At 50.1% G+C, this 55,914-nt stretch carries 62 protein-coding genes (2 of these 62 only partly in view); 27 read left to right on the plus strand and 35 right to left on the minus strand.

The features are described 5' to 3' along the window. The 5 genes from ACO0LL_RS12545 to hutU form a co-directional block, all read right to left on the minus strand. A protein-coding gene (locus tag ACO0LL_RS12545; RefSeq protein ID WP_422951195.1) for a DUF748 domain-containing protein crosses the window boundary here: on the minus strand, positions 1–289 show its 5' portion. 3,446 nt of this gene lie to the left of the window's left edge; only the first 289 of its 3,735 coding nucleotides appear in the window; the start codon lies at positions 287–289; its stop codon lies beyond the left edge, outside the window. A gap of 123 nt (positions 290–412) precedes the next feature. Beyond that, positions 413–1,636, minus strand: coding sequence for an imidazolonepropionase (gene hutI, locus ACO0LL_RS12550; RefSeq protein WP_422951196.1), 1,224 nt, complete (start codon positions 1,634–1,636; stop codon positions 413–415). Beyond that, positions 1,636–2,244, minus strand: a complete 609-nt coding sequence (locus ACO0LL_RS12555; RefSeq protein WP_422951197.1) for a HutD family protein — start codon at positions 2,242–2,244, stop codon at positions 1,636–1,638. The genes hutI and ACO0LL_RS12555 overlap by 1 nt, the downstream gene beginning before the upstream one ends. Positions 2,245–2,335: 91 nt before the next feature. Continuing rightward, on the minus strand, positions 2,336–3,877 hold the full coding sequence (gene hutH, locus ACO0LL_RS12560; RefSeq protein WP_422951198.1) for a histidine ammonia-lyase: 1,542 nt from the start codon (positions 3,875–3,877) through the stop codon (positions 2,336–2,338). Positions 3,878–4,055: 178 nt separating this feature from the next. Next, the gene (gene hutU / locus ACO0LL_RS12565; RefSeq protein WP_422951199.1) at positions 4,056–5,756 is read right to left on the minus strand and encodes a urocanate hydratase; all 1,701 of its coding nucleotides are present in this window, start codon (positions 5,754–5,756) and stop codon (positions 4,056–4,058) included. A gap of 303 nt (positions 5,757–6,059) precedes the next feature. On the opposite strand from hutU, the gene ACO0LL_RS12570 reads away from it, so the two are divergent. Together ACO0LL_RS12570 and ACO0LL_RS12575 are read left to right on the plus strand one after the other, a co-directional pair. Then, positions 6,060–6,467 carry a rhodanese-like domain-containing protein gene (locus ACO0LL_RS12570; RefSeq protein WP_422951200.1) on the plus strand — a complete coding sequence of 136 codons (408 nt, stop codon included), beginning with the start codon at positions 6,060–6,062 and terminating at the stop codon, positions 6,465–6,467. Beyond that, positions 6,464–6,943: a GNAT family N-acetyltransferase gene (locus ACO0LL_RS12575; RefSeq protein WP_422951201.1), complete on the plus strand. Its 480-nt coding sequence runs from the start codon at positions 6,464–6,466 to the stop codon at positions 6,941–6,943. Before ACO0LL_RS12570 ends, ACO0LL_RS12575 begins: the two co-directional genes overlap by 4 nt. Before the next feature lie 81 nt (positions 6,944–7,024). Here the strand turns inward: ACO0LL_RS12575 and ACO0LL_RS12580 are convergent, their stop codons facing one another. Continuing rightward, entirely contained in the window at positions 7,025–7,831 is an 807-nt protein-coding gene (locus ACO0LL_RS12580) for an isocitrate lyase/PEP mutase family protein (protein ID WP_422951202.1), read from the minus strand. 178 nt (positions 7,832–8,009) lie between these two features. After that, positions 8,010–8,801, minus strand: coding sequence for a 3-oxoacyl-ACP reductase family protein (locus ACO0LL_RS12585; protein ID WP_422951203.1), 792 nt, complete (start codon positions 8,799–8,801; stop codon positions 8,010–8,012). Positions 8,802–8,993: 192 nt separating this feature from the next. On the opposite strand from ACO0LL_RS12585, the gene ACO0LL_RS12590 reads away from it, so the two are divergent. Then, positions 8,994–9,929 (plus strand): LysR family transcriptional regulator, encoded by a 936-nt coding sequence (locus ACO0LL_RS12590; protein WP_422951204.1) that lies wholly within the window; start codon positions 8,994–8,996, stop codon positions 9,927–9,929. Between the two features lie 129 nt (positions 9,930–10,058). After that, positions 10,059–10,769, plus strand: a complete 711-nt coding sequence (gene hutC, locus ACO0LL_RS12595) for a histidine utilization repressor (RefSeq protein ID WP_422951205.1) — start codon at positions 10,059–10,061, stop codon at positions 10,767–10,769. A 156-nt stretch (positions 10,770–10,925) separates the two neighbouring features. Here hutC and ACO0LL_RS12600 read toward each other — a convergent pair whose 3' ends face one another. After that, positions 10,926–12,341 (minus strand): PLP-dependent aminotransferase family protein, encoded by a 1,416-nt coding sequence (locus ACO0LL_RS12600; RefSeq protein ID WP_422951206.1) that lies wholly within the window; start codon positions 12,339–12,341, stop codon positions 10,926–10,928. 87 nt (positions 12,342–12,428) lie between these two features. Between ACO0LL_RS12600 and ACO0LL_RS12605 the strand changes: the two genes are divergently transcribed. The 5 genes from ACO0LL_RS12605 (at position 12,429) to ACO0LL_RS12625 (ending at position 15,754) form a co-directional block, all read left to right on the plus strand. Beyond that, entirely contained in the window at positions 12,429–12,869 is a 441-nt protein-coding gene (locus tag ACO0LL_RS12605; RefSeq protein ID WP_422951207.1) for a GNAT family N-acetyltransferase, read from the plus strand. 144 nt (positions 12,870–13,013) lie between these two features. Continuing rightward, positions 13,014–14,000, plus strand: a complete 987-nt coding sequence (locus tag ACO0LL_RS12610) for a LacI family DNA-binding transcriptional regulator (protein WP_422951208.1) — start codon at positions 13,014–13,016, stop codon at positions 13,998–14,000. 632 nt (positions 14,001–14,632) lie between these two features. Next, entirely contained in the window at positions 14,633–14,830 is a 198-nt protein-coding gene (locus tag ACO0LL_RS12615; protein WP_422951209.1) for a hypothetical protein, read from the plus strand. 51 nt (positions 14,831–14,881) lie between these two features. Further along, entirely contained in the window at positions 14,882–15,535 is a 654-nt protein-coding gene (locus ACO0LL_RS12620; protein WP_422951210.1) for a DUF2242 domain-containing protein, read from the plus strand. Positions 15,536–15,538: 3 nt separating this feature from the next. Next, positions 15,539–15,754: a DUF3820 family protein gene (locus tag ACO0LL_RS12625; protein WP_422951211.1), complete on the plus strand. Its 216-nt coding sequence runs from the start codon at positions 15,539–15,541 to the stop codon at positions 15,752–15,754. Positions 15,755–15,864: 110 nt separating this feature from the next. On the opposite strand, the gene ACO0LL_RS12630 is transcribed toward ACO0LL_RS12625, so the two are convergent. The 6 genes from ACO0LL_RS12630 to ACO0LL_RS12655 all read right to left on the minus strand — a co-directional run bounded on the left by ACO0LL_RS12630 (position 15,865) and on the right by ACO0LL_RS12655 (position 21,669). Then, the gene (locus tag ACO0LL_RS12630; protein ID WP_422951212.1) at positions 15,865–16,263 is read right to left on the minus strand and encodes a hypothetical protein; all 399 of its coding nucleotides are present in this window, start codon (positions 16,261–16,263) and stop codon (positions 15,865–15,867) included. A gap of 242 nt (positions 16,264–16,505) precedes the next feature. Next, positions 16,506–17,333 (minus strand): SAM-dependent methyltransferase, encoded by an 828-nt coding sequence (locus ACO0LL_RS12635; RefSeq protein WP_422951213.1) that lies wholly within the window; start codon positions 17,331–17,333, stop codon positions 16,506–16,508. 147 nt (positions 17,334–17,480) lie between these two features. After that, positions 17,481–17,753, minus strand: a complete 273-nt coding sequence (locus ACO0LL_RS12640; protein ID WP_422951214.1) for a hypothetical protein — start codon at positions 17,751–17,753, stop codon at positions 17,481–17,483. A 108-nt stretch (positions 17,754–17,861) separates the two neighbouring features. Then, the gene (locus ACO0LL_RS12645; protein WP_422951215.1) at positions 17,862–19,619 is read right to left on the minus strand and encodes a tetratricopeptide repeat-containing diguanylate cyclase; all 1,758 of its coding nucleotides are present in this window, start codon (positions 19,617–19,619) and stop codon (positions 17,862–17,864) included. A 22-nt stretch (positions 19,620–19,641) separates the two neighbouring features. Continuing rightward, the gene (locus ACO0LL_RS12650) at positions 19,642–19,857 is read right to left on the minus strand and encodes a hypothetical protein (RefSeq protein WP_162040704.1); all 216 of its coding nucleotides are present in this window, start codon (positions 19,855–19,857) and stop codon (positions 19,642–19,644) included. 102 nt (positions 19,858–19,959) lie between these two features. Then, a complete protein-coding gene (locus ACO0LL_RS12655; protein WP_422951216.1) occupies positions 19,960–21,669 on the minus strand; it encodes a M14 family zinc carboxypeptidase in 1,710 nt (569 codons plus the stop codon). A 105-nt stretch (positions 21,670–21,774) separates the two neighbouring features. Between ACO0LL_RS12655 and ACO0LL_RS12660 the strand changes: the two genes are divergently transcribed. Together ACO0LL_RS12660 and ACO0LL_RS12665 are read left to right on the plus strand one after the other, a co-directional pair. Further along, positions 21,775–22,878 carry a threonine aldolase family protein gene (locus ACO0LL_RS12660; RefSeq protein WP_422951217.1) on the plus strand — a complete coding sequence of 368 codons (1,104 nt, stop codon included), beginning with the start codon at positions 21,775–21,777 and terminating at the stop codon, positions 22,876–22,878. 116 nt (positions 22,879–22,994) lie between these two features. Then, positions 22,995–23,336: a hypothetical protein gene (locus ACO0LL_RS12665; protein WP_422951218.1), complete on the plus strand. Its 342-nt coding sequence runs from the start codon at positions 22,995–22,997 to the stop codon at positions 23,334–23,336. A gap of 32 nt (positions 23,337–23,368) precedes the next feature. Here the strand turns inward: ACO0LL_RS12665 and ACO0LL_RS12670 are convergent, their stop codons facing one another. Together ACO0LL_RS12670 and ACO0LL_RS12675 are read right to left on the minus strand one after the other, a co-directional pair. Beyond that, a complete protein-coding gene (locus ACO0LL_RS12670) occupies positions 23,369–24,802 on the minus strand; it encodes an ATP-binding protein (protein WP_422951219.1) in 1,434 nt (477 codons plus the stop codon). Beyond that, positions 24,799–25,509 carry a response regulator transcription factor gene (locus ACO0LL_RS12675; protein WP_422951220.1) on the minus strand — a complete coding sequence of 237 codons (711 nt, stop codon included), beginning with the start codon at positions 25,507–25,509 and terminating at the stop codon, positions 24,799–24,801. The genes ACO0LL_RS12670 and ACO0LL_RS12675 overlap by 4 nt, the downstream gene beginning before the upstream one ends. Before the next feature lie 150 nt (positions 25,510–25,659). Here ACO0LL_RS12675 and ACO0LL_RS12680 point away from each other — a divergent pair, with 150 nt between their 5' ends. Then, positions 25,660–26,733: a hypothetical protein gene (locus tag ACO0LL_RS12680; protein WP_422951221.1), complete on the plus strand. Its 1,074-nt coding sequence runs from the start codon at positions 25,660–25,662 to the stop codon at positions 26,731–26,733. Here the strand turns inward: ACO0LL_RS12680 and ACO0LL_RS12685 are convergent. After that, positions 26,728–27,204 carry a type II toxin-antitoxin system RatA family toxin gene (locus tag ACO0LL_RS12685; RefSeq protein ID WP_422951222.1) on the minus strand — a complete coding sequence of 159 codons (477 nt, stop codon included), beginning with the start codon at positions 27,202–27,204 and terminating at the stop codon, positions 26,728–26,730. The genes ACO0LL_RS12680 and ACO0LL_RS12685 overlap by 6 nt on opposite strands. 31 nt (positions 27,205–27,235) lie before the next feature. Beyond that, on the minus strand, positions 27,236–28,027 hold the full coding sequence (locus tag ACO0LL_RS12690) for a helix-turn-helix domain-containing protein (protein ID WP_422951223.1): 792 nt from the start codon (positions 28,025–28,027) through the stop codon (positions 27,236–27,238). 75 nt (positions 28,028–28,102) lie between these two features. Between ACO0LL_RS12690 and ACO0LL_RS12695 the strand changes: the two genes are divergently transcribed. Beyond that, positions 28,103–28,360, plus strand: a complete 258-nt coding sequence (locus ACO0LL_RS12695) for a hypothetical protein (protein ID WP_422951224.1) — start codon at positions 28,103–28,105, stop codon at positions 28,358–28,360. A gap of 56 nt (positions 28,361–28,416) precedes the next feature. On the opposite strand, the gene ACO0LL_RS12700 is transcribed toward ACO0LL_RS12695, so the two are convergent. The 8 genes from ACO0LL_RS12700 to ACO0LL_RS12735 all read right to left on the minus strand — a co-directional run bounded on the left by ACO0LL_RS12700 (position 28,417) and on the right by ACO0LL_RS12735 (position 36,363). Continuing rightward, positions 28,417–29,712: an acetamidase/formamidase family protein gene (locus ACO0LL_RS12700; RefSeq protein WP_422951225.1), complete on the minus strand. Its 1,296-nt coding sequence runs from the start codon at positions 29,710–29,712 to the stop codon at positions 28,417–28,419. Between the two features lie 360 nt (positions 29,713–30,072). Continuing rightward, on the minus strand, positions 30,073–30,558 hold the full coding sequence (locus ACO0LL_RS12705; RefSeq protein ID WP_422951226.1) for a hypothetical protein: 486 nt from the start codon (positions 30,556–30,558) through the stop codon (positions 30,073–30,075). 39 nt (positions 30,559–30,597) lie between these two features. Beyond that, entirely contained in the window at positions 30,598–31,944 is a 1,347-nt protein-coding gene (locus ACO0LL_RS12710; RefSeq protein WP_422951227.1) for a TAXI family TRAP transporter solute-binding subunit, read from the minus strand. 2 nt (positions 31,945–31,946) lie between these two features. Continuing rightward, complete coding sequence (locus ACO0LL_RS12715) at positions 31,947–32,747, minus strand: competence/damage-inducible protein A (protein WP_422951228.1); 801 nt, start codon at positions 32,745–32,747, stop codon at positions 31,947–31,949. A gap of 20 nt (positions 32,748–32,767) precedes the next feature. After that, the gene (locus tag ACO0LL_RS12720) at positions 32,768–33,613 is read right to left on the minus strand and encodes an EI24 domain-containing protein (RefSeq protein WP_422951229.1); all 846 of its coding nucleotides are present in this window, start codon (positions 33,611–33,613) and stop codon (positions 32,768–32,770) included. After that, complete coding sequence (locus tag ACO0LL_RS12725; RefSeq protein ID WP_422951230.1) at positions 33,610–34,590, minus strand: sterol desaturase family protein; 981 nt, start codon at positions 34,588–34,590, stop codon at positions 33,610–33,612. Before ACO0LL_RS12725 ends, ACO0LL_RS12720 begins: the two co-directional genes overlap by 4 nt. Next, complete coding sequence (locus ACO0LL_RS12730) at positions 34,590–35,354, minus strand: polysaccharide deacetylase family protein (RefSeq protein WP_422951279.1); 765 nt, start codon at positions 35,352–35,354, stop codon at positions 34,590–34,592. The genes ACO0LL_RS12725 and ACO0LL_RS12730 overlap by 1 nt, the downstream gene beginning before the upstream one ends. Positions 35,355–35,388: 34 nt before the next feature. Further along, positions 35,389–36,363, minus strand: coding sequence for a cytochrome D1 domain-containing protein (locus tag ACO0LL_RS12735; RefSeq protein ID WP_422951231.1), 975 nt, complete (start codon positions 36,361–36,363; stop codon positions 35,389–35,391). Between the two features lie 459 nt (positions 36,364–36,822). On the opposite strand from ACO0LL_RS12735, the gene ACO0LL_RS12740 reads away from it, so the two are divergent. Continuing rightward, complete coding sequence (locus ACO0LL_RS12740; protein ID WP_422951232.1) at positions 36,823–37,179, plus strand: FKBP-type peptidyl-prolyl cis-trans isomerase; 357 nt, start codon at positions 36,823–36,825, stop codon at positions 37,177–37,179. A 150-nt stretch (positions 37,180–37,329) separates the two neighbouring features. On the opposite strand, the gene orn is transcribed toward ACO0LL_RS12740, so the two are convergent. Further along, on the minus strand, positions 37,330–37,926 hold the full coding sequence (gene orn, locus ACO0LL_RS12745; protein WP_162040688.1) for an oligoribonuclease: 597 nt from the start codon (positions 37,924–37,926) through the stop codon (positions 37,330–37,332). A 42-nt stretch (positions 37,927–37,968) separates the two neighbouring features. On the opposite strand from orn, the gene ACO0LL_RS12750 reads away from it, so the two are divergent. Genes ACO0LL_RS12750 through ACO0LL_RS12770 form a run of 5 tightly spaced genes read left to right on the plus strand, consistent with a single transcriptional unit; the run spans position 37,969 to position 41,745 of the window. After that, a complete protein-coding gene (locus tag ACO0LL_RS12750) occupies positions 37,969–39,228 on the plus strand; it encodes a M48 family metallopeptidase (RefSeq protein WP_422951233.1) in 1,260 nt (419 codons plus the stop codon). A 10-nt stretch (positions 39,229–39,238) separates the two neighbouring features. After that, positions 39,239–39,589 (plus strand): 4a-hydroxytetrahydrobiopterin dehydratase, encoded by a 351-nt coding sequence (locus ACO0LL_RS12755; protein WP_422951234.1) that lies wholly within the window; start codon positions 39,239–39,241, stop codon positions 39,587–39,589. After that, positions 39,589–40,494 carry a ribosome small subunit-dependent GTPase A gene (rsgA, locus tag ACO0LL_RS12760; RefSeq protein WP_422951235.1) on the plus strand — a complete coding sequence of 302 codons (906 nt, stop codon included), beginning with the start codon at positions 39,589–39,591 and terminating at the stop codon, positions 40,492–40,494. The genes ACO0LL_RS12755 and rsgA overlap by 1 nt, the downstream gene beginning before the upstream one ends. 5 nt (positions 40,495–40,499) lie before the next feature. Then, the gene (locus ACO0LL_RS12765) at positions 40,500–41,066 is read left to right on the plus strand and encodes a hypothetical protein (protein WP_422951236.1); all 567 of its coding nucleotides are present in this window, start codon (positions 40,500–40,502) and stop codon (positions 41,064–41,066) included. Positions 41,067–41,118: 52 nt separating this feature from the next. Continuing rightward, a complete protein-coding gene (locus tag ACO0LL_RS12770; RefSeq protein WP_422951237.1) occupies positions 41,119–41,745 on the plus strand; it encodes an SMI1/KNR4 family protein in 627 nt (208 codons plus the stop codon). 16 nt (positions 41,746–41,761) lie between these two features. Here the strand turns inward: ACO0LL_RS12770 and ACO0LL_RS12775 are convergent, their stop codons facing one another. The 6 genes from ACO0LL_RS12775 to ACO0LL_RS12800 all read right to left on the minus strand — a co-directional run bounded on the left by ACO0LL_RS12775 (position 41,762) and on the right by ACO0LL_RS12800 (position 47,057). Then, the gene (locus ACO0LL_RS12775) at positions 41,762–42,505 is read right to left on the minus strand and encodes an SIR2 family NAD-dependent protein deacylase (RefSeq protein WP_422951238.1); all 744 of its coding nucleotides are present in this window, start codon (positions 42,503–42,505) and stop codon (positions 41,762–41,764) included. Positions 42,506–42,611: 106 nt separating this feature from the next. Further along, positions 42,612–43,112, minus strand: a complete 501-nt coding sequence (locus tag ACO0LL_RS12780; protein ID WP_422951239.1) for a 2'-5' RNA ligase family protein — start codon at positions 43,110–43,112, stop codon at positions 42,612–42,614. 25 nt (positions 43,113–43,137) lie between these two features. After that, the gene (locus tag ACO0LL_RS12785; protein ID WP_422951240.1) at positions 43,138–44,274 is read right to left on the minus strand and encodes an alginate O-acetyltransferase AlgX-related protein; all 1,137 of its coding nucleotides are present in this window, start codon (positions 44,272–44,274) and stop codon (positions 43,138–43,140) included. Between the two features lie 9 nt (positions 44,275–44,283). Then, positions 44,284–45,681 (minus strand): MBOAT family O-acyltransferase, encoded by a 1,398-nt coding sequence (locus ACO0LL_RS12790; protein ID WP_422951241.1) that lies wholly within the window; start codon positions 45,679–45,681, stop codon positions 44,284–44,286. Between the two features lie 20 nt (positions 45,682–45,701). Next, positions 45,702–46,358, minus strand: a complete 657-nt coding sequence (locus ACO0LL_RS12795) for an alginate O-acetyltransferase AlgF (RefSeq protein WP_422951242.1) — start codon at positions 46,356–46,358, stop codon at positions 45,702–45,704. Positions 46,359–46,397: 39 nt separating this feature from the next. Next, complete coding sequence (locus ACO0LL_RS12800; protein ID WP_162040678.1) at positions 46,398–47,057, minus strand: SGNH/GDSL hydrolase family protein; 660 nt, start codon at positions 47,055–47,057, stop codon at positions 46,398–46,400. Between the two features lie 515 nt (positions 47,058–47,572). Between ACO0LL_RS12800 and argF the strand changes: the two genes are divergently transcribed. The 3 genes from argF to ACO0LL_RS12815 all read left to right on the plus strand — a co-directional run bounded on the left by argF (position 47,573) and on the right by ACO0LL_RS12815 (position 50,519). Then, entirely contained in the window at positions 47,573–48,487 is a 915-nt protein-coding gene (gene argF, locus ACO0LL_RS12805; RefSeq protein ID WP_422951243.1) for an ornithine carbamoyltransferase, read from the plus strand. Positions 48,488–48,889: 402 nt separating this feature from the next. Further along, positions 48,890–50,122: an argininosuccinate synthase gene (locus ACO0LL_RS12810; RefSeq protein ID WP_110257440.1), complete on the plus strand. Its 1,233-nt coding sequence runs from the start codon at positions 48,890–48,892 to the stop codon at positions 50,120–50,122. 82 nt (positions 50,123–50,204) lie between these two features. Further along, positions 50,205–50,519, plus strand: coding sequence for a pyrimidine/purine nucleoside phosphorylase (locus tag ACO0LL_RS12815; protein ID WP_422951244.1), 315 nt, complete (start codon positions 50,205–50,207; stop codon positions 50,517–50,519). A gap of 85 nt (positions 50,520–50,604) precedes the next feature. Here the strand turns inward: ACO0LL_RS12815 and ACO0LL_RS12820 are convergent, their stop codons facing one another. Next, positions 50,605–50,988, minus strand: a complete 384-nt coding sequence (locus ACO0LL_RS12820; RefSeq protein WP_422951245.1) for a glutaredoxin family protein — start codon at positions 50,986–50,988, stop codon at positions 50,605–50,607. A 274-nt stretch (positions 50,989–51,262) separates the two neighbouring features. Between ACO0LL_RS12820 and ACO0LL_RS12825 the strand changes: the two genes are divergently transcribed. Then, entirely contained in the window at positions 51,263–51,457 is a 195-nt protein-coding gene (locus ACO0LL_RS12825; protein WP_422951246.1) for a hypothetical protein, read from the plus strand. A gap of 178 nt (positions 51,458–51,635) precedes the next feature. On the opposite strand, the gene ACO0LL_RS12830 is transcribed toward ACO0LL_RS12825, so the two are convergent. Then, positions 51,636–52,550 carry a LysR substrate-binding domain-containing protein gene (locus tag ACO0LL_RS12830; RefSeq protein ID WP_422951247.1) on the minus strand — a complete coding sequence of 305 codons (915 nt, stop codon included), beginning with the start codon at positions 52,548–52,550 and terminating at the stop codon, positions 51,636–51,638. A 393-nt stretch (positions 52,551–52,943) separates the two neighbouring features. On the opposite strand from ACO0LL_RS12830, the gene ACO0LL_RS12835 reads away from it, so the two are divergent. The 4 genes from ACO0LL_RS12835 to ACO0LL_RS12850 all read left to right on the plus strand — a co-directional run. Next, positions 52,944–53,249, plus strand: coding sequence for a hypothetical protein (locus ACO0LL_RS12835; protein WP_422951248.1), 306 nt, complete (start codon positions 52,944–52,946; stop codon positions 53,247–53,249). Between the two features lie 48 nt (positions 53,250–53,297). Next, complete coding sequence (locus tag ACO0LL_RS12840; protein WP_422951249.1) at positions 53,298–53,663, plus strand: hypothetical protein; 366 nt, start codon at positions 53,298–53,300, stop codon at positions 53,661–53,663. A gap of 108 nt (positions 53,664–53,771) precedes the next feature. Next, entirely contained in the window at positions 53,772–54,077 is a 306-nt protein-coding gene (locus tag ACO0LL_RS12845) for a hypothetical protein (RefSeq protein ID WP_422951250.1), read from the plus strand. A gap of 77 nt (positions 54,078–54,154) precedes the next feature. Further along, positions 54,155–55,914, plus strand: partial view of a TonB-dependent receptor plug domain-containing protein gene (locus ACO0LL_RS12850; protein WP_422951251.1) — the 5' portion only. 445 nt of this gene lie beyond the right edge of the window; 1,760 of the gene's 2,205 nt are visible here — the first part of the coding sequence; it begins with the start codon at positions 54,155–54,157; its stop codon lies beyond the right edge, outside the window.

Here is a 55,914-nt window from a genome sequence, read left to right on the forward strand (position 1 = left end):
GCACCAGTTCCTTAACCTTGACTGCCGCTGTGCGCTGGTCAGCCTCATACAGGGTCAAGCCTTCTATCGTCAGCGCCAGTTTGAAGGGGGAAAAGCGGATATCCGTCATGTCCAGCTTGCGGCCTATCTGCTGCTGCACTTGCTCGGCAGCGATACGTTTGACGACACCCGGCAAAAAAGCCCAACTCAGGGCAGCCAGCAATAAGACCAGCCCAACCAGTCCTGCAGCCCAGCGCCCCAGGTGCCAGCGTTGGCTTGCATTAGTGATTTTTTGTTTTATTGTCGTCATAGTAGAGTCTGGTGCGTTTGTGTATGGCTGTATAAGATTATAGTCTTCAACGACAGCGATCAAAAGAAAACCCCGTCTACGCGGGGTTAAAAAATGTCAATCAGCAAAGAAAATCAGACATCATCAGGCCAGCAACTTACCTGCAAACACTTTGGCTTGCGAGGGGTTGCCCGCGATGTGATACGCCAGGTCTGCCGGTCTGGCGATGTCCCACAGCGCGAAATCAGCCGCCTTGCCTATTGCCAAACTGCCAGTTTCTTCACTCAAACCCAGGGCTTGCGCTGCATGGCAGGTAATACCCTGCAGTGCTTCCAGTGGTGTCATGCGGAACAGGGTGCAAGCCATATTCATGGTCAGCAACAGCGAAGTCATGGGCGAAGTACCAGGATTGCAGTCAGTTGCCAGCGCAATCGGCACGCCAGTCGCACGCATGGCAGCTAACGGTGGGTATCTGGTTTCGCGCAAAAAGTAAAACGCACCTGGCAACAATACGGCCACAGTGCCACTGGCTGCCATCGCTGCTATACCCTCATCCGATAAATATTCCAGATGATCGGCAGACAGGCCTTTATATTGCGCCGTCAATGCTGCACCACCCTGATCAGATAATTGTTCAGCATGCAGTTTGACTGGCAAGCCATGCGCTTGCGCAGCCTGGAACACCAGTTCGGTTTGTGCTGGCGTGAACCCAATTTTTTCACAGAATACATCGACGGCATCGACCAGACCTTCAGCCACTAGAGCTGGCAACATCTGCTCGCAAACCAGTTTGATGTAATCGTCGGCCCTGCCTGCATATTCTGGCGGCAAGGCATGTGCCCCCAAAAACGTAGTTTTGACACGTATAGGGAATTCACGCCCTATGCGCCTGGCCACGCGCAATATGCGGGTCTCGGTTTCCAGATCCAGGCCATAGCCAGACTTGATCTCCAGCGTCGTCACGCCCTCAGCCAGCATGGCATACAGGCGCGGCAGCGTTGCTGCCAGCAATTCATCCTCAGACGCTGCACGGGTAGCACGCACAGTGGCATTGATACCGCCACCCTGTCTGGCGATTTCTTCATAGGCGACGCCGTTCAGGCGCGCTTCAAATTCATTGCTGCGGTTACCGGCATACACCAGATGGGTGTGGCAATCGATGAGGCCGGGTGTCAGCCAGCAGCCCTTGCCATCATGGGTTTTGGCGACGACATACCCGGCAGGGAATTCACTTTGCTTGCCCAGCCAGGCGATCTTGCCATCCTTGACGGCGATAGCGGCATCCCTGATTTCGCCATAGCCATCTGTCATACATGCGAGGTGTACATTGGTCCACAGGCTGTCCCAGTGTAAAGCTGTAGCTGTCATTAGCTGTCACCCATGCTCAAAAATTGTATGCGTATCAGGTAAAGCACCGCCTCTTCATCAGCGTGCAGGTTCAGGCGTATGCCCTGATGTTCATGCTCTTCTTCAAACAGGCAGCAATCATAGTCTTGCAAAGTCTCACCAGTAGTCAGGCTGGCACTACCTTTGGCACAGAACAGCAAAAGCTGTTGGGCATCATTGGCTTCGATGAAATGCTTGCCAGCTTCCAGCCTTTGCATGTGATGGGTACAGACGTCACGTCGCGTCATCACGTTCAGGTCCAGCACGGTGCCATGCAAGAGTTCAGCATTGATGGGTGTTTCACCTTTGAACTGATGCGGCAGGCTGTCCTGTTTGAGGAAAACACTTTGACCATGAACCTGTTCGCTATCGCCATGCAGTATCAGGCCTTCACCAGACAAAATCGCCAGCGTCCTGTCTATCTGGGAAAAATGCGAAAACGGGCCATTGCTGCTTACTTCAGCCGTACTCAGACGCCAGACAAAATGATCGAGGCTTGCACCGCTTGGAAATATTGCCAGCTCAATCGTACTGCCGCCGCCATTTTTCCATGGCATGGTTTGATAATCGAGTCTTGTCCACTTACGCATGGTAATCAAAAGCTTTCAACAAAATACAAAAATGGCCCTCCCAGATGAGAGAGCCACTATCTTAATACAAACTGCTCAGGTTCAAGCAGAATCAGGCCAAATACAGATTTTGGTACAACTGCTGGCATTGCGCGCTCAGATGGCCTTCGACGACCAATGCTTTTGCTGCTTCTATATCAGGTGCAAAGAACCTGTCCTTATCATAGAAAGCCACTTTTTCGCGCAAAAGCGTGTGGACTTGCTTCAGCATCGCCGATGTTTGCAAAGGGGCATGGAAGTCCACACCCTGTGCTGCGGCCAGCAATTCTATGCCAACGATAGTCGCCGTATTGTGGGCCATTTCATGCAAACGGCGTGCGCCGTAGGTCGCCATACTTACATGGTCCTCCTGATTCGCAGAAGTCGGAATACTGTCAACACTGGATGGATGAGCATGTGACTTGTTTTCAGAAGCAAGCGCTGCTGCTGTCACGTGAGCGATCATGAAACCAGAATTCAAACCAGAAGAAGGCACCAGGAAAGGTGGCAGGCCAGAAATCGATGAATCGATCAGCAAGGCGATGCGGCGTTCAGAGATGGAACCAATTTCTGCTATCGCCAGCGCCAGGGTATCTGCTGCAAATGCGACAGGCTCTGCATGGAAGTTGCCACCAGAAATGACTTCGCCAGTTTCCACGAACACCAATGGATTGTCGGTAACAGCATTCGCTTCTATCAGCAAAGTGCGTGCTGCATTATTGATGATGTCGAGGCAGGCACCCATGACTTGCGGCTGGCAACGCAGGCAATATGGATCTTGCACGCGTTCATCATTGACGAGATGGGACTGACGGATTTCACTGCCTTCCAGCAGGCTGCGATAAATTTGTGCAGTCGCAATCTGGCCAGGCTGGCCGCGGCTGCTATGGATGCGCGCATCAAATGGTGCATCACTGCCCTTGGCAGCATCAACTGATAAGGAACCGGTAATAGTGCCAGCTTCCAGCAAACGCTCTGCCAGGAACAGGCCATTCAATGCCAGCGCAGTGGACACTTGCGTACCGTTAATAAGTGCCAGGCCTTCCTTCGCTGCCAGAACGACAGGCTTGATACCGGCGGCGGCCAGTGCTTCTTTGGCTGGCACCAGTTTGCCATTCACCCGCGCATCGCCCTCACCCAGCAAAGCCAGGGTCATATGCGACAAAGGTGCCAGATCACCGGATGCACCCACCGAACCCTTGACCGGGATAGTCGGCATGATGCCTGCGTTATACATGGCGATCATGCTGTCGATCACAGAAGCACGTATGCCAGATACACCACGCGCCAGGCTGGCGATCTTCATCGCCAAAATCAGACGCACGATTTCATCAGAAATGAATTCGCCAGAGCCAACGGAATGCGACAGAATGAGATTGCGCTGCAAGAGTTCCAGTTGGTCATCAGGGATACGGGTCTTGGCCAGTTTGCCGAAACCGGTATTGATGCCATAAGCAGCATCGCCCTTGGCAACGATTTTATCGATAGTGGCTGAAGATGCATTGATGGCTGCATAGGCAGATTCGGCCAGCTTCAAAGGCTGCGCCTTGATCCAGATAGAGCGCAAGTCGCTCAGTGTGAATTGGCCGGGTTGAATTTCAAAATGATTACTCATGTGTTTTTCCTGAATACTTTTAATGTCGTCATTCCAGCCCAGGCTGGAGCTTCGTAGGTTGGGCTACGCCTCATCAGCCCAACACTGGGCCGTCGATAAAAAAATACGTTCTTTAAACGCTGAGTGTTGGGCTGGCAAACCGTAGCCCAACCTACGGCATTATCCCAATCACTTATGCTTACTTACCGCCCTTAATCATGGGCAAATTCAAACCCTCACGCTCAGCACAAGCAACCGCCTGTTCATAGCCCGCATCCGCATGACGCATAACGCCAGAACCGCAGTCATTAACCAGTACGCGCGCCAAGCGTTTAGCCGCGGCATCTGTACCATCAGCAACGATGACCATGCCAGAATGCTGAGAGTAACCCATGCCCACACCACCACCATGATGCAGCGATACCCAGCTGGCGCCGCCAGCGGTATTGAGCAAAGCATTCAGCAAAGGCCAGTCGGAGACTGCGTCTGTACCATCGCGCATGCCTTCGGTTTCGCGGTTGGGGCTGGCGACAGAGCCTGTGTCCAGATGGTCACGACCAATGACGATCGGTGCTTTCAATTCGCCATTTTTGACCATTTCATTGAAGGCCAAACCAGCAATATGACGCTCACCCAGGCCCAGCCAGCAAATACGTGCAGGCAAACCCTGGAAGGCAATGCGCTCACCGGCCATTTCCAGCCATTTGTGTACGCCTTTATTTTCAGGGAACAGTTCCTTGATCTTGGCATCAGTCTTGCGGATATCTTCCGGGTCGCCCGACAGAGCTACCCAACGGAATGGGCCTTTGCCGTCACAGAACAGCGGGCGGATATATGCAGGTACAAAGCCAGGGAAGTCAAAGGCATTCTTGACGCCAGTGTCAAAAGCCACCTGACGGATATTATTGCCGTAATCAACTGTCGGTATGCCCATGGCGTGAAAATCCAGCATGGCTTGTACATGCACAGCGCAGGCTTGTGATGCATCGGCGGTCAGTTTGGCATGCTGGGCAACGTCTTGTTGCGCAGCCTTCCACTCAGCGACTGTCCAGCCTATAGGCAGGTAACCATTGATGAGGTCATGGGCAGAGGTTTGATCCGTTACCAGATCAGGTTTCATGCCACCCGCTTTTGCGCGCTTGACCAGCTCAGGCAATATTTCTGCAGCATTGCCGAGCAAGGCGATGGATACCGCTTCTTTACGGTCGCAATGATGTTTGATAAGTGCCAGTGCATCATCGAGATCTTTGGCTTGCTTGTCGACATAGCGGGTACGTAGCCGGAAGTCTATGCTTGATTGCTGACATTCAATATTCAGCGATACTGCACCGGCAAAGCTGGCGGCCAGTGGTTGTGCGCCACCCATGCCACCGAGGCCTGCGGTCAATATCCAGCGGCCACCCCAGTCACCATTGAAATGCTGACGGCCTGCCTCGGCAAAGGTTTCATAAGTCCCCTGGACGATGCCTTGCGTACCTATATAAATCCAGCTACCGGCAGTCATCTGGCCATACATGAACAGGCCTTTGCGGTCGAGTTCATTGAAATGTTCCCAGTTGGCCCATTTTGGTACCAGGTTGGAATTGGCGATCAGTACACGGGGTGCGTCTTCATGGGTCTTGAACACGCCTACCGGTTTGCCTGACTGTATCAGCAGGGTTTCATCTTCACCCAGTTCTTTCAGCGATGCCAGAATCTGGTCATAACATTCCCAGTTACGGGCTGCACGGCCTATGCCGCCATAGACGACCAGATGCTTGGGGTTTTCTGCTACTGCAGGGTCAAGATTATTCTGAATCATGCGATAAGCCGCTTCGGCTACCCAGGTCTTGCAGGTTTTTTCTGCGCCGCGTGGTGCGTGGATTTCGCGGCTGGCATCCCAGCGTGGATCGTTGTTCATAGTCTCTCTCCATCAGTCAGTGAATACAGGATAGCGGCAAAATCGCAGATGTACCGCCCAAATTTAAGAATCCGGTCAAGCCAGCAAACATGCGCAAAACCGGACAAAGCTGAATCATTGAGAGAAAGTTTAAGTTGTATATACAACTTTTGCAAGCGAATAATAAAGGGGAACTGCAAAAATTTTAGTCATTCGCCATTTTGGCGAGATATTACCGGATCATGCCGTTAACGCCACTACTTACCCATGTAAAAAAGGTCGAGAATAGCTACATAGTCAACCCACTCATGAAAGGCAAACACCATGTCCGTCGTCACTGAAGTCGCCGCAGCCAGCAACCAGGAAGCCATCGCCCATTTTGCAGACAGCCTGCGTTTTGAGACAGATTGCTGGGATACCCACCACGCCATGTCTGAAGGCAAGGCCGATTTTGTCTTGCTCGACGTGCGCAGCCCCGAGTCTTATGCCAAAGGCCACGTACCTGGCGCAATCAATCTGCTAAGGGGAAAAATCATTGCCTCAAAACTGGCCAGCTATCCGGCAGATACCCTGTTTGTGACTTATTGCGCCGGCCCGCATTGCAACGGCGCAACCAAGGCGGCGATCAGGCTGGCGCAGCTTGGCCGCCCGGTCAAAATCATGATAGGCGGCATCACTGGCTGGCTCGATGAAGGATTCAGTCTGACAACAGAAGTCACTGAACTGGCATGAGCGCGGGAGCAACCGAATTCAACGTACGCCCTGCTCTGGCCTGCGACGCAACAGATTTGTTGAAACTGATGCGCGAACTGGCCGCCTTTGAAGGCTACCTAGCTGGATTTAGCGTTACCGTTGAAGACTTGCTGGAACGTGGTCTGGATACAGAACAGCCGCAATTCAGGGCCTATGTGGCGGCAGCACCAACAGGTGCCTTGCTGGGCTATGCAGTCATGGTCGAGGTCGCTTTCACCTATGACCTGCGCCCGGACTGGCGACTCAAAGAATTGTATGTCAGCGCAACTGCACGCCAGCTTGGCATAGGCAAGGCATTGATGGAAACCGTCATAGCCGATGCCAGGCAGCATGGTTGCGGCAGATTGAAATGGGATGTGCTACCAGACAATAGCAATGCAAAACAGTTCTACAGACAGCTTGGTGGTGAACCGGTAAGGGACTGGGAAGCGTGGGCATTGCAACTCACGCCATGAATTAAACCCAGTCAAATTCATGAATATTTTTCAGATCATCCCGCATGGATGATCTGTTTTTCCATCTATTAGCAATACATGTCAGCCATCAATATTCAAAGCCGCATTCATAGATGGATAGCTTAGCTCATGTTTGAATAATGCAGCTGTCTGCCCTTGATGCAAAAACTGGTGCACGCCCTCTCTGCCGTGGTGATAAGCAAGCTGGAAAGGCACAGGCCCTAGCGAAAAACGACGGCAGCCGGCGTCGAACAATTGACTGATGTCTGGCATGCCTGGCACAGCCATGATATTGACTGGAATATCGAGTGCCTGAGCAATTGTAGAAATGCTTGCAGCGTCGCATAGCCCTGGCAAAAAGGCAGCACTGGCTCCGGCAGCCTGATAGGCTTGCGCACGGTTAATCGCCATTTGTATGGCAGCATCGCCACTCGCCAGTCCACGCAAATAAACATCTGTCCTGGCGTTGATGAAAAATCCGGCACCTGCCAGCTTGCTACGTATGGCCTTAATTTTCGCGACCAGCAATTCAGGTGTACCACCGCCATCTTCAAGATTGATACCAGCCACGCCATACTGCTGCAAGTCGGCTACCAGGCTGGCAACGGCGTCGGCATCGTCGCTATAGCCATCTTCAATATCCACGGACAAAGGCACTTTGATGACACGCATGATGCGTCGTACGGCTGCCAGCAATTCTTCACGGGGCAAGGTGCCACCATCTGCATAACCCAGTGCCCAGGCCAGCGAGGCACTGGAGGTGGCAATTGCGCTGGCACCATCACGTTCAAACAAGATAGCACTGGCCGCATCCCAGGCGTTGGGCAACAACAAGGGTGCCGCGCCAGCGTGCAGTTCGCTGAATTTACTAAAGCTTGTGGCTGTCATGAAAACTCCAAATGTTAATCAGATAGAAAACATCGAAATCTTACGCAATACGGCAGGATATATCCCGCCGGATTCGGCCATTATTGTCACACAAAAAAAGCCGGGCTGCGCTGCACCAACCTGCAGGCAATCCGGCTCTTTGATTCATGCATTTTTTTATCTGCCCACATCAAGCATATCAGGCATCAAAGCCACCATCAGCCTTGAGATTGGCACCGGTAATGAATGCTGCATCTTCACTCGCCAGGTAGGCAACCAGGCTGGCAATCTGTGTGCCTGTACCGTATTTGCCTGTCGCCATGTAGCTGCGCATGGTGTCAGCAAAAGCACCGTTGGCCGGATTCATTTCTGTATCAACCGGGCCTGGCTGTACATTATTAACGGTGATGCCGCGTGCGCCCAGATCGCGTGCCAGGCCGCGGGTGAAAGAGGCTACCGCTCCTTTGGTCAGCGCATACAGCGACAAGCCAGGTACAGGCACATAATCACTGTTGACGCTACCTATGTTGATGATACGGCCACCCTCTTTCATATGACGCTGTGCTTCTTGCGAGGCGACAAACACGCCTGTCACGTTGACAGCGATCAGGCGTTGATAATCGTCCATGCTGATATCTGCAATGCTGCCAGCGACCAGTGCACCCGCATTGTTGACCAGGATATCGAGACCGCCAAATTCTGCGACCGTTTTTGCCACTGCCTGTTTAACTGCATCGGCATCTTGCGCATCAGCACGGATAGCCAGAGCCTTGCCGCCCGTTGAGCGTATATCTGCCACCAGTTGTTCTGCCTGCTGCGCGCTGCTGGAATAAGTGATGGCAACTGCTGCGCCATCTGTTGCCAGTTTGCGTGCAATGGCTGCACCTATACCGCGTGAACCGCCGGTCACCAGGGCTGTTTTACCAGCCAGGTTTGCTTTGGATGTGTTTGCTTGTGTGCTAAGTGCTTGTGTACTGAATGCTTGTGTCATGTCGTTCTCCTGTGTAGTTGACTTGCTTAAGTTTGATTCGGTTTAATTTCTGTAATCCGTGATTGGATGTAGCTATTTTGTGCTTTTTAAATGATTACAAGTAGTCCATAATCGATAACATCACTTTCAACCAAAGGTTGAAAGTAGAGTGAAGCTAATAATCAAGATCAAAGACTGAACGCAGAGAGAATCATGGAAACACTGGCAAGCATAGAATCTTTCGTCCGCAGTGCCGAGGCAGGCAGTTTTTCCCAGGCAGCACGTAACCTGGGTCTGACGCCAGCGGCTGTCAGTAAAAATGTCGCCAAGCTGGAGTCGCGTCTGGGCATACGCTTGTTCCAGCGCAGCACGCGCAGCCTGATGTTGACGGAGGCGGGAGAAGTATTCCTGGCGCAGATCAAGGGTGGGCTGGACAGCATACAGGCTGCACTGGCGAATGTAGAAAACGTCGCCGGCAAACCCGCTGGCGTATTAAAGATCAGCCTGGCGCTGGCCTTTGGGCGAGATTATGTTTTGCCTGCGGTAAATGATTTTATTAACACTTACCCTGATGTCATACCCGATCTGCATTTTGATAACCGCAGCGTAGATATCATCGCTGAAGGTTTTGATGTTGCCATCGGCGGTGGCATAGAACTGGTGCCGGGTGTTATTGCGCGTGAAATCGGGCGTGCTCATGTCATACCGGTTGCTTCGCCAGCCTATATCGCGGCTCACAATATGCCAACAAAACCCGCAGACCTGGCTCACCTGGATGGCATCATGCGCCGCTCGCCACAAAGTGGCAGGCTGCGCTCGTGGACGTTACGCAATGCTGCGGGTGAAGAAGCGCATATGGAATTGAAGACACGTATTATCATGGATGACCCGGAAGCCATGTGCCGTGCTGCCTTGCTAGATCTGGGTGTCGCCATGGTGCCGAGGCTGCATGCATTGCCTTATCTGGAAAGCGGCACATTGCTACGCCTGCTACCCAGCTGGTATGCGGATATTGGCCCTATTTCGCTCTACTACTCCAGCAGCAAGCTGATGCCAGCCAAGACCAGGCTGTTTGTCGATTTCATCCTCATGCGTTTTCGTGAACTAGATATTGCCGGCAAATTTTCTGCATCACCGCGCAAGAAGTGAGCTTAAGCGGCACTAAGGGACACTAAGTGATAGCAAGTGACACTTAGTGACAGACCTGCCAATATATTCGCTATCACCGCTGTGCTATGAGAAAATGCAAACACCTATCACTCCCATGTCAGCCATACTGTGAAACCCAGCAAGCCAGATACCCCAGCGTTTCAAGTCATCAAAGATACCCTGCTCCAGGAAATCCAGTCAGGCAAGTGGAAAGAAGGTGATGCCATCCCCGCCGAAACTGCGCTGGCCAGCCAGTTTGGTGTCTCACGCATGACAGTCAACCGCGCCGTGCGCGAACTCACCAGCGAACAAATCCTGACACGCATACAGGGCTCAGGCACTTATGTAGCACAACAAAAATACCAGGCAACACTGGTGGCAATCAAAAGCATCGCAGAAGAAATCCGCTCACGCGGCCATACTCACCGCAGCGAACTGCATGAGTTAAAAGCAGAAACCGCGAGCGAGCAACTGGCAGCAAAATTCCAGGTCAAGGCGGGCCATAGCTTATTCCATTCCGTCATCGTCCATTTTGAGAACGAAGTGGCGATACAGGTTGAAGACCGCTGGGTCAACTCCAGCGTAACGCCAGAATACCTGCAACAAGACTTCAGCATCATGACCCCAAACGAATACCTGGTCGCAGTCGCGCCTTTGCAAGGGGTTGATTACAGCATAGAAGCAGTGCTGCCACCCAAACAGATCGCCGAGATGTTGCATATCTCAGCCAAAGAAGCCTGCCTGGTCTTGCACAGAACCACCCGCTCGCGCGACATGATCGCTACCTGCGTGACGATGTGGCATCCGGGTAAGCGTTATCAGTTTGCGGGTAGCTTTTAAATTCAAGGCGGCTCAAAAAATCTGCCGACACAGAGGCACAGAAGGCACAGAGGGCTCAGAGAAATTGATTTGAGTCTGTTGTACTTGCAAATTTCGCAAGCAAGCCAATCCATCTATCAATAAAGCGCTGCGTAACTGCGTAATACGGGCGGCGTTTCACTGACTGACAAATGCTTGAGCAAGGCGCTCAGCCAATTCCGCTGCCTGCTCTCTGTCGATCACGTTCGTAAAGCTCAACAGCAAGCCACGCTCTGCGGTTGCTGAAATATACGATCTGGACAGCGGCTGAACACTCAGTCCAGCACGTTGTGCATTTTCTGAAATGACACAATCGTCCAAGCCCTTGCCCAAGCGCGCAAGCAGATGCATACCTCCTACCTGATGATCAATAGACAGCCGGTCAGCAAGTTTTGCGAGCAATGCGTCGCTCAGTAGTTGCCGCCGCTTCGAGTAGAGATCCCTCATTTTTTTAAGATGACGCCCAAAATGTCCCCCTTCAATAAATCTGGCAGTCGTTACCTGCCATAAATGAGGGCAATGGCTGTGCATTTTGTCAGTCATCTCGGTGAAACGAGGAACAAGTTTTTCTGGCACCACTAAATACGCAAGTCTCAAACCAGGCAACAGCACCTTGCTGAACGTTCCACAATACAAAACCCGGTTCTGCACATCCAAGCTTTTTAGTGCGGGTAATGGCCGACCGTTATATCTATACTCACTGTCGTAGTCATCTTCTACAATCCAGCTTTCCTGATCACTCGCCCAATCCAACAAAGCCCGGCGACGAGGCATCGACAATGCAACGCATAGTGGACTCTGATGTGTCGGCGTGACAACTGCAAAGCGTGCATCCGGCATTAGCTCAATACCTGCTTCAACTACCATTCCATCACCATCCACAGGTACTGGTATCAATTTTGCTCCGGCCTCTCTAAAAAAGTTATTGCTTGCAAAATATCCGGGATCTTCCACCCAGCAACTATCGCCAGTTTGCAACAAGCTACGGCAAATTAAGTCAAGGCATGCCCGGTAACCCGCGACAATGAAAACCTGGCCTGGAGTGCAAGATATACCTCGGGAAACGCCGAGGTACCCCGCAACCGCCGTTCGTAACGACAAATGGCCCCTTGCATCTGGACAAATTGAACTGTCTAAAAAGGAATGCCGCAATTCGTTTGAGGCAATTCGGTTCCATAGCTTGCGAGGAAATGCATCTAGCGCTGGCAGTCCCATTTGAAATGGCAATGGCGCTTCGCCTGAGTGAACAAGAGAATTTTGAGCCAATGAACTAAGTGGTGTTGTCGAGATTGGCGGGACGGGCTTAATAAACGGCGACACAATTGTTCCGGCAGCTCCGCGCCCTATCAGATATCCGTCATTGATCAACAACTGGTAGGCAGTTTCGATTGTGCCTCGCGCCAGATTTAGCTCCGAAGCCAACGCGCGGACAGAAGGTACGCGATCACCCGGTTTCAAGCGACCATCAGAGATGGAATTACTGAAACGTAAGTAAATCTGTCGATACAAAGGGGGCGTTTCTTCCTTATTAATAAAAATATTTTCCAATAACATGTCCTAGTCGTTTTTCCAGTTTTTGGCTCTATAGCGTCACGCTTGAGGATAGTACACTAACATCCTTTCGTCGATTAGAAGCCGCTTATGAAGCGTAGAGAGTTCAAACAGTTGCAGAGCCAAGCTGATATTGAGGCAGGGTTTGAACTGATGCGACAGCTCCGGCCACAGTTAGGAGATCTGGACTCATTCGCGCAACAAATAGATCGTCAATCACAACAAGGATATCGATTATCAGGCCTTTGGCAGGACGAAAAATTGGCCGGACTGATCGGATTTCGTGAATCAGAGAACATGCTTTACGGGCGACACCTATATGTGGACGACTTAGTTGTCGCCGTATCGCTGCGAAATTCAGGACTTGGTGCAGATCTGCTCGACAAGGTTCGCGACGAAGCTAAACGGCTCGATTGTAGCTTTATCGTACTAGATACCAGTCTGCAAAAACCTATGGCCCAACGATTCTATTATCGTGAAGGTTTGCTGGCGACGGGCATGCGTTTTGTTCAAAAACTTGGACCAACTTAGAAAGATGAGTTTCTGTAGTTTGCGGTCAAAGCCGCTTCGACGGCAACAACCTCACTATTTCGACGTTCGCGAAAGACAATTTTTATTACAGCGACTTAAATTTGTTTAGCAAATTATGATGACTCTATTTTTCTCTCTAATAGCATGTGCATAACCATACGTGACCTGGCTGAAGCTACTGGTTTTTCAGTGGGGACGATTTCTCGTGCACTCAAAAATCAGACTGGCTTGACAGAAGCCACGCGCGTATTGGTCTTTAATGCAGCGCAAGAAATGGGTTACGACCTGTCAAGATTAAGGCCTGGGCGCATACGTCGCATCGCCTTCCTTTTACACAGGCAGCACAATAATTTGTCGAGCAGCCCATTTTATTCTATCGTTTTGCATGGAGCAGAAGCAGCCTGCAGGCGAGCTGGAATTACTTTGTCATTTATCGCAGTTGGTCCAGCGGAGCCAGTGATGGATCAAATCAGGGTGCATAAGCCAGACGCCATTCTGTGTGCAGGATATTTTGAAACAGAATTACTGCAATCGATACGCACTTCAGGAAAACCCATGGTGCTGATCGATATGCACCTGCCCGGTTACACCTCGATTAACCCAAATCATCGCCTGGGTGCCTATCTGGCCACACAGCACTTGATAAAAACGGGCCGCAAACGGATAGCTATGCTGACAGGTCCTCATGCACACTACAGTATTCAAGAACGTATTCACGGTTTTCGTAAGGCCTTGTTTGACGCAAAAATACTGACCAATCCAGAATATGAAATTGCGATTCCACATCAGGCAGAAGAAGATAAATTGGTAAGGCAAGCAGTCACAGATTTACTTTCCATGTCTGAGCCACCAGATGCTCTATTTTGCTACAACGACCATACTGCCTTGACCGCTATGGCTGCATTTCTTGATAAGGGGGTAAAGGTTCCTGACGATATTGCTATTGTTGGTTTTGACGATATCCTTGCTGCAGTGAACGCTCATCCAGCGTTAAGTAGCATCGCCGTGGATAAAGAAGAACTAGGCGCAGAAGGAGTAGCGATGCTTCTACGCAATGCACAACAAGAAAACCTGGAGACAACACTTGCAGTGAAATTGATAGTACGGGGCAGTAGTATGCAAGCTGTTTAATATCTGCGCGCGGTCGGACTAAGGCAACAACGCTATAGAATTTTTGGAAAAACCGTGCGTCGCCGCCAGCAATTTTTTGCTTCAATTGCGCTACATTGTTTGCGACAACCTCACGCAAAGGCGGGGACTGATCTTGCATAAGAAATCAAGCCGCCGAAAGGCAAATCAAACCGGGCAATACTTTTGCAGGGGCAGTCATACCTTTTGGCATGTTCTGTTTTCGCCCTGCGACTTCGAGTCTGGCCTTCAAGAAGACCGTGGCTCAACGGGCACATAGGCCAACTGCTTCCTCACAGGTCAGTCTTGCCGTCCGAATCTATCCTATCGAGCGCTTCAAATATTTGCTTTTCGAGCTGGAAAAGTCAGATTTAAAACGATCAAACTACAATCTATTATTGATCTTGCATTAAAACGGCTCGATGCGTTCAAAAAAAGAGTTCGTGGTCCTTCATAGATGGCGAATTCTTTGGGCTTAAAATTTTCCACGATATCTGTCACCCAAATCCCTCCTCAGCGCGTTATATCTTGATAATCTGGCACTTGTAATTTTGTATTTAATGTAGCGGTAACACCTTGCATGTGCTGACAAGTTAAAATACGGCTTACGTTGATATAAGCAAGAAAGAAACATCATGACAAAAAAGAATGAACTCGACCCGGAAACCGAGGCGCTGATTGCCTGGTGCACGGAAGTAGAAGGCTTCCTGGTCGCTGGTGGTGCCACCGTGAGCCAGGCCCAGGATCATATAGAGGAACAGATAGAATGGTTCACCGATCTGTTTTTTGATGGATTAACACCGGAAGAGGCGGCCAAGGAAGCGCTGGCTTAAGCGTCTGTATCCTCAGATACCCGCCTCAACTAGCAATTAATTGAAATAAAGATGATTCATCGCAAATTATTAGTACCCCTCGCTCTTGCCTTGTTAAGCGCCTGCACCACCAGCTCCAAACATGCGGGGCTGCAGCACGAAGAGTTTGGTGCTACTGGCGTATTTACCCGCGCCTTTCCCGGCACCGAAAAAAGCGCCTGTGAGGCAGCGCGCCGTGCCTTGCTCAGCCAGGGTTACGTCATCAGTGAATGGAAACCATCCGTACTCAAAGGCCGCAGGAAATACCAGCCAGAAGCAGACATTCACGCAGAAATTGAATTTAACGTCGTCTGCGTTGCCAACAGCAAAGGCAGCAATAGCACGACCGTTTTTGCAAATGCCGTTCGCGACCGTTACTCCCTGAAAAAGAGTAACACTTCGGCGAGCATAGGCGTCAGCGCCCTGGGTTCAGTGTCACTGCCATTTGGCTCAACTGACGATGCCCTGGTCAAGGTCGCCAGCGAAACCATTCCTACTGGCCAGTTTTATGAGCAGTTCTTTGAACTCGTCGATCGTTATCTGGATGCGGTTCCGTATATCCAGGATATGGAAGAAGAAAAAAAGACTGTTGGTGTAACGCCTGCGGCCCCAGCGGCGACAAGCGCAAGCCAGCCAGCTACCAGCACGCCGCCGCCCGTTGAGTCTGGCAAGAAATCCGAGGACTAGTTCATGCAATCGGACGATCTGCAAAGACTGCTGAGTTTCAAGATGCCCTATGGTAAATACAAGGATACTGTCATCGCTGACCTGCCCGGCAATTACCTGGGCTGGTTTGCGCGTCAAGGTTTCCCCAAAGGGGAGATAGGCCGGCTACTGGAATTGATGTATGAGATCGATCACAACAACCTCAAAGAATTGCTGGAGCCATTGAGGAACAAGACCTGAGAGCACTCTCCTCGCTTATCACGGTCAGGGCAGCAAATAGCAGGGGTCTCAAAATAAAAAAAGCAGACATATTCAACATGTCTGCTTTTTTGTCACCCTGAACTAATTGATTAATTCGTTTTGACTTCTTTGCTTTGACGTTTGCCAGCAGCAGTTGCAGGCAGATATTTCATAGGATCATTCACGCCTGCAGCATAGGCAGTTACCAGGCTACGCTGTCTCATGCAGGAAGCACTGAGTACTGTTGCATCAGGTGCAGCAGAGTTCACGCATACCTGCAAATCCTTGACGGTATCCAGAGGAATACCGGCTGCGGCAGCAACAGAAACGATGGATTGTGGATTAGCACCGCTGGCGACCAGGTTATCGACCGTAGCCTGCAAATTACTTGTCGTTGTCAGCGCATTGAAAATGCCATCAACAGAAGTATCTACGCCTTCCGCACAAGCTACCGACAAACCACTGGCCAAAGCCAGACCCAGCAATGTATTTTTGATCATTTTTTTCATCAGTATCCTCCAACTTGTTGACAAACCATTTTGTCGCACGCAAATGATTCTAATTAAGTGTAAATCAAATTGAAAGCAGATATTTGTAACCTGCGGGCTCAGATCAATATATTGATCAAATTAGCATTTAGCTACTTTTAAAGGATTTTGTCACTGGTATGCCAACAATAGCATTTATACGCGCCTTCTGTTTAAAGGGCGTTCGCGCCAGAGCACAGGCAAAACCTGAGCTATCCTGGCTCTCAAGCTGCTTGCTGGACCTGCCCTCTCTGTGCAGCGATTGCATTGAGCTCATCGATAATTGACTGGTCTCTTTCCAGCGTCTTGGCTGGGGGGATCACCAGAGTAGTGATTTGCCTGTAAGACATCTTAGGCAAATCCTCCAGGCGCAGTTTGTCTATGCGTGTTTTTTCCAGTGGGTCTGTGGCGGCTTCGTACAAAATCACTTCGTGATCGAGCGGGTAATACTGTGCCAATTTATTCACCAGTATCTGCAAATGAGCTGGCTCTGTATCAAAACGCTTCAAGGTCAAGTCACCCGCTATGCCTACCTGCCATAACACCAGCAAAGCTGTAGGATCAAGGGGCCGCTTATAAATCATGAACTGTGTTGATTCCATTGACTGCATGCCAAAGCTACCGGGATCAATGCCCAAATCAGCAACCAGGCAATCTAATGCAGAAATTCCTGGCTCCATATGAGCTTCATAACCTTCCAAACGAGCTTCGGAGATTGTCATATGTGAAATGCAAGCGAATATGCCGGGATGACCATAAAAGGCAGCGCATACCTTCTTGCCAGCCCGCACTTCTTTCAAAATAGTATCAGCCATGCGTCTGTAGGTATCACGTCTGGTCTTTCCATCAATCTTGGTGTCCTCATAGTGATCATTGAGGCAGACATATTCCTTTGCCACACCCTGCAACCATTTACGCGTAAAAATATTCGGCACCGCAGCTATAACGATATCAAAGGTTTCAATATAGCTTTGCGCAATTGGCGTCAATTGCCCCGCCATACGCATGCCAGTACCAACACAAACGAGTGATCCTTGCTTTTGAATTGTCATAGATTTTAGGTGTGAATATCACAAAAGAGGTTGCAAATACAAAAAAATAGAGCCAGAAACAAATATGATCCGGCTCTATACATAACAGTGCTATCAACACTTTTTATCTTCATTGCGTTTGCAAAAAGTGTTTTTCATAAACGTGTATTACGCGACAACTTCTTGTTCAAATGGAGCTTGCTCGTCACCGGCAATTTCCCATGACTCAAAATAAGTTTCGGTCGTATCAAGAGCATCGAAATCCCTGAACGGCAAATCCAGAAAGGCGGATATTTCACGCCTGTCCTGGCGCAGGATAAGAACCTGTTCATCTACGGATAAACCAAAATCACGTGCGGCCTGCAGCGGATCGTTTTTGTGCGCCTGAATAAGAGCGGCACTAGTATCAAGAGCATTCAGATAATCTAACAACTTAGACATACTTTTCTCCTTGGTTGGCAAAACGTTCAGGGGGTAATACCAAGGATGATTCTAAGCTCAAGTATTAACTAAAGCAAAACTATTTTTAACAAATTATCATCGACAAGTTTAAGGGACTTGCCTGAAAACACTAACGCAATTTCTACCCTCAGCTTTGGAGATGTACAGCGCCTTGTCAGCGGCCTCCAGAGTTTCGTCAAAATTCTTAAGTCCATTTCCATCAACTGTCGCCACACCAAAGCTGGCAGACAGTGAGAATTTATGGCCACTAGGTTCTGTATCTATCATTGTAATTGCCATGCGACAGCGCTCTGCCAATTGCAAGGCTGAGGCCTGACTTGAATCTGGCATACAAATACCAAACTCTTCACCACCCAGCCGCCCAAACAAATCAACCTTGCGTAAATGTGTCTTGACGGTTTCACTAACGCTTTTCAATACCCAGTCGCCTGTAGCATGACCATATGTGTCATTAACATTTTTAAACAAATCCATGTCAAACAGGATAATGCTGACGCTACCAGTGCGCAATTTGAATGCTTCATTCGCGAAGCTAATGAAATGCATACGATTGGCTGCCTGGGTCAAACCATCTGTTTGAGAAAACTGGCGGAACTGATTTTTTTGCTGCAAGGTTTTGATCAGCCATAAACTCAATACAACCAGAATCACTCCCACTAAAGAAATAAACAACCAAAGATTTTGATTATTCTTTTTTTCTAATTCGCGTTCAACAGCAAGGATTTTGTTTTTCTGTTCAAGCAAACTCATTTGATTGGCTTTATCCTGAGTGTCAAACTTGACGCGCTGGAATGCCAGATTTTTATGTAATTGATCGTCTAACACACGATTCTTCAGCACCAGAGCTGCTTCATAGTATTCCAGCGAGCTGGGATACTGGCCTTGAGCACGCTTGATACTGGCCATTGTTTCTGCAGTTTTCTCCATCAAATGAATTGCGTTGCCGGCTTTTGCTCGTTGATATGCCTGCGCACCAAAACGCTCGGCCTGCTCAAGATTTCCCGTATTTAAATAAGCGCGAGCCAATGCCTCCTCTAACTGAGTACCATAATCCGAACTTTGATTTAATTGCGAAAAATCTTGAAGTAATTTTAAAGCTGCGCCCTTACCTTGTAGATAATTGCCAGAATCGATCAAATCTATAGCAGCAAGAGTGTTAAGTAAGAGCGAATAGAAGTTTTTATTTGCTGAATCACATACTTTTATGGCATCAGGCAGTATATGTCTCGCGCGTTGTCGCTCGCCTCGCAGAAAATTGATTTCGACCTGATCACCTAAAGCAAGACATTGTGCACTATTGCTTTCGGACGAAGTCGCTGTAGTCAACATTCTTTCTGCGTAAATCAATGCTTCATCATACGCGTGCAGAGAATTTAGCACATTGATTGCAGCTTGTAATGTATCAACTTTTGCTTCGATACTAGTTAACTTCGGCAGAATTAAAATACTTTGATTCATTGCCTCTAAAGCTCTTTCGTATTCCCCGAGATTTGTATAGCCTGAAGACAATTGAGAAAGAAACCTAACCCGATAAAGTGGCTCCTGAACTTGATCTATCACGGATTGCACTAATTCGACTCTTTCTTTGTGCTTTCCTTTAAATCCTAAAGTCGCAGCACTAAGCAAAAAGAATCGACTTCGTTGTGCCTCGGTGAAATTGCTCTTCAATTCACCTAGCTTACTAAGAGTTTCAGAGGCTTTTTCAGGCGCAGTAACAACCTCCATTCCAGATTGATTCAACAAATCATCTATGGAGCTAGAGTTGTAAATTGGCTTGGCTGCCACTTGAGTACCGGCGACAAGCAAAATAGATGCGACAAATAAAATAGCCCTATTTAAAATCATTGCAAGCGCCGGAAAAATGAAATCAATATAGTGTTACGATGGTGTCTAAGGCGTTGAGCTTATCGACAGAAATTCCCAATACATCTGCGACTGCCTGCGTATCTCCTGAATGAACTGCAGTTTTTTCTTCTTCAGTCAATCCAAAGTCAGTCATTGCACCGAGTGGATCATTGACATGCGCCTCACGCGCCGTCGCATCTTTATCCAGTGTATTCAAATATTCAAGCAATTTAGACATGATTTTTAACCTTTCAATAGACTTCCGTTGTATAAAACACGAGGTAATACCACGGAAGATTCTATTATGTTTCTGTAAAAACTTGTAACAAATTTCAAAAAATCAATGCATTATGCGCAACACAGGGTAGCGGCGCCATTCTGGTTCCCTGAATCTTGCACAGCGGCTAAAAATAAAGTCGAGAACCGCTTGCTGGTCGCTGAGTAAACCTGGGTTTTCCTGCTTCCATTGCTCAAAGGCTGCCTGGACTTCTGGCTCGGTGTTGAGAATGTCGGTGGCGGTGTCTTCAAAGACATAATCTGAATAAGCTTCTTTCTTTTCCAGTACGCTGTTGAAGAAGCCCCAGCGGAAGAAACTGTCATGCGCTTGCGGTTCCAGGGTTTCGACTATGTAACGTGCCGCTGGCTGATCCAATGAGACGAGGTAATCACCTGCATTGGCAATCACGTTTGCGCTGGTGGGCAACAACTGTACATCGTCATGGAACATATGGCCTTCATAGGCATGCGGGCGTGATTGCACTGACTGTATGTGATAAACCTCGGCCAGCAGGCTGGTATCAACTTCCAGCCTTTGCATCTGCACGCCATTCCATTGCAGGCGCTCTATGACTGCGCGCCAGGCTTGCGGTATTAGGTAAGCCCTGGCTTGCTTGACTGTGATATCAGCGACAAAGTGATCGTAATAAGCGATGGCTTTTTCCCATGGCTGGCTACGGTCATACGACAGGCGCGTGTAATTACCCAGCACGCTGGGGCTATACACCGCCTGGTAACCCTTGAACATGAAGCTGGAAGCCTGGCCATGGTCGGCCACCCAATGCACTGCTGCCTGCTGTTGCTGGCTGGCAGCCTGGCGCGCCTGTGCACGCAATGCTTGTATCTCTGCGCCATGGGCGACCGTGAATGCGAGCACGGTTTCCACCAGGGCACGCATGGAGGCGTAGCGGTCGGCAAAAGGTTTCAGCATATGGGTTTCAGGCATGAAACCTATGGTGTGATGCAGGGCTGCGTAGCCGGTAGAAAAACGTGGCGTTTCCAGAAAATCTTCTATGCCATGATCAGGGCTGTCCTTGACGGGATTCACATAGGGACAAGTCGGCCAGCCACGCTCCTGCATTTCTGTATAAATGGCAGGCAACATGGTGTTGCGCAAGTAGGGGCCGAGACCATAGCCGAGTTTGTCTGCCTGGGTTTGTATCAGGGTCATGGTGTAATGGTAGTCAGCACCATTTGAGGTATGTGTATCAACCATGACGTCCGGGCTCCATTCGCTGAAAAAGCGGTTGAAGACCTGGGCATTTTCGCTATCACACTTGATGAAGTCACGGTTCAGGTCAAGGTGCAGACTATTGCCACGGAAGCCAAACTGCTCTGGCCCATCCTGATTGACACGTGAAGTATCCTGACGGTTCAGACTGCCATCGACGTTATACACGGGAATGAACAGGAATACCGTTTTACCCAGTGCCGCGAGGCGTTCAGGCTGGATACAAAAATCGCGTACCAGCGCCATACAGGCATCGATACCTTCAGGTTCGCCCGGGTGTATGCCATTATTATTGAAAAATACCGTGCGTTGTTCCTGTTTGATGCGCTCGCGCTCAAATACGCCATCGGTAGTCACGATGCCGGCGTGAATGGGCTTGCCATTATCAGAAACACCGATCTGGCTGAACTGCAGGATGTTTGGAAATTGCGCTGCCAGGTTCTGGTAAAACTGTATGCAGGCTTGCCAGGTGGTAGTCTGGTTCTGGTTACCGGCTTCATAGGGTGTGATGAAGGCGGTGGTATGGTCTGTATGTGATGACATGCGTTACACCAGTTGAAGTAAATATATCCCACGATTTTAGCGTACAAGTGACGGTACTGACATGGCATACTGATGCTTGATTGAAACAATTTGCAGGAGAACCTTGTGACCGATGCTGAAATAAGCGCACTGCGCCAGAATTGTCATACCACTTTGCCCGGCCATCGTGCCGTCACGCCTGCAGAAACCTTTGCACGCATGGCAGCCTGGTCAGAAGAGCATCAGGTGCAACATGACACCTATGGTGAAGGTGAACTGGTGCAGTCGTTCGAAAGCAAGATCGCAGCTTTACTGGGCATGGAGGCAGGTCTGTTCTGCATCACCGGCACGCTGACCCAGGTTACTGCCTTGCGTCTGGCATGCGAAGAAAGAGGCAGCCCGCTGGTCGCCTTGCATGCGAGCTCGCATATCCTGGTTCATGAAAAAAGCAATTATCAGTTGCTTGATCATTTCAAGGCCGTGCAGGTCGGCAACCCGTATCGACCCTGGACACTGAAGGACTTGCAGGCTCAGCCCGAGAAAATCGCTGCGGCACAATATGAATTGCCCATGCGCGAAATAGGCGGTCAATTACCGGACTGGGAAGAGTTGAACGCCATCAAGGCCCATTGCCGCCAGCAGGATATACATCTGCATATGGATGGTGCGCGCCTGTGGGAAGCTGCCGCCGGTTATGGCCGCAGCCTGGCAGAAGTAAGCGCAGGTTTTGATACCGTCTATGTCTCGTTCTATAAAGGTATAGCTGGCCTGGGTGGTGCCATGCTGCTGGGCAGTGCCGATTTCATTGCCAGAGCACGTGTCTGGATGCACAGGCAAGGCGGCAGTGTATTCCGCCGCAGCCCCTATGTCGTCGCTGCTGCGATGCAGTTTGATCAAAGGCTGGCTGCCCTGCCCGCCTGCTACGCCCGCACCCTTTGGTTGTTTGACGAATTGCGCGCTTATCCTGAATTCAACACCAATCCCGCCGCACCACAATGCAATATGCTGCACCTGTATCTGGCGACAGACCGGGATACTGCCATCGCCATCCGCAACCGCATTGCGCAAGAACACGGGATATGGCTGTTCAATAATGCCGTGCACACTGCCTTGCCCGGGCAATGTATGTTCGAGTGGTATATAGGCGATAACCTGCTTGCCATCCCAGACGAAAAGCTAAGACAGGCATTGCAACTATTGGCGCAGGCACTCAAAAAGGACCCACACTGAAGCCGCTTGCAAGCAGCAGGCCAGCGCTATGTGACTTATCGCACATACAAAACTTTATATCTTTATTAAGCTACTTGACATCGTTTCATTTTTTTAAGAAACGTCAAGGAGAAATAATGATAAGCCTGCTCAATCTGCAGTCCGACAAGGTCAAGTACAACCCCAATCACCTGTTTGATACGCTCATCAGGCGCCTGCATCTGAAAAATGATGCTGCACTGGCAAAAATGCTGGATGTGGCACCACCGGTGATCAGCAAAATCCGTCACTTGCGTTTGCCTATAGGTGCGTCGCTGATGATCAGCATGCATGAAATCAGTGGCCTCACGATCAAGGAATTACGCGCTCTGATGGGCGATAAAAGGGAAACCTTCCGCATTACGGACTCGCAATTAAAACCCGCGCTCGCGAAGTCACGCCCCAAAAGCAAAGAACAGTCCATGAGCCACCAGTACTGACAACAGTACCAAACTCAGGCTTAATTCGCTGATCAGGAATATCGTCTGGGAAAAGTCAGGTTCAGGCGTGCACCGGGGTACTCGCTGCGGGCTTCGCCATTAGCTATCTCGTAATTGCCGCCATGCAATTCGACTATAGACTTGATGATGACTGAACCCAGGCCCAGCGATATTCCCGCCTGCCTGCTTGGCAAACCCTGGAACAGGAGGCGGGTGTCGCGCCTCTGACCAAAGCGGAACATGGCATCGGCAGACAATCCGGGGCCGTCGTCCTCAATAGTCAATGCCAGCACTGTATCAATAGCAGACAGGCGTATGCGAACCCTGCTTTGCGCATATCTGGCAGCATTCTCAAAAACATTACGCAAGAGTCTGGATATCAGGTAAGTATCACCGGTAATAAACCCGCTCTGCTGGCTACCGTGTTCACAGTCAGCGTCTATCTTCAGCACAAACTCTATGGCCTGATCTGCCTGCTGTTGCATGTGTGCGGCATGGCCTGTTTCGGCTTTTAGCAAGTCGCATAAATCCACACTGCTGGCCTGGTTACGGTAACGTGGCTCATCAATATTGGCGATAAAGAACAGGTCATCGATGAGCTTGGTGAAATAATCCAGTTCATTACTGACGACAGTGAAAAACTCTTCACGTTCCTGCTGTTCCATCGCGTCACCATGCACAGACAGGGTATCAATCGCGGTACGCAAACTGGTCAATGGCGTGCGCAAATCATGACCCAGCTCTTGCAAAAGTTCGCGTCTGGTTTTTTCTATGGCTTGCAACTGCAAGACCAAGCGCTGTATTTCATTGGCCATGGCATTGAAATGCTGCATCAGACCACCTATCGCATCCAGCCTGCCAGAGGTAAAACGTGCGCTCAGGTTACCGGCCTCCATGTCTTGAATCACTTTTCGCGCTTCTGCCGACCGCATGCGAAGATATAGCGTCAACAATAACAAGCCCAGCAAAATTGCAGTAACAAGTGTCACCACGAACAAAGTCGCCATGGTAAAAAATGCGCCACGTGCAGGTGTGCCCGGATTATGTATCAGTAAATAACTGGGCCGGTCTGACTGCAGGCGCACAATGGCAGAAGCTACCGTCCCAGAAAAAAATCGCCCGCGCGCTATTACCTCATGGATTACTCCTGGTTTGGCCCGCTGCAAAAGCGCGGCTGGTGGAATGGCATCTGCCGGGCTGCTGGCGAGTATCTGATTGTCTGCATTCACTATCCACATTTCCAGCGGGATCGCCGGTGACTCGCTGCGGTAAGTCTGTACAAGACGGAGCCCCTCTGCGTAATCATGCCCTTCCACAATGCGGGCGATAAACAGATACATGCTGCGCTGTACTTCGTCCCCGGGGCGCGTAGTTACTTCCCTGATCATCCACAGATAGAACAGACTCAGCAGCAATGCAAAAAATACGCTGATCGCAAAAAACCGCAACCATAATGAACGACTCATGCATGCTCCAGTTTATAACCTATGCCATAAATGGCGACGATACGCTCAGTCGCACCGGCATCCTTTAATTTACGGCGCAAATGGCTAAGGTGGGAATCGATGGTGCGGTCGTAAATGATATTACTGTCCTCAAACTGACTCAGTATCTGCTCACGGGTGATAGCGTCACCATTGGCACGTACCAGCAACATCAGCACATCATATTCTTTCTTGCCCAATTGTAGCGGTACTCCTCTGGCACTGACATTGCGGCGCTGTACATCCATCTCTATATCACCAAAACTGATGACCGCCCTTGGCTCCCTGGCTGGCTGTGCCCTGACCAATAGACGGCGCATACGGGCACTAAGTTCCCGCAGCCCACAGGGCTTGCGTATGTAATCGTCGGCACCGCCTTCCATGCTGGCGACCACGGCGCTTTCGTCGGTCCTGGCAGACAACATCAATATCGGCGTTGCCGGGTGCAATGCGCGCAATGCACTGCACAGGCTGATGCCGTCACCATCAGGCAGGCCCACATCCAGCAATATCAGTTCGAAGGCCTGCTGCTCCAGTAACTGCATGGCGATAGCAATGCTGCCTGCATGGCTGAGTTCAAAACCCTCATAGCGCAAGCCCATACTCAAAGTACGGGCGATCATGGGGTCATCTTCTACAAGCAGGACGGTAGTGGCAGGATTCATGGAGTTTGAAACATGTGGTAACAAAGTTTACTCCTTCATTTTGCCATATTGCGGAGAACGAGAAACTCTTCCATCAAAATTACAGGATTCATGTTTACAGTTTCTGACAGCGGGCCTGCACCTCTCGATCTGACAAGCGGGTCCGTCCATTATCTGTTCCCTACTGGAGATAACATGAACTATCCTGCTTCCGCGCTGAGCCTTGCCACTATGGCGGCTGCAGCCAGCTTGCTGAGTGCCTGTGGCGGTGGTAGCCCTGGCAGTCCTGGCACTACAACTGATGCTGTACCACCCGTTTCGGCCAGTGCTACCAATTCCACCATCCGCCTTACCGCTGCCATCGCGGTAGCCAGGAATGCAGCAAGCACAGACCCCATGTGCACCACCGACAAGCTGGGCGATTTTTACTGGGAAATCGGCAATGCCACCGACAATGCTCCCATAGTCTCTGCTTCGCAAGGCGCTGGCAGCGTCAAATCAAACACCTACTTCAATATTGCCTCTGCCTCGAAATGGATATTTGGTGCCTATGTGCTGGAAAAAAAAGGCATCAACCAGGTACGCAGCAACAATACCCTGAAGGATGGTTTGCGCTTCATGTCCGGTTATACCGGCTTCGATGAAGATGCCTGTGCTGGCACTCAGAATGTATCTGATTGCTATAAAGCCGGTATGGGCACTAACACTGACAAACCCAACCCACTAACCGAGAACAGATTTGACTATGACAGCGGACATGACCAAAAGCTGGCGGTTGTAGATCTGGGCCTGGGCAATTTCACGGCAAACCAGCTGGATACGGAATACCAGAACACCATAGGCCTGAGCAAGGGTTTCAACATGGCAGCGCTTGATCCGCTGATGGCAGGCGGCATGATGGGTACAGCCACCGACTATGCACTATTCCTCAAAAAAATCATGAAGCAGGAACTGGTCATAGGCAGCTACCTCGGCGACGAGGCAGTCTGTGCCCTGCCTTCTGCCTGCCCCGGCAAGGTGGTGTTCTCACCCATATTGCTGATGAATGAACCCTGGACTTACTCTTACAATCACTGGGTAGAATCAGAGAAAGGCAATGGCAGTATTGATGCGTATTCCAGCCCGGGCAAATGGGGTTTCTACCCATGGATCAGCCCTGACAGGAAATACTATGGCATTTTGTCGCGCCACGATAAGGCAGCCGGAGCTTACGTGGAATCCGTCAAATGCGGCCGTCAGATACGCAAGGCCTTCATGAATGCCTTATGAAGCAACAGGATGCGCGGGCGGCAAGACTGCAAATTGCCGCTCTGCATAGGCTGTCAGTGCGACGATGCGCTTTTCTGTCTCGCGTTTGAATTTCAGACACAAGATAGGCGTCAGCAACCATGACAGCCAGCGTGGTTTGGCCGTGATGTTATACGAGAAGCGCACACGGGTCAGCCCGTCAGACAAGGCCTTGAAGTGCCAGCCACCGGCAAATTGATCAAAAATATAGGGACCGCTGACCATCTTGACGGCGGCTACTTCATTTGGTTTATACGATACATATTCGATATCCATCGCCAGGCCATTGCCGTCTATGCAGCGTGCCTGCGCACCTACTGCGGCCTGTTTTGCGTTCAGCAGATAGGACTCGGTAGTCAAGGTATCCCATTCTTGCCTGAGAGTGTAATCCTGGGTCAGGTCAAACAGATACTTGGCACTGGCCTTGACTTCAAATTCATGTTTGATCAGCATATCTTGCCCTATGATTTTAATGGAAGAGAACTCATTGATCGTCTGGCGAAAACTGGCTCGGTGGTACACCAAAGTGCCGCTTGAACATGGCGATAAAGGCACTCAGACTATCGTAACCCAGTTCAAGTGCGATGCTGGTAACGGTAACCCCTGCTGCCAGCAATTCCAGCGCCCGCATGAGTCTGGCGCGTTGCCGCCAGTCAGAAAAACTCATGCCGGTCTCGTCAGCAAAATGGCGGGTCATGCTGCGTGGGGCGATGCCCGCCCAGGTCGCCCACTCTTGCATGGGACGAGGGTCGCCGGGATTTTCCAATAATGCACTGGCAATTTTGACGAGACGGCGGTCAGTGGGCATGGCGAGTACAAAATCTTGAGGTGGCAGGCCAGACACTTCATCGACGATGACGGCAAGTATACGCTCTTGAGCAGCACTCAACTGATCGCTGACACCCCAACCAGCTGCGCGTAAAACCGATTCACGCAATAAACCGGATACCGGAAACACCTGGGTCTTGGCAGGCAGCGCTTCTGAAGGTGTGAGATAGGCACTCCAGCCATTGAACAGATGGCTGGTACGCAAGGCATGGGGGATAAACGGTGGCAGCCAGATGGCATAGCCCTGAGGTACGACGAGATGCTGCTGTTCTGCTTCAAGCACCAGCACACCTGTCGTTGCCGCCAGCAACTGGCCGCGGGTATGGCTGTGTTCTGGCGTCATCCTCGCATGGGCCTTGCTGGTGACAGCATAGGCGATCGCCCCGCCATCCGCATTGGCGTGCTCGGGATTGATCAGTGGTAAGGGCTTGGCCTCAGTTCGACACATGTTGGCATTATATCGCAAGCGACTTTGGGGCATGAAGCGCAAACTTCAGTCTCCATTCACCCACAAGGAAACAACATGAAAGCCGAAGACATACTCCCAGATCACATCAACACAACGACTATTGACGGCCTGACTATCAGAAAAGGCACGGTCGCTGCCTTCGTGGTCAATGCAAAGACCTACCTGCAGCCAGACAGTTCAGCGGACGAGCGCGCTGATGCAAAAACAGCCGTAATCGAAGCCCTGCCCGCCTTGAAGGCTTTAGGTATCTTTGATGTGTTCGCTATTGCAGACCCTGGCCTGCGTGACATGCTGGCCGCACATCAGTCATAACCCGGCTCCGGCCATGCAGATCGTCAATGAGGCAGCCATTACCCTGGTTATTGTCCTTATTGACGGCGCAGGTTTGCCACCAGCACAGTCTTGTCGAGTTTTGCTGCCACACCGACGCTGCGCCCCGCCAGATTGGGAATACTGAAATGAATTGCACTACCCAAAATCTGCGCGCACTCTGACAGACTGAGACCGTAATCCTGTTGCAGCCACTGCACCATACCGCCGGTTGCTGCCCGCAGGGCATCATCCAGTGAACCGGCCTGGCCCAATACCATGATCTGCGTTGGCGACTCTACTCTTGGTGCATTGACAGATTTCCCTTTAATGACATCCACGGAAAACTCCACGTCCATGGATGTTTCCAATGCATATTGCGAAGTCTCGCCATCCCCCTGCAAGGCATGGGCGTCACCCAGATACAACAAGGCACCAGGTTGCTGCACAGTCAGATAAACGGTATTACCTTCAACGACCTCGTTAAAATCCATATTGCCCCCAAAGCGGCCAGTATCACCTGTAGATACAGGTGGCGAACCATTGCCCGGCGCAACCGCCAGCCCTCCAAGCATGGGGCGCACTGGCAAACTCAAATTACGCAAACCTTCTGTCGGTTTTTCCGGGCTGGCCAAACCACGTTCCCTATCCAGCTTCCAGCGTATGGGCTTGCCAAGATTTGTGGCTTTGGCTGCGAGTGCAGTACCCATTGCCCTGCCGACGATACTGTCAAGGCTGTCGGCATAATCACGGTTCAGGCGCAAGCGTTTAAGATGGATGACCAGCGTATCGCCCGGCTCTGCAGTGCCGACAAAAAACGGGCCAGTCTGTGGATTGCCATACAAGGCTTTGGTAACGCCATTTTCATCGACGCCGCCAGAGTCTATGGTCTTGGTATGCACTGTATCGCCCGGCCAGATCGTCATCACTGGCAGACGGTGCGGGTCGAATTCATTGGAATAATCTGTGGGCTGGAAATCGTATTTTCGTGCCGCTCCGGCAGGGCGAGCAGGTATCCTGCGTGCACTGAATGTGTGCGCGGCTCTTGCCTGCGGATTATTGGTATCAGGAAAATCAGCCGTGCCCTGCATGGCATCTTTGCTGACTGTACCGACATAGGAATACTTTGCCTTGTCAGCATCCGTTACCGTGAACTCTATGCCTTTGGCGGTGCGCGTACCAAGAAGCTGATCACCATCAAGCTTGCCGCTGATGCTGCCGCCATTTACTGTCAGGCTCAAGGTCTGATAAGAACGGTTACCCCATCTGTCGACTTGCAATAGCCAATGCTCCTCATCTGCTGCAGTCGCCAGACAAGGGGCAAGAAAAATCAATAACATCGCGTATCGCAGCATATTTTTTCCCGTGAAAAAAACTAAATGTAGCTGCAATACTAAATTATTCTGCTCCTAAGCTTCATTAAATGCGATGAACTGCCAATTACCATGCACAGACTGCAAACACATCATTAGGACTTACGCAAAACCGCCCCAGCTGCGTTGCAGCGCCTCTCCTAGGAGCCGCGTACTAAAGTACTGTCTTCGTCGCTACGGTGTAGTCGGGGTTTCAGGCAATACATTGTCTGCCGACGGAACAAACCTCCCTTACCAGGGAGGTTTCCTTGGCGATAGCCTTGCTGGGACAATTTTGCGTAAGTCCTAATCGTTTAGTTTGCGTTAATTTGCGTTGGCTTACCTCACCGACGCATGATGAAATCATGGTTTTGCCTTGCTTTGACGAATTTCCAGTGCCTTGGCCAGCAATTCATCAGCACTCCAGTGCCGCGTCAGCCACACCGTAAGTGCCTCGCCGGAGATGTGCCAATTCACCATACGGCGGTCTTGCAGGTGATCGTAATTATAGTTTCTGGCAACATACCAGGCCAAGCGTAAGCCAGCAGGGTCGGACTTATCCAGCAACAGAGAATATATTTCATAGGGCGTTAAGACCTCTACTTGCATAGCTCCCTGCTCTTTCAATTCTTTCCAGATCAGCGCTTTGTCTTCTGGGCTAAGCACCGCGATTTTGGCATGTTCGGGCCGGCCTGTAATGTTTGATAAACCGTATGCATACAATAGCCAGGGACCACTCAACAGCACCAGAAAGATGAGACATAAAACTGCAGCCAGGCTCTTTAAGAACAGTCTGTATAAGCGAGGGGCGGTATATTTGCTTTCACTGGTAGTTTTTTTCTCAAGCATAAATTTGCTTTAAAAATCCTTACTGGAAGTACAGGTCCATTACTGCGCCGCCTGCCCCATGGATACAGCCAGCATCGCCTGCACTCTTGAGCGCACAAAAGCGATATGGCTGCGCAAGCCATATAATTCCTCGGCATAGGACAAGGGTATGGTGATACGGTTGACTTTTTCTTCTATCTCATCGAGATGGCGCAACTGTTTCTCTGCAACGCTATGCCTGTCCTCTGCTGCGACTTCTTCTATCGCCTGCTCCACCAGCCGCAATTGCCCATACCAGCGGTAAATGCGCGAGCGTATGCGCCAGACATATAAGGGTGGGATGATCTTTGACAGTGGCAGGAACAAGGCACCAAGGGCGACGATGACGACCCACATGCGCTCGATGAAGTTGGCAATCCAGAAGCTCAGGTAACGCTGCAACACAGGCGGGCCGTTCTTATAGAATTTCTCGGCCTCATGTGCTACTGGTATTTCAGTATATTTATCGGAGGGGAACTCGCCCTGGCGGCTGAACCAGTCTGCGCCGCTATGTATCCTGTGCGCTGCCTGCAGCAGCAAACCCATCAGGGCCGGATGCAGGCTTTCATGGGCGACCAGGGTCGCTGTTGGTGCAATCAAGTGATAATCACGGGCAGGAATATCCTTGCCTATATCGACAATACCGCGCGGCAGCACGACATGTGACAAGAACGGGAAGCGCCTTGTATACGCCTCTGCCTGGACGAAATCAAACAGGCGTATACCGGGAGTCAGCAATAACATCTGCACCAGCGGCGAATCACTGGCAGAGCTGAAAATCAATACATCAACTTTGCCATCCAGCAAAGCAGCCGTGCCCGGCGTATCAGCCAGTTTTTGTATGCTGACGTCTTCTTCTGACATGCCGTTGACACTTAAAATCTGGCTGAACAGTTTGGCGACGCCGTTACCATCAGGGCCAACATTGACAGTCTTGCCCTTGAACTGGCTAATCGTGGTGACTTCTTTGGGGCTGCGGTAAAATACCCAGATAGGCTCATAAAACAAGCTGCCCAGTGAGATCAGGCCACGTTCATGCGCTTGTGCTTCATCACTCGAACCACTGCGCACAAAGCCCACTTCAATTTCAGAATCAGGGTCACTGATGCGGCTCAGGTTTTCTTCTGATCCTTGCGACACTTGCTGGCGCAGGGTGATCTGGTTTTTTTGCAATTCTTGCGCATAGCGTTTGGCAAAGCGCTCATAAGAACCATTCTCCTGCCCACTGGAAATATCGATCACACGCGGTGGCGCAGGATCTACCAGCCAGTAACCAACACCACAGACTATCACCACCATCAGCGTGATCGGGCCAAATGCGACCAGCAGATCACGCAGATTGAAGAGAGTGAATTTGATCTTTTGCATGTTCAAGCAGGCTTGGCAGGCGTGGGGATGTATTCGGATTTCAGTTGCTGCAAGCCTTCCAGCATTTTTTGATAGGCAACAAGCACTTGTTGCTCATCGCCCTTGACGCCCAGTTCTATATGCCTGCGTTCTGTCTCACTGCCAACAGTAGGCAGGCTGAAAACTTTGATCAGCGGGAAATCGGCTTCCAGTTGCTCCATCAGAGGTGTGACGATGGATTCAGCCATTTCATATACCAGTACTGATTGTTCAAACTGTGCATGCTGATTGAACAGATGAGAAAAATACGTATCGAGCACCCATTCCAGCATGGGCCAGGCCATGACCGGAAAGCCGGGAACAAAGAAGTGGTTGCGTATGGAAAAACCGGCGATCTTGTTGAAAGGATTGGGGATGATATCGGCCCCAAGCGGGAACTCGCCCATCTTCAACCTGTGCAAATGGTCAGGCGTCGTCAGGTCGGCCACTTCGCCTTTTTCTTTGGCGATATCCATGATGCGTTCCTGTATCAGCAGTTTGGCTTCTGGATGCAGAACGACAGGTAAATCCAGCGCCGCTGCTGCGCATTGACGGGTATGGTCGTCTGGTGTTGCACCTATGCCCCCGGTAGAAAACACCACGTCACCACTGGCAAAGCTGCGCTTCAGAGTCGATGTAATGCGCTCGCGGTTGTCGCCTATATACTCAACCCAGTCAAGCTGCATGCCACGCGCCTTCAGCAAGGCGATGACTTTGGACATGTGCTTGTCTTCGCGTTTACCAGATAAAATCTCATCGCCAACGATAATCAGACCGATTGCCACGATTTCTCCTTATTTTTATATTACAGGCTGGGCAGTGTTTGCGGAATTGGCGCCCCTGCCTGGGGCGCTACGCTACGGTGACGCTGCAAGGCTTCCAGGCAGTAATGCTGGAACCACAGTCCGGTAAAGACAAACACCAGTACATAAACCCAGATCGCCACGCCTGCGATCACAGGCAAGAACAGGGTAGAGACAACCCCGCCAAGCCACAACAAACCAGGTGCTGCGCCAAACAGGCCTGCAATGATGCCTATAGACAGCAAAGACCAGCGATGCTCCTGAATCAGGCTGGCACGCTCATCTGCATCCGCATGCAGGGCCAGTGCATCGTACACCATGACCCGGTAAGTCAGCCAGCCCCATAAAAGCGGTTGCAGCACCAGGCCAACGAAGGGGATCAGGTTCAGCGGCAAACTCACAAACCAGATCAGCGCAAAAATGAGGAAAGAAGATAAGGAATGTCCCATGCTACCGAGGAACGTGCCGCCGTTCTTTTGTTCCAGCTCAGGGTAATCACGCATACCCACATGTTTGCTGATGGCGGGCATGGCAAACACCGCTATGCACATCAATGAGGTAAATATCATCAATGGCAAAAGTACCCACATCGCCACCAGCGGTACGACCACCATCTTGAGAGCAATCAGGCCGACTATGTTGAGAACACTGCTTACCCTTGCAAAACCATCATGTTCGCTCAACCAGGCCTGGATAAAATCCATCATTGCTTGCAAGCCCCACCACATGGCAGCGCCCCATAAAATGAGGGCGACCATAAAAGGCAAAAAAGTCAGCAGCAGCATACGGTAATGCAATTGCGCTGCTACTGCCCTGCCCCAGGCCCGCATCACGGATGCGATATTCATGATTGTTTTTCCTTGTCAAATCCAAACATGCGCTTTAAACCCAGCCATTGCTGTGACCAGAATCCCTCGCCATAGTTGCGTGCGCTGCCTTCCGGTGCGGGTAACTGGTCACGTATGCCAGTCAGCGAAAATTCTTTGGCGAACAGCGCGGTACCAAACAATACATCCCAGATGGGGAACAACACCGCAAAGTTATGCCCGCCAAGGGTACCCTTGCCATGGGTCTCATGGCCTATGCCTATGGCATGATGGGTACGGTGGTAACGTGGTGACACCAGCAGGTATTCACCGATGCGGCCAAAATGGATGCGTACGTTTGCATGTTGCAGGCTTTGCAGCATTTGTGATGCCATGACCAGCATGACATATTGCCCTGGCTCTACGCCAATGACAATTGCAATCAAACCCATATAAATGTCGCGGATAAAATCATCGAGCAGGTGATTGCGGTTATCGCTCCACAAATTCATGTCGCGCTGGCTATGGTGCAGGCTATGCAATGCCCACCACCAGTTGAACTGGTGCTCGGCACGGTGATACCAGTAGTCAAAAAAGTCCAGCACCACCAGATACACCAAAAACAGCAGAACCGGATATTGCAACATATCTGGCCAGATGTTTTCCAGGTTGAAGGGGTTCACGCCTTGCAGGTGCAGCAGGGCCGTGAGTTGATCAAGCAAGGGGTCAAGCACAAAAAACACGAGGATGGAAAAAGCCCCCAGCCTGTGCAAGGCGGTATAGATGAAATCATTCCAGCGTGCATAGCGGTTCTTGATCTCATGCACGGGCATCCAGGATTCCAGCGGGCGCAAGATGATGAACAGCACGATCAATTGCAAAACGCCGAGCATGAACCATTCGACGCCTTCATAGGAGTCTTCTACAAATTCACCCAGTCCCAGATTAAACATGGCGGGCTGCACTATCGTTTCAAAAATCCAGGCTTGCAGATTCGTGAACAGATCGGAAATAGTCATTATTTTTTCTGCTGAAGTAAATTTTGATAAGCGGGGTGTTCGCGTAGAGTAGCAAAACAATAGGATTTTTGCTCAAGGCCGCTAAGCAGTGGCTCCAGGTTTTCTGGTGCCCAGGCCTGCTTGCGTGACCATATGCCCAGATGTGCCATGAAAATATCGCCATCCCTGAGCTTGTCGAGTGCCCGCCTGAGCAGCATTGGGTTGCTGAATTTTTCGCTGGATAATTCATCGCCAGAAAACCCGGCAGGTGACCAGCCTACATGCATGTAGCCACAAGCCTGCCCGGCCTTCAACAAATTGGGCGTGAGTTTGCCACCCGGCGCGCGCCACAAAGGATCCAGCTTTTTACCCGTCAGGGCGAAGAAGCGCTGATCAACACGGCGTAGCTCCTGGCAATATTCTTTTGCTGTCCATTGCAGGGTTTGGCCGGCTTGCGCACCAAACTGCGGCTTGACGGCAATACGTCCGTCAGGCAGGTCGCCAACGACATACACGTGATCAAAGCTGTGGGTGCCAAAAGCATGGCCTTCATCGGCCAGTTTTTTCCAGTAGGGCGACCAGCTCATGTCCAGCGAATAGTCGCCTTGCACAGTCTTTTCATTCGCCAGAAAAAAAGTCGCCTTGATTTGATGGCGGCGCAAGGTCGCAGCAATCAGTTCTGCCTGCGACTGGCTGCCGGTATCAAAAGTCAGGTAGATGGTCCCTTTGCAGTTGCCCGCTGCCGTCGCTGCAATTACCGCAGGCGAGCACAGCATGGCCACCATGGACACAACGGCCACACCTGCAGGCCACTGCAATTTACATATTGCCGGCACGATTGGCAAAGAAGACGCCATGCGGGGAACGACCAACCGGAATCAGCTTGATGACCTTACGGCTGGCAATATCAATGACAGCCACTTTCTTGATCCAGCGCAGGGTTGCCCACAGGGTTTTGCCATCTTCGCTGACTTCCATACAGTCAGGGCCGCCTGGAACGGGAATAGTGCCGACAATTTCCAGGGTCTGCTGGTCAAGGATGTTGATCTCGTTGGAAGTGCGGTTGGAGACAAAGGTATGACGCTTGTCGCCCAAGGCACGGAAGTTATGCGTACCCTCACCTGCCTTGATTTTCTTGACGGTCTTCTGTGTGCGCCAATCGATGACTTCAATATAATTACTGCCCATAATGCCCACCAGCAAGTATTTATCATCAGGCGTCATGGAAATACCTGCAGGCAGCTTGCCTACCGGGATAGTCCATTTGATTTTTTGAGTTGCCAGATCAATCGCAGAAATCTGGTCACTGCCTTGCTGGGTGATAAAAACCGTCGTGCTGGCTGCATCAAAAGCCATATGGCTAGGCAATTTCGCCAGTGGTACACGTTGTACCAACTTCATCTCCTGGCCGTCAAACTTATAGAAATCAACACGGTCAAGGCGCAGGGAGTTAGAGATAAACCACTTCTGGTCTGGTGAAAAGCCAATCTGGTAAGGGTCGGCAATATCCTTCATGCGGCGCTGTATCTGGCCAGTCTTGGGGTCTAGGAAAACCAGCTCATTGCCAACCGCATTTGCCACGATCAGGGATTTGTTGTCTGGGGTGGCCATCAAATGATGGGGTTCCTTGCCTACAGGAAAGGTGCTGATTTCTTTATAAGTGGCCTGGTCAAGCAGGCTCACAGTGGCATCGCGCGAATTGAGCACCACGACTACATTGGCCTGTGCAGAAAATGCAGAGAGTGCGGAAACCAAAGAAAACGCCAAAGACGACAACAAGATACGACTACGCATGAAAAAGACCGCAAAAAAATAAATCGAACTGGCATTTTACAGCGCATGACAATAAGGAAAGAGCTTTCCTTCAATTGTTTTTGAGATTTTTCACCTAATTTGTCCAAAATCAAGCTTGCCTCTATTGCTGTCAGGGCAAGAAAATAGGTGCAAGTGACCAAATTCTTTTCTTTTGCTCTACAATTGCGCCAGCTTTTTTTAAGATCAGTGATGACGATTCCGGTACTTGATCATCGGCTTCTTTGAAAATTCCCAGAAAAATTACCTGATAGCAATATCTGGCAACATGATGGCAAGTCAATACTATCGCTCTGCATATTGTTTTATTATTTAGCAGATCGAATTGAACGACAGGCTTGAAAGCGGCAAATCTGGCATTAAATAACAGCAACAAATTTAAAGCGTAATAATCGTAACAAGCGTAACAAGCGTAACAAGACGCGATATAAAGGAAAAATAATGAGCACTATTACAACAGTAAGCGGTTTGCAGTATGAAGATAAAGTCATCGGCGAAGGCGCAGAAGCAGAAGCCGGTAACCACGTTGATGTTCACTACACAGGCTGGTTGCAAAATCCTGACGGTAGTGCAGGCAAGAAGTTTGACTCCAGCAAAGACCGTGGTCAGCCATTTTCTTTCCCATTAGGCGCTGGTCATGTGATCAAAGGCTGGGATGAAGGCGTACAAGGAATGAAAGTGGGCGGCACCCGCCTGCTGACTATTCCTTCCAGCCTGGGATATGGCCCACGCGGCGCTGGTGGTGTCATCCCTGGCAATGCAACCCTGATATTTGAAGTGGAATTGCTGGGCGTTTAATCCCCTGCCTTCCTGAGATCAGCATATAAACCCGGGGCTGCGGTTCCGGGTTTGAGTCAAGCGGCACATCTCCCCTCTGATCTTTGAGACAAAAAAGCCAGGCTTTTGCCTGGCTTTTTGCTTATTTTCTACAAATTCGGTGAATACTGTTTATTCTTTAATGAAATGCTCGCGATAGTATTTGAGCTCTTCGATGGATTCCAGAATATCCGCCAGTGCAGTGTGCTTTTGATGCTTCTTGAAACCGGATGCCAGTTCCGGCTTCCAGCGGCGGCACAGTTCTTTCAATGTCGATACATCCAGATTACGGTAGTGAAAGAAAGCTTCCAGCTTGGGCATGCCACGCGCCATGAAGCGGCGGTCCTGGCAAATGGTATTGCCACACATAGGTGATTTACCTGCTGGCACATAGGGCTTCAAGAAGGCGATCAGGGCGGCTTCAGCGTCTGCTTCCGTCACGGTAGAGGCTTTGACCTTGTCGATCAGGCCAGAGCGGCCATGCGTGCCCTTGTTCCAGTTATCCATCTTGTCCAGGGTTTCATCAGATTGATGAATTGCAAATACGGGGCCTTCTGCCAGTACATTCAATTGTGAATCCGTTACCACCACGGCCACCTCAATGATACGATCTGTATCCGGGTCCAGGCCTGTCATTTCCATGTCCAGCCAGATCAGGTTCATTTCATTTGGACGGGCTGGCGTGGCAGGATTTGCAGTGTTTGTTTGAATGTCGGTCGCTTGTGACATAATTCTTCCTTGGCTATTACTTATCGAATGTCACATTTTCCCATGATTTCATCCGTTTTTTCGGTTTTATTCGTTTCCTTCCTGCTGTTGGCACTGATTATTCAGTTCTGGCTGGGCTCCCGCCATATTCGCCACATCCTGCGCAACCGTGCTGCTGTGCCTGCGCAATTCGCAGAAAAGATAGGTCTGGCCTCTCATCAAAAGGCGGCGGACTACACCATTGCCAAGACCAAGCTAGGCATGGCCATGCTGCTGTTGAATGCAGCCGTGCTAATGGGTTTTACCCTGTTTGGCGGCTTGCAATGGCTGTCTGTGCATCTGGTCAAGCTTACTGGCCCCGGCATGTGGTATCAGATCAGCCTGCTGGTGGCATTTGCCATTATTAGCAGCGTGATTGAATTCCCCTTCACCTATTACTCACAATTCGTGCTGGAAGAACAATTTGGTTTCAACAAAATGACAATGAGCCTGTTTTTCACTGACATGATCAAGAATACCCTGATAGGTGCAGTGCTGGGCCTGCCGCTGATATGGGTGATACTGACCCTGATGGAAAAAGCTGGCAGCCTGTGGTGGCTGTACGCCTGGGCATTTTTCATCGGTTTCCAGATGTTGATCATGCTGATCTTCCCGATCGTGATTGCGCCCCTGTTCAACAAATTCTGGCCACTGGACAATGAAGAAGTACGCGAGCGCATAGAAAACCTGAGCAAACGCGTCAGCTTTGCCTTGAAAGGCATCTTTGTCATGGACGGTTCAAAACGCTCTGGCCATGGCAATGCCTACTTCTCCGGCTTTGGTGGCGCCAAACGCATCGTGTTTTATGACACCTTGCTGGAACGTCTGGCACCAAATGAAATTGAAGCCGTGCTGGCGCATGAACTGGGACACTTCAAGCTCAAGCACATTATCAAGCGCATGGCTGTCATGTTTGCTTTGTCGCTGGTCTTCATGGCCATGCTGGGCTTTTTTAAAGAGCAAATCTGGTTCTACACTGGCCTGGGAGTTGATCCCATGTTGCTGGCGCAAAATGATGCAATGGCGATTATTTTATTCATGCTGGTCTTGCCGGTATTTACTTTCCTGTTTTCACCGCTGAGCGCGATCACTTCACGCAAACATGAATTTGAAGCCGATGCCTTTGCTGCCAAACATACGAATGCCAATGACCTGGTCACTGCCCTGGTCAAGATGTATGACGACAATTCCTCTACCCTGACGCCTGATCCCCTGCATTCGGCGTTTTATGACTCACATCCCTCAGCATCGGTGCGTATCAACCACCTGCTGGCAGCACAATAACGGAGACACCATGATCAAATTCACAGACCTGCTGGCGAAGAAATCTCAGCATACAGAAACCGGCCTCGATGATGCCAGCCTGCCCGCCTACTTTGCAGCGACACCACAGTGGACACAAGATGGCCCACGCATCGTCAGGACTTTCCAGTTCAAGAATTATTATGAAACCCTGTCCTTCATCAATGCGATTGCCTATGTGATCCATGCAGAAGACCATCACCCTGAACTGGTGGTGACCTATAACCGTTGCGTCATCAAGTTTGATACGCATACCGTGAATGATGGCAAGGGTGGTATTTCAGAAAATGACTTTATCTGCGCTGCCAAGATAGACGCGATTTTTCAGCAGAGTTTTTCCTGATGGCGCGTCCACAAGCTTTAGTCATTGCTGCCCATGGCCGCCATTACCTGGTACAGGCAGAGATAGATGGGGTGCAAGTCAAGCTCCACTGCGTCACCCGTGGCAAAAAGAGCGATGTCTCGGTAGGTGATATCGTCGAATACGCACTGACATCCAAAAACCAGGGCGTGATAGAAGCCATCACCACGCGCAAGACTTTGCTGTATCGCTCTGACCAGTACAAATCCAAGATGCTGGCAGCCAACCTGACGCAATTGCTGATCGTTGTTGCGACTGAGCCCAGCTTTACCGATGATCTGGTATCACGCGCCCTGGTGGCGGCGGAATCGTCGGGCATCAAACCGCACCTGATCCTGAACAAGGTCGATGTCACTGCCTCCCTGCCCAAGGCAAGAGAGCGCGTTGGCCTGTATGCCAAGCTCGGCTATCCGGTACATGAAGTATCGGTCAGAACAGATCCCGAAGGTACGCGCCAGCTCATGCATAATCTGATGCAGGGGCAAAGCACTATCCTGATCGGCCAGTCTGGCATGGGTAAATCTTCACTGATCAATTTGCTGATCCCCGATGCAGAAATCGCGACCCGCGAAATCTCAGCAGCTCTGGATACAGGCAAGCACACGACCACCTTCACCCGCCTGTATCACATGGATGAGAACTCCTATGTGATCGACTCCCCAGGCTTTCAGGAATTTGGTTTGCACCACCTCACTGAAGGCATGCTGGAACGCGCCTTCCCAGAGTTTTTGCCACATCTGGGCAAGTGCAAATTCTATAATTGCCACCACCACACCGAACCTGGTTGCGCAATTCTGGCAGCAGTCAAGGATGGCGAAATCTCGACCATGCGGCATGACATGTTTGAACAACTTGTGCATGAATCGAAACAGACGGTAGGATACTGAAGCGCATGAATTTAAAAAGAACAGGCCTCATAGCATCACTACTTTTTTTGCAAGCGGGCTATTCCCTTGCACAAACTGCTGACGCTAAAACAGACGAGAAGGATCCATGCAAGCAGATCTATTGTCGTACACCGAACTTTCGGCTTCAGTTGAATAATCAAGAGATATTTGAAAGTGCAATTGAAACACCGCTACCCGTACTGATCAATAATAAATTGATTTCTGTATACCCTGGTGAGACCGTGTTTATAGAAGCGAGTGTAGAGAACGGGGTAATCAAACTGGAACAAGCCGTCGCTACCAACACCCACCCGGAGCGCACTCTGGTTTTCAAATTCGAACAGATGGATAAAAAGAAGGACATGTTCCTCGAAGTGGAAAATCCATTCCCTGAGAATATTAAATTCAAGATGGGATATATGCTGACAGACTCCAGCAAAATATACGCCACTTCCAGTTGCCCGGTAGGTGGCAAACTGAAACTCTTTGAACACTGGCCCTATCCCATCTATCAATTATTGCTTACGCAGGCAAAGGTACTGGGCCCGTCTGACAAGAAAGTATGCAATTAAGCCAGGCTGACGAGCAGTGCGACAAGAAACAGGAGACATTCGAATGCAAGACATGGGTTCAACAGATCAGTGGCCACCACCTGGCTGCCCTGATTTATGCTGGCCAGAACTGCTGACGCCTGAAGACAGGTCAGTCTGGTATCGCGCCGTCATCACCGCCTATGCTGCACTATGGGAAGGGCATGTCAGCCAGGCAGTTTTTGCCCCGGTCAGCGAGAAAGAGGTACTTGAACTGGAACAGCGCTTATCCTGTCAATTGCCAGTTGCATTGAAAGCTTACCACCTTGAATTTGGCGCTCTGTCACTGGCAGAAAAATTATGCAGCGTCAGCTCAGTTGGCGATACTCCTATCCAGCCTTTGCTGGAAGCGTATCCAAGCATCGTTGATATGCTCAAGTACGAAGATGAGCAAGTGCTGGAGCTGTTTGAAGACATGGTAGTCTTTGGTGACTACCTGGGTAACGGCAATATGTTTTGCTTTCTCCGTGACAGCGGCGAAGTCTTTTATTTTGACCATGATGATGGCAGCATGCTTAATCCCTTCTTCACTTCAGTGGAAGAATATCTGGATGCACTGATGATACGCTGCCTGGCAGAAATACATGAGAATGAAGACGCAGGCCTTGACCTGCTGGCCCAGCGCCACGGCACCGGGCTTGTGAGGAAATGGCTGTATTAATTACAGCCCATTCTCATCAGGAAGCGTGCTTATCTGAATCAGGATAGAGGTTGCGATTTTGGTGTTCAGCCAACCAACCTTGACATAAGAATGGAACAATACTGCTCGCCTTGCCACGCATGAACCTGAAGCCATAAGGCAGCTTGTCCATTGCCAGTGCAACCAGTATTTTCTCTGCCCTGCCCCTCGCGGCCCTGACCAATGAAGCTGCGGGAAAAACAGTCAATGAGGTGCCGACCACGAGAACTTTGGCAGCGGTTGCGATATGCCTTCTGGATTCTTCGAGATATTCAACATCTTCACCGAACCAGACTATGTCAGGGCGAAGTTGGGTACCATCTTCACAGAGTTGCCCCAATTGTATGGGCGCAGCATCAATACGGTAACGCCTGCGCGCTTCAGAAGTGCCGCGTGCATGATTCAATTGTCCGTGCACATGAATGACGTTTGAAGAGCCCGCTCTCTCATGCAGATCATCCACATTCTGGGTGATCACAACAACTTCGTAAGCTGATTCAAGTTCAGCAAGAGCAAGATGTGCGGCATTGGGTTGTGCCTCGGCTGCCTGCAACCTGCGTTCATTATAAAATTCCAGCACGACTTCGGGATGGGCTTGCCAGCCGCTGGGACTGGCCACGGCTTCCCAGGAATAGTTATGCCACAGGCCATTTGCATCACGAAAAGTGGGAATTCCGCTCTCGGCGCTGATGCCTGAACCTGACAAGACAACTATTTTATTTGTTTGTATTTCGGCTTTCATAAGCAATGTTGGCGCACTGAAGGAATTTTTCCGTGAAAATTCAACGCCACGGCATCAAGTGAAAGTTCAGCATATCATATGTCGAAAAAATGCCGCCCGAGGTAGCTCAGGCACCAACACTAAATTCATAAGTTTCGAGAACTCGCCAGGGATCATTGCCGCTTTGTTCTATCAGACAAATGCTGGGGAAAACAAGCTGCAAGGGTGTCGGCAGGTTAGCCGCAACGTCAAGAGAATTGCCAGGAGCCTTGGGGTTTCTGGGGTGGGCCAGAGTCATGTGTGGATGCTGCGCCCTGATGTCTTTTGAATCCAGCACAAACTCACGCAGATGAAGAAATGCATCCGCCCCTGCTACGCAATGCATGATCAGGCCGTGCTCGTAGAATATTTCTGCAGCAGCGAAACTCAGGGATATGGCAGGCTGGCGCAAGTTTTGCAGCCGGCTCCTTATCGCGGGTAAATCCCACAGTTCATCTTCGCGGCATAAAGTTATATGTGCAGGGATAAGACTGCTTTGCACAGGATCGACTACACGCCGCACTCGCTCTACATCTATGGCGGCTTGCACAGGTACGAACATGCTCAACTGCTGACGTAAATTTAACATGGCAGAAATCCCAAGCAAATCAGGATTATGACTTAAAAGTCTCCAGCCATTTTTTTTCTGATGCAGTCAGCGTTTTTTGCAGCATACGTTCTGGCACTTCCCAGACTACGACTTTCGGTGGTTGGGTTTTGAATTCTTTACTGTTCAGGTACGCGTAAGCTGCGCCGTCAAAATCCCCGCCATCCTTGGCCAGGTTGGCAACCGGGGCGCCGAGATGCTGGCTCAGGAAAGGAACAAAATTTGCTGCGCGGCTAAAGGATGTACCAACCAGGGCCACGGTCGGCAAGCCTGCATCGCCAAACAAATCATCACTGGCGACTGCTACGGGTGCGACCTTGCTGACCTGGGTAACTTCTGTTGCCGGGCGCATCCATGCAGGCAGGCCTTCAAGATTGGAAACCCGCATGAGGTCGCCAGAACGCTCGGTCGTATTACTTTGTATGGCTTTGGGGTCAGGTGCAGCTGTCGGTTTTTCGACCAGCTTCAACGACTGCAGGCGGTCTGCCAGGGTGGTCGCAGCGACGTTGGCACCGCGCTCATTCCAGTGCGAATCACTGCGGTAGTAACGCTCGCCTGTCATGGCTGACAAAGCTGGTGCAAAGTTCAGCACTTCGACCTTGTTACTTGCGAGGGTGCTGACCCAGTCATTCAAACGGTTGGCAAACCCTGCGGGACGATGCAAGCCACACAGATGATCTTCTTCTATGCGGGTTTTGTCGGGCACGACAGCAACCACCAGTTTGATGCCACGCATTTGCAGGTCAGCGGCTGTCTGGGTAATGATCCTGGCCCTGGCTGCGGCATTCTCTGCTGCATGCGCGTAAGGGGTCAGCTCATCTGACAAAAACAACCAGCCATCGCAGCCACGGCGCACAGAAGCGCCGGTGTCACCGGCGATAGTCCAAGTGACGCCACGTTCAATTTTTGCAAATGGTTTGCTTAACAGGAAGTGCTCATTCAGTTGGGTTGAAAACTGCCGCGTTGCTTCGCCATCCAGCAGACGGTGTATTTTACCTATGCCCTCCCATTTTTCTTCTGGTACATCGCGCAGGGATGTCTGGGTAACGGCAAAACCACCAAGCATGATGACGCCAAAGGCAGCAACAGGGATAAAGCGTGTCCAGCCAGCTTTTTTGGGATCAAAACTAAAACACTCACTCATGATGATCTCCTAAAACTGGAAATACAGGAAGGGAATCGCTTTTTGCCCAGCTAGAACCACGACAGCATAAGCAAAAGTCAGCACTGGCCAGGTCATGCTCCAGCCCGCAAAACCGAGGCCGCCCTGCTTGCCAATTTTGGTGGCAGGATAAACCACGCAAATGAGGCCTAGCACAAAGGTCAGGATGATACTGGGGCGCAGCGCCTGGGCAATCGCGTCACCCATGGCAACACCGTGCATACCAAACTGGCCTGCCCAGATATCAGTGGCAGTAGCAAAACTCTCAGAACGGAAAATTGTCCATGCCAGCATGACAACCAGCAAGGTCAGAGTGCGCGACAAATAATTGGGCATGGATAAACCACGCTGGGTAAATGCGCGGTCACAGCACAGGGCGGTGCCCTGGATGATGCCCCAGATCAGGTAATTCCAGTTTTCGCCGCCATGCCACAAACCACCTATGGCCATCGTCAGCAAAAGATTGATGTAGGTACGAGTTGGACCACCACGGTTACCACCCAGGCTAATATAAAGATAATCACGCAACCATGACGACAAGGTCATGTGCCAGCGACGCCAGAAATCCTGTATCGATACCGCGAGATAGGGATTATTGAAATTTTCCTGGAAATCGAAACCCAGCATCAGGCCCAGGCCTATCGCCATGGCGCTGTAGCCGGCAAAATCAAAATACAGTTGCAGGGTGTAGGCCGCACAAGCAGTCCAGGCATCGATCAAACTGGGATTATGCAAGCCAAAGCCAAGGGTCACGATGGGTGACAAGGTGTCGGCAATCAGGACCTTCATCGAAAAGCCGACCATGAAGCGGCGCACACCGGCAGCAAACTTGTCTATCGAAAAAACACGTTCACGCAATTCGGTGTCGATAACCTTGTAGCGCACAATCGGGCCGGCGATCAGATGCGGGAACATCGCCATATAGGCGCTGAAAGAAATGATGCTGTATTGTGCATCCACCGTTTTGCGGCGCACATCAACAATATAAGAAATCGCATGCAAGACCGTGAAGGACAAGCCTATCGGCAGCATCAGGTTTTCCCACGGTATGGTGGGCATGTCACGGCCAGTCAAAATGGTATTGAGTGAATACACCAGCATATTAGTGTATTTGTACCAGACCAGCGACGACAGGTTGAGGACGATGGCAATCACCATCAAGCGGGTCTTGCGTTGTTCGCTCTGGCTCTTGTCTATCAGTATTGCTGCACCCCAGGCGAGTACCGTCAAAGCGATAATCAGCAACAGGAATTTTGGTGTCCACCAGGCATAGAACAGCCAGCTACCGACCAATAAAGTGTGATTACGAAAACGCTGGGGCGTGACGAGATAAAGTGCAAAGAACAGGGGTAGAAAGAGAGTCAGAAACTCCAGGGACGCAAATACCATGGCCAGAACCCGTAATCAGATCAGGACGTACTGTCGCGTACAAAGAAAGTCTGGCGTGCTTTTTTGCCAGGCATGACAACCACGCTATAACGCTCACCTGGTTGCAACTGCCCCAGGTCTATGGTTTTACCCACGTCCTTGGCATCACAAATCGCCTGGGTTTTCAGGCTGATGGGATTGACAAGACGACGCTGCAGGCTGGCTGGCTTCACTGCTTCCAGTATGGCAGTATTTTTTTCTGCCACATTCAAACCAGCGGCATTACAGGTGCTGTCCAGATTGAGCAAGGCAACCGAGGCTTTGCTGGCATTGAAATCTGTCGGCGTATCTTTGACTACCACCGTTGTTACGCCGGTGCCGTTGCTGACGATGGCAATCGTGACAAATTCACCTGGTTTGGCAACGACTTCGACAGAAGTCTTGGCGTTACCGACCTGCACATTGGCTGCCAGCTTGGCACCCGCCTTAACGGGATAAAAACGGGAAACCCTGGCGTCACCCTGGGCAGCCAAAGCCACTTTGGCGGCGCCATTGACCACATTCGCTTTATCTTCGCTTGCATTGAGAAACCTGACAAAGGATGAATCCTGGGCAGGCCCGGTTTCATACAAAGGATTGTCAGCATGCGCTGCCAGAGTCAAGGCTGAAGTCAGGCAAGCAAAGATAAGCTTTTTCATGTGGGTCAGAGTCCGTATTTATTTTTAATGATTTTTTATTTATTTTTTGATGGTTTGCAAAACTGCAGGAGAAGAAATGGCATTGCCAATTGCAGTACCCCAGGCTTTGTAACCAGCCAGATCAAAATGCTGGCCATCAGACGATGCCCATTCGCCCGGCTTGGACATGGTCAGGGAATCGATGTAAGTACAAGGGGCGACGATCTCGGACAAATAACCGGACATTTCTTTGGCGCGGGCAAAAGTCTTGTTGAACTTGCCGCCTTCAGTACCCCAGGCCGGGCCTACCCAGACGCAACCTACTGCATTGTTTTTAACGCCTTTGGTCAGGCGGGACACCTGTTGCCAGATCCATGTCTTTGGCAATTCAGGCGCAGCATAAGATGCCATGGTGTCGCCATTAACGACAACCACCAAATTAGGTTTGTAGGTTTTGACCAGTTCATTGAAGGGGCGGGTCATCGCGTCTTGCCCGGTTTTCACTTCTACCGGACCATCCTTGATACGGGTAGCGCCACCGCAAGGAGACTGGCTTTTCACCATCCAGTCACCGGCGGCAACACCGCAGGCACCGAAGGAATACACTACGGCACCCTTGCTCATCAAATCATCGTGCAAAGTGGTGATCAGATAATCCGGGGTGGACATATGGCTATCGCCAATGATCAGGACGGTCAGTCCGGCTAACAGAGCGCTCATAGTTTGTATTCTTTACAAAATCATTTAAAAAATATTCGCTGTAGAGTCCTTCATCATTTCTGGAAGACTTATCAGGCGAACTTCATCTGCAAGATGTTTCATTTATTAACACTTGATTGCATTTGCTTACAATTCCCTCGGAATTTCGCGCAACCGCGGCGCTAATCACCAAATATTTATGCAAATACAGCAATGAAATCTAGTTTAAACAAACCAATATGAAATTCCAGCTAGTTGACGAAAGTTCACAAATGCAATTTTCCTTGCGGCAACATCTCAAAAAGACTCTTGTTGCTATGCTCATTCCTTCTATCTGCCTAAAACCATCATTTGATGCTAAGCTTTGGGAGAAGGCAGTAACAAGAAGTGCAAGATCTTCTTTTATGGGCAAACCCAAGTAAAAAGGGTCAAATTTGCCTGCTCCCAGAATTTAATATGGGAAGCCTCGATTAATCCCTTATAATTAAGCAGTTATGACAAGCGGCGGCAAGCTTAACTTGCTGCCCGTTTTATTTATGGCTATCAAACATTTCCTGCAGTTTTCCGATTTCAGCCTGTCCGAGTTTGAATACGTGATGCAGCGTGCCCGCATCATCAAACAGCGCTTCAAGGCTTATCAGACCTATCACCCTTTGTTGGACAGAACCCTGGTCATGGTGTTCGAGAAAAACTCGACTCGTACCCGCCTGTCCTTTGAAGCGGGCATGCATCAGTTAGGTGGTGCAGCGATTTACCTGAATACCCGCGACAGCCAGTTGGGCCGCGGCGAACCGGTAGAAGATGCTGGCCAGGTCATGTCACGCATGTGTGACATCATCATGATCCGCACCTTTGAGCAAGAAATGATAGAACGCTTTGCTGCGAATTCGCGCGTGCCTGTCATCAATGGCTTGACGAATCAACATCATCCCTGCCAGGTGCTGGCTGACGTGTTTACTTATATTGAGCACCGTGGCTCCATCACCGGCAAAAAGGTGGCATGGATAGGTGACGCCAATAATATGCTGTATTCCTGGCTGCAGGCAGCTCAAGTATTCAACTTCCACCTGCATATCTCTACGCCAAAAGGCTACGACATCGATATGACGCAAGTGACGGCAGACCCGTCGCAATACACGGTCTTTGACAGCCCGTCCGACGCTTGCGCCGGTGTCGATCTCGTCAATACCGATGTCTGGACCAGCATGGGTTATGAAGATGAAAACCAGGCGAGACTGAAAGCCTTTGATGGCTGGATAGTTGATGAAGCCAAGATGGCCCGCGCCCATCCCGATGCCCTGTTCATGCACTGTCTGCCAGCGCACCGTGGTGAGGAAGTGTCTGCCGGTGTGATAGACGGCCCGCAATCAGTAGTCTGGGACGAAGCCGAAAACCGCCTGCACGTGCAAAAAGCCTTGCTGGAATATTTGGTGGTGGGCGAGATTCGCTGATCTTGTTACGACCACGGTAATTTTTTGGAAAAGACCTCTCAACACAGAGGCGCAGATGAAAAACCGGAGAAAATCTTGTTACGGCTCATCTAATATGGGTCAAAGAATTTGCGACTTGGACAAGGTCTTTATCCAACTCCAGATTGTACAAGACTGGTATCTGTGATTTTGTTGGGCTGATAAAGCGTAGCCCAACCTACAAAAGATTTGAGTTGGACAATTTTGCTGACTTCTCTCTTTTTAAGTATTTATATAGCTGCAAATTAATTTAAAGAGCAAGCAGACTCATACTGACCAAGAATCGACCTGGATTTTCTCCAAGTTTTTCCTCTGTGTCTCTGTGTCTCTGTGGTGATCTTTTCGGTCTTAAGCCTTAAGTTTTAATTTTTTCGAAAGCACATCATGAGCGATACTAAAAAAGTCGTCCTCGCCTATTCTGGCGGTCTGGATACCTCTGTCATTTTGAAATGGCTGCAAGATAATTATCAGTGCGAAATCGTCACTTTCACTGCCGACCTGGGCCAGGGTGAAGAGCTGGAACCAGCGCGTGCCAAAGCCATCAAGTTTGGTATCAAGCCTGAAAATATTTTTATCGATGATGTGCGTGAAGAATTCGTGCGCGACTTCGTCTTCCCTATGTTCCGCGCGAATACCGTGTATGAAGGTGAATACCTGCTGGGTACGTCCATCGCCCGCCCATTGATCGCCAAACGCCTCATTGAAATCGCTAAAGAAACTGGTGCAGACACCATTTCCCACGGCGCGACTGGCAAAGGTAACGACCAGGTACGTTTCGAGCTCGGCGCCTATGCGCTGATGCCAGGTATCAAGATCATCGCTCCATGGCGTGAATGGGATTTGCTGTCCCGTGAAAAACTGATGAAATATGCTGAAGATGCAGGCATAGAAATCGACCAGAAACATAAAAACGGTGGCGCGCCCTACTCCATGGATGCCAACCTGTTGCATATCAGTTTTGAAGGCCGTCACCTGGAAAACCCAAGTGCCGAAGCCGAAGAATCCATGTGGCGCTGGACTGTCAGCCCTGAAGCTGCACCAGACCAGCCAGAATACCTGGATGTAGAATTTGAACGCGGTGACATCGTCGCCCTGAATGGCGTACGCATGTCGCCAGCGACGGTGCTGACAGAACTCAACCGCCTCGGTGGCAAGCACGGCATAGGCCGTCTGGACCTGGTGGAAAACCGTTACGTCGGCATGAAATCCCGCGGTTGCTATGAGACGCCAGGCGGCACCATCATGCTGCGCGCCCACCGTGCAATAGAATCCATCACCCTGGACCGTGAAGTCGCGCATCTGAAAGATGACCTGATGCCACGTTACGCCAGCCTGATTTATAACGGCTACTGGTGGGCTCCAGAGCGCGTCGCTCTGCAAACCCTGATTGACCATACCCAACACACAGTCAATGGCTGGGTACGCCTGAAGCTGTACAAGGGCAATGTCATCACGGTATCGCGCGACTCCAAAACCGATTCGCTGTTCGACATGAACATCGCTACCTTTGATGAAGATGGCGGCGCCTACAACCAGGCAGACGCTGGCGGCTTTATCAAGCTGAATGCATTGCGCATGCGTATTGCAGCCAATGCCCGCGCAAAACGCGGTCAGTAACGCAATCAATAAAACCTGAATATTTAAACTATTCCCGACCCGCCCATTCATTTGCGCGGGTCTTTTTTTGGAGTTTTACCGCATGTCCACTCAATTTGATCAAGTCAGCGTCGTTAAAAAAGCCAATCTGTACTTCGATGGCAAATGCGTCTCTCATACCGTCCTGTTTGCCGATGGCAGCAAAAAAACCATAGGCGTAATCTTCCCGTCCAGCCTGGTATTCAATACGGCGGCAGCCGAGATCATGGAAGTAAATGCAGGCAAATGCCGCATACGTTTGGAGGGTGAAACGGAATGGAATACCTATGAAGCTGGCCAGCAATTCAACGTCCCGGCCAATTCACGTTTTGAAATCGAGACTATTGATACCCTCGATTATGTCTGTCATTTTATCTGAGCAGTCTAATTCAGCAGAAAGCCGACGATGGCAACCTCGTCGGCTTACGCCAAGCTTGCACTTGCAAGACAATCAGCTCCTTGCACTAATGCAGTTGCTGTAATGCCGAATCCAGAACTTCAGGTTTGAAACCGGCTATCTGGCGGTTGCCCACCAGTATCAGCGGTACGATCTCTCCTTTCAACTGCTTAAATTCCTTGCGTGCCTGCTCTGATTCATTGATATCAAACTTGACGTAGGCGATATTTTTCGCCTTCAGGTATTCCTGGGTTTTGGCGCAATACGGGCAAGTAGCTGTCGCATACAGCACGACCTTGGTCTTTGCATCAGGGAAATACGCCTTGTAATCCCCTTCAATATAAGCAGGCGTCAGCCAGCGCGGAACATTGGCCGCTGCCAGCCCTACGGCCAGCCCAGCGATTAGGATCAAAGCGTATGAAGCGATTGATTTCAGTCTCTGTTTCAGCATTTTTCCACCTTCCATTGATAAGCCAAACAACGATTGCAAGCCAGGCCTTGATGAACTGCAACCTTGATGAACTGCAATCAAGTTCTATGACCTGAGTCACAACTAGCAGTTGTGAACAATATTCTGGCCAGGCAAATATTGTCAATATAAATATTTAATAAGTATATTCAATAAATAAATATTGACCTATTGACATTGTTAACCTAGCATCAACGCGTCGAGATTACTCTCGACACAACGACATTTGACTTTCACACAACCCCAGGAGTCAGTAATGAGCAAAATGAAAAAAGCATTGTTTACATTTTTTGTCGGCGTTGGTATCGCTTTCGGTTTCGCAGGCAGCGCATCTGCCCTTATCCCATGTGAAACATGTGTAGCCTGGTATGAAGAATGCCAGAATGGCAACCAGGATTCTTGCAACCTGTTCTACACACCACGCTATCGTTGCGCTGGCTGCATGGGCTAACATTAGCCTAGCTCGTCAGCTTGGCTGACGAGATGTAACAGCCTGGTGTGGGCAGCAATGCCACCACAGGCTGTTCTGCAAGAGTCCTTGCTTCTTCCCTACCGGCCTCCCCCCTGGTTACACAAACCTGACGATCAGTACGCCGAATAGTCGCGACTTGTACCATCCTGAGCATTACTTAAAAATCTTCCCAATACGGCTGCTCACCAAAACACGACTTCAGATGAGCGATAAACAACTGCGCCTTGGCAGTATGTGAACGCCCTGGCATGCGCACTGCATGTATGCCTGTCTGGGCAGCTTTGGCTGGCATGGGTAAGTCGGGGAACAAGAGTTCCAGCCTGCCTGCGCGCAGCATATCGCACACCATCCAGCTGGCAAGATGCGCAATACCCATACCTGCCACGGCGGCAGCGAGCAGTGCTTCGGTATCATCACTTTTGAAATTGCCTTTGACAGGCAAGGCCGCCTCATTCCTGACACCCGCAAAACTCCACCAGCCATACGGCAAGGGTGACGATGCGATATTGAGGCAATTGTGTTGCAGCAATTGTTCGGGAGAGGCTGGGCGCCCTTGCGCAGCCAGATAAGCCGGGCTGGCACAAGCCAGCCGGTTAATTGGTGCCAGCCGGGTGGCAACCAGGTCACTATCAGGCAGCACACCTATGCGTATCGCCACATCCACCCTGCGCGTGAGCAAATCGACGAAATCATCACTCAGATGCAAATCTATCTGCATCAAAGGATAGCGTTCAAGAAAACTGGCCAGTGCAGGTACTACGTGCATGCGGCCAAACGCTGCCGGCGCTGTCACGGTCAACAAACCTCGCGGATCAGCATGCAGGTCAGCCAGCACATGCCTGGCCTCCTCCATTTCAGCAACGATGGTACGGGCACGCGGCAAGAACTGATTACCGGCATCAGTCAAAGTAATGGAACGCGAACTGCGGGCAAACAGCCTGACACCCAGATCGGCCTCCAGCGCATCAAGCTTGCGGGTAATGGAAGAGACCGCCAGATCATGGCTGCGCGCAACAGCACTGAAACTGCCTTCAGTAGCAACCGCGATAAAGGTTTTGATTTCATCCAGCATGATGATGCTACTTTCTGGCCAAGCCTGACCTATCTTTGCTTAATTCGCAAAATACTTATTTTATCCGTCTTGATCTTACCGAAATACGCAATCGACCACAATGGCATTGCTATTTAAGCCCAAGTATAAGAAGAACTTATCAGGACAAAGCCAGTGCTTTATCTCATTTGAAGCAGATGCAGAATTAAGGTGAGATGCAGGCAATAACTATGAGCCTGACGAAGATATCTGCATGAAGCATGTTCAGCAAAAAATATCGCTATAACAATTGACATTGTGAAACTTACACAACTAATATGCAGTTTGTTTTTTTGCAATGGAAATGCATGCAAAGCCAGCATGTTTCTCAGCACAGGCAATACGGTAGGCTGTTACTCACAAAGGTCAGATGGAATGAAACTATCTTTATTAATGATAATAATACTAAGCGCTTCGTCCTGTATCGAGGCGCAGGCCCAGATTAATATAGAAGGAAGAAAGGCCCGCCCACGCGCAGAGTGTGAGCGCTTATGTAATGAAGGATCTATTGATTTCGCACATAACCGGAAAGGTCTAGATAAAATCCGGGCGGAAATTGAAAAAGAAAAAGATCCTGCAAAACTCAAAGATCTACGCAAAAAAGAAGAAAACGAACTGGAACGTGTCAAAGACAAAGTTGAAAAATCCTGCACATATATTTGCGAGGGCAATCCTGACTAAATCTGAGGTCTAATTAGTATTTGAATAAATTCATAATCACACTCTTCTATGGCAGGAGCGAAGCCTGCGATGAAGTCGTTTGTCAAAAATAAAATGAGATTAAATCGAATGAAAAGATTTTTATTGCTGGCATTGATATTAAGCGCATTGTCTGGCATGAACGCTCAGGCGCAGTTTAACCATCAAGGCAAGAGGGTGAGTACACGTGCTGAATGTGAATATAGATGTAATGCAAAAACCATTGAGCTTCCGAATTTCAGAACAAATCTCGACAAAATCCTTGCCGCGATAAAAAAAGAATCAGACCCTGAAAAGTTAAGTGAATTACGTCAAGAAGAGAAAAAAGAGCTGGAGCGGGTAAAAGAAAAAATAGAAAACGTTTGCCAGAATATTTGCATCAACAATCCAGAATAAGCCATAAGACTCAATTAGCATTTTTTTTTGATAAATTCATAATTGCCTGGTTGCCTGGCACAAACTAAGCCTAACGATACTGCCCTTTGCAAAGAGATATCTGACCGAATGAAAATATTTTTATTGCTGACGTTGATGCTAAGCGCATTGCCTTGTATTGAAGCTCAGGCACAGTTTAGCCCCGAAGGCAGGAAAGCGCGTCCCCGTGCAGAGTGCGAACGTGTATGTAATGAAGTATCCCCTGATTTCGCAGTCAATCGAAAAGGGCTCGACATCATTCGTGCAGAAATTGAAAAAGAAAAAGAGCCAGCAAAGCTAAAAGAGCTACGCAAAAAAGAGGAAGATGAACTGGAGCGCGTCAGAATTAAGGCAGAAAAAGACTGCACAAAAATATGCTCGCGCAATCCAGAATAAACCTCGAGGTTTTACTGTCGGTAATTGATCATTAATTGTAATGCCCTCTTGCGAAGATTAGACTTCTGAAAAATTGTATGTATATCCGCATCACCGCAATGTCCGGCTTGCTGCTCGCCAGCAGCGCAGTCTGGTCACAACAAAATACTCCTGCTGTTCCACCTGCCAATGTGGAAGCTCAAAAAGTGCAACAGGTAGAGATCAACGGCGCGCAAACAGATATAGAGGCAAACCGCGAACTGGCAGCAGGCAAGCTCATCATAGGTCGCCAAAAAATTACCGATAGCGGCTTGCAAAACGTGAGTGAATTGCTCAAACGCGAGCCGGCCATCACCATAGGTAAAGATGGCCGTTTGAGCTTGCTGGGCTTGCCCGGTTACACTCAGATTCTCGTCGATGGCTTACCTGCCATAGGTAAAAACCCGCTGGACCTTGATCTCAGTGAAGTGGAGCAGATAGAGATTATTAAAACTACCACCGCCGAGACCGGCCCGTTTGGGATTGCGGGGACTATCAATGTCATCCTGCGTAAACACGTACGCAAAAACCAGCAACAACTTAATCTGGAAGTCAAAAGCATGGGTGGCGAGCATGGTGGCTCTGCCAATTGGCTACTGAACCAGTTTAGCCAGGACAGCCCGATTAGTCTGATGGCCAGTGTATTTCTACAAAAAAACCAGTCTCCTGGCAATGCGCAAGACACGCAAATATTGATAGCTCGATCACAGCTATTACCTCAATTTACTGCTAGTCGTCACAACCTGAATGAAAATGAGGCAGGAGCTTTGAGCGGAGAAATTGCCTATAAAACTGAAAATGGCAGTTTGAGTTTCAAGCCCTCTACCGGGCAAATCAATTCCAATAAACTCAATGAAGAGCAACGTCGTTGGGCAATTGGGCAATCGTTGCAGTTGACCCAAATTTCTTCCGCCTCACTGCGCAGCTACCGGCTTCCCTTGAACTGGCAGTACGAGAGTGAGGAGTTGGGTAACATCGATGCAAATCTTGTCTGGAATGATGGCCAGATACGATATAATTCCAACACCCTTCTGAATGACCAGGATAATGCCGCAAGCAGTGGCTTACGACGTCAGGAATGGCGCGACAATAACTGGAACTTGCTATTAGCCATCAACCATCAAAAACGCCTCAATGGTGGTCACAGATTAAAAACCGGCTTGCAAGTCAGCCGTGATCAGCATGAGACCAGCACCAGTTATTTGCTCAATGGTGCCATCGACACCAGCCTGCTTGTCTTGGGAAACAAAACCAGCATACGGGAAGATAAATGGCGGGCATTCATCCAGGATGACTGGCGTATAGATAAAAACCTGGCCATGAATGCGGGCTTATCAACTGAAGAACAGCGCTTTGATCTGACCGAAGACAATCTCACAAGCCAGTCACGTTTTCGCGTGTGGTCGCCCTCTTTACATGTGACAAAAAAACTGGAAAGTGATCAAAGACGTCAGTTGCGGGCATCGCTGGCGCGCAGCTTCAAGGCACCAGAAAGCAATCAATTGATGCTGCAGCCCTCAGTCAATTCGCTGGCTCCCTGTACCAATATGACTGGCTGCGGCGCTAATACCATTGATACTGCGGACAGTAGCGGTAATCCCGGTTTACAGCCGGAACGTGCATTGGCGCTGAATCTGGCTTATGAACATGGCTTGAGCCGGGATAGCCAGATCAGCCTGGAATTTTATGCGCGCCAGATAGAGCGCAAAATCGGCAAGGAAATTGTATTGGCGCCGGTGCCCTGGGCCAATGTGCCGCGTTATGTACAGCGCCCTGCCAACCTGGGTAGCGCCAGCGTGCAGGGTTTTAATCTGGACTG

Source organism: Undibacterium sp. TC4M20W (genome assembly GCF_049340245.1).
In the GTDB taxonomy this organism is placed as follows: domain Bacteria; phylum Pseudomonadota; class Gammaproteobacteria; order Burkholderiales; family Burkholderiaceae_D; genus Undibacterium.

Coding starts and splice junctions, on each gene's coding strand:
- ACO0LL_RS12705 (WP_422951226.1), bottom strand. CDS start 30,558: ATGCTTGAGAAAAAAACTACCAGTGAAAGCAAATATACCGCCCCTCGC.
- ACO0LL_RS12625 (WP_422951211.1), top strand. CDS start 15,539: ATGCAATCGGACGATCTGCAAAGACTGCTGAGTTTCAAGATGCCCTAT.
- ACO0LL_RS12670 (WP_422951219.1), bottom strand. CDS start 24,802: ATGAGTCGTTCATTATGGTTGCGGTTTTTTGCGATCAGCGTATTTTTT.
- ACO0LL_RS12630 (WP_422951212.1), bottom strand. CDS start 16,263: ATGAAAAAAATGATCAAAAATACATTGCTGGGTCTGGCTTTGGCCAGT.
- ACO0LL_RS12735 (WP_422951231.1), bottom strand. CDS start 36,363: ATGCGTAGTCGTATCTTGTTGTCGTCTTTGGCGTTTTCTTTGGTTTCC.
- ACO0LL_RS12770 (WP_422951237.1), top strand. CDS start 41,119: ATGGGTTCAACAGATCAGTGGCCACCACCTGGCTGCCCTGATTTATGC.
- ACO0LL_RS12570 (WP_422951200.1), top strand. CDS start 6,060: ATGTCCGTCGTCACTGAAGTCGCCGCAGCCAGCAACCAGGAAGCCATC.
- ACO0LL_RS12635 (WP_422951213.1), bottom strand. CDS start 17,333: ATGACAATTCAAAAGCAAGGATCACTCGTTTGTGTTGGTACTGGCATG.
- ACO0LL_RS12575 (WP_422951201.1), top strand. CDS start 6,464: ATGAGCGCGGGAGCAACCGAATTCAACGTACGCCCTGCTCTGGCCTGC.
- hutH (WP_422951198.1), bottom strand. CDS start 3,877: ATGAGTAATCATTTTGAAATTCAACCCGGCCAATTCACACTGAGCGAC.
- rsgA (WP_422951235.1), top strand. CDS start 39,589: ATGGCGCGTCCACAAGCTTTAGTCATTGCTGCCCATGGCCGCCATTAC.
- ACO0LL_RS12800 (WP_162040678.1), bottom strand. CDS start 47,057: ATGAGCGCTCTGTTAGCCGGACTGACCGTCCTGATCATTGGCGATAGC.
- ACO0LL_RS12795 (WP_422951242.1), bottom strand. CDS start 46,358: ATGAAAAAGCTTATCTTTGCTTGCCTGACTTCAGCCTTGACTCTGGCA.
- ACO0LL_RS12615 (WP_422951209.1), top strand. CDS start 14,633: ATGACAAAAAAGAATGAACTCGACCCGGAAACCGAGGCGCTGATTGCC.
- ACO0LL_RS12620 (WP_422951210.1), top strand. CDS start 14,882: ATGATTCATCGCAAATTATTAGTACCCCTCGCTCTTGCCTTGTTAAGC.
- ACO0LL_RS12845 (WP_422951250.1), top strand. CDS start 53,772: ATGAAAATATTTTTATTGCTGACGTTGATGCTAAGCGCATTGCCTTGT.
- ACO0LL_RS12840 (WP_422951249.1), top strand. CDS start 53,298: ATGGCAGGAGCGAAGCCTGCGATGAAGTCGTTTGTCAAAAATAAAATG.
- ACO0LL_RS12755 (WP_422951234.1), top strand. CDS start 39,239: ATGATCAAATTCACAGACCTGCTGGCGAAGAAATCTCAGCATACAGAA.
- ACO0LL_RS12650 (WP_162040704.1), bottom strand. CDS start 19,857: ATGTCTAAATTGCTTGAATATTTGAATACACTGGATAAAGATGCGACG.
- ACO0LL_RS12765 (WP_422951236.1), top strand. CDS start 40,500: ATGAATTTAAAAAGAACAGGCCTCATAGCATCACTACTTTTTTTGCAA.
- ACO0LL_RS12685 (WP_422951222.1), bottom strand. CDS start 27,204: ATGCTGATCAAACATGAATTTGAAGTCAAGGCCAGTGCCAAGTATCTG.
- ACO0LL_RS12600 (WP_422951206.1), bottom strand. CDS start 12,341: ATGTTATTGGAAAATATTTTTATTAATAAGGAAGAAACGCCCCCTTTG.
- ACO0LL_RS12790 (WP_422951241.1), bottom strand. CDS start 45,681: ATGGTATTTGCGTCCCTGGAGTTTCTGACTCTCTTTCTACCCCTGTTC.
- ACO0LL_RS12680 (WP_422951221.1), top strand. CDS start 25,660: ATGAACTATCCTGCTTCCGCGCTGAGCCTTGCCACTATGGCGGCTGCA.
- ACO0LL_RS12695 (WP_422951224.1), top strand. CDS start 28,103: ATGAAAGCCGAAGACATACTCCCAGATCACATCAACACAACGACTATT.
- ACO0LL_RS12740 (WP_422951232.1), top strand. CDS start 36,823: ATGAGCACTATTACAACAGTAAGCGGTTTGCAGTATGAAGATAAAGTC.
- ACO0LL_RS12835 (WP_422951248.1), top strand. CDS start 52,944: ATGAAACTATCTTTATTAATGATAATAATACTAAGCGCTTCGTCCTGT.
- ACO0LL_RS12655 (WP_422951216.1), bottom strand. CDS start 21,669: ATGTCATCACATACAGACCATACCACCGCCTTCATCACACCCTATGAA.
- ACO0LL_RS12640 (WP_422951214.1), bottom strand. CDS start 17,753: ATGTCTAAGTTGTTAGATTATCTGAATGCTCTTGATACTAGTGCCGCT.
- ACO0LL_RS12815 (WP_422951244.1), top strand. CDS start 50,205: ATGTCCACTCAATTTGATCAAGTCAGCGTCGTTAAAAAAGCCAATCTG.
- ACO0LL_RS12750 (WP_422951233.1), top strand. CDS start 37,969: ATGATTTCATCCGTTTTTTCGGTTTTATTCGTTTCCTTCCTGCTGTTG.
- ACO0LL_RS12580 (WP_422951202.1), bottom strand. CDS start 7,831: ATGACAGCCACAAGCTTTAGTAAATTCAGCGAACTGCACGCTGGCGCG.
- ACO0LL_RS12730 (WP_422951279.1), bottom strand. CDS start 35,354: ATGGTGGCCATGCTGTGCTCGCCTGCGGTAATTGCAGCGACGGCAGCG.
- ACO0LL_RS12645 (WP_422951215.1), bottom strand. CDS start 19,619: ATGATTTTAAATAGGGCTATTTTATTTGTCGCATCTATTTTGCTTGTC.
- ACO0LL_RS12590 (WP_422951204.1), top strand. CDS start 8,994: ATGGAAACACTGGCAAGCATAGAATCTTTCGTCCGCAGTGCCGAGGCA.
- ACO0LL_RS12665 (WP_422951218.1), top strand. CDS start 22,995: ATGATAAGCCTGCTCAATCTGCAGTCCGACAAGGTCAAGTACAACCCC.
- ACO0LL_RS12780 (WP_422951239.1), bottom strand. CDS start 43,112: ATGTTAAATTTACGTCAGCAGTTGAGCATGTTCGTACCTGTGCAAGCC.
- ACO0LL_RS12820 (WP_422951245.1), bottom strand. CDS start 50,988: ATGCTGAAACAGAGACTGAAATCAATCGCTTCATACGCTTTGATCCTA.
- ACO0LL_RS12690 (WP_422951223.1), bottom strand. CDS start 28,027: ATGTGTCGAACTGAGGCCAAGCCCTTACCACTGATCAATCCCGAGCAC.
- orn (WP_162040688.1), bottom strand. CDS start 37,926: ATGTCACAAGCGACCGACATTCAAACAAACACTGCAAATCCTGCCACG.
- ACO0LL_RS12700 (WP_422951225.1), bottom strand. CDS start 29,712: ATGCTGCGATACGCGATGTTATTGATTTTTCTTGCCCCTTGTCTGGCG.
- ACO0LL_RS12610 (WP_422951208.1), top strand. CDS start 13,014: ATGTGCATAACCATACGTGACCTGGCTGAAGCTACTGGTTTTTCAGTG.
- ACO0LL_RS12810 (WP_110257440.1), top strand. CDS start 48,890: ATGAGCGATACTAAAAAAGTCGTCCTCGCCTATTCTGGCGGTCTGGAT.
- hutI (WP_422951196.1), bottom strand. CDS start 1,636: ATGACAGCTACAGCTTTACACTGGGACAGCCTGTGGACCAATGTACAC.
- ACO0LL_RS12785 (WP_422951240.1), bottom strand. CDS start 44,274: ATGAGTGAGTGTTTTAGTTTTGATCCCAAAAAAGCTGGCTGGACACGC.
- ACO0LL_RS12605 (WP_422951207.1), top strand. CDS start 12,429: ATGAAGCGTAGAGAGTTCAAACAGTTGCAGAGCCAAGCTGATATTGAG.
- ACO0LL_RS12720 (WP_422951229.1), bottom strand. CDS start 33,613: ATGAATATCGCATCCGTGATGCGGGCCTGGGGCAGGGCAGTAGCAGCG.
- ACO0LL_RS12710 (WP_422951227.1), bottom strand. CDS start 31,944: ATGCAAAAGATCAAATTCACTCTCTTCAATCTGCGTGATCTGCTGGTC.
- ACO0LL_RS12830 (WP_422951247.1), bottom strand. CDS start 52,550: ATGCTGGATGAAATCAAAACCTTTATCGCGGTTGCTACTGAAGGCAGT.
- ACO0LL_RS12725 (WP_422951230.1), bottom strand. CDS start 34,590: ATGACTATTTCCGATCTGTTCACGAATCTGCAAGCCTGGATTTTTGAA.
- ACO0LL_RS12555 (WP_422951197.1), bottom strand. CDS start 2,244: ATGCGTAAGTGGACAAGACTCGATTATCAAACCATGCCATGGAAAAAT.
- hutU (WP_422951199.1), bottom strand. CDS start 5,756: ATGAACAACGATCCACGCTGGGATGCCAGCCGCGAAATCCACGCACCA.
- ACO0LL_RS12825 (WP_422951246.1), top strand. CDS start 51,263: ATGAGCAAAATGAAAAAAGCATTGTTTACATTTTTTGTCGGCGTTGGT.
- ACO0LL_RS12585 (WP_422951203.1), bottom strand. CDS start 8,801: ATGACACAAGCATTCAGTACACAAGCACTTAGCACACAAGCAAACACA.
- ACO0LL_RS12775 (WP_422951238.1), bottom strand. CDS start 42,505: ATGAAAGCCGAAATACAAACAAATAAAATAGTTGTCTTGTCAGGTTCA.
- argF (WP_422951243.1), top strand. CDS start 47,573: ATGGCTATCAAACATTTCCTGCAGTTTTCCGATTTCAGCCTGTCCGAG.